At 72.9% G+C, this 56,621-nt stretch carries 55 protein-coding genes and 3 tRNA genes (2 of these 58 running past the window's edge); 25 read left to right on the top strand and 33 right to left on the bottom strand.

Translation table 11 applies throughout. The features are described 5' to 3' along the window. The 11 genes from lysS to tilS all read right to left on the bottom strand — a co-directional run. Positions 1-262, bottom strand: partial view of a lysine--tRNA ligase gene (lysS, locus tag EDF21_RS09470; RefSeq protein WP_056044078.1) — the beginning only. Its footprint begins 1,259 nt before the window's first position; 262 of the gene's 1,521 nt are visible here — the first part of the coding sequence; the start codon lies at positions 260-262; its stop codon lies beyond the left edge, outside the window. Positions 263-311: 49 nt separating this feature from the next. Then, complete coding sequence (locus EDF21_RS09465) at positions 312-1,151, bottom strand: Rossmann-like and DUF2520 domain-containing protein (protein ID WP_123571156.1); 840 nt, start codon at positions 1,149-1,151, stop codon at positions 312-314. After that, a complete protein-coding gene (locus EDF21_RS09460; RefSeq protein ID WP_123571155.1) occupies positions 1,148-3,043 on the bottom strand; it encodes a PH domain-containing protein in 1,896 nt (631 codons plus the stop codon). Before EDF21_RS09460 ends, EDF21_RS09465 begins: the two co-directional genes overlap by 4 nt. Then, positions 3,040-3,519 carry a PH domain-containing protein gene (locus tag EDF21_RS09455; protein WP_056044081.1) on the bottom strand — a complete coding sequence of 160 codons (480 nt, stop codon included), beginning with the start codon at positions 3,517-3,519 and terminating at the stop codon, positions 3,040-3,042. Before EDF21_RS09455 ends, EDF21_RS09460 begins: the two co-directional genes overlap by 4 nt. A gap of 59 nt (positions 3,520-3,578) precedes the next feature. Next, positions 3,579-4,055, bottom strand: coding sequence for a DUF3180 domain-containing protein (locus tag EDF21_RS09450; RefSeq protein WP_158612899.1), 477 nt, complete (start codon positions 4,053-4,055; stop codon positions 3,579-3,581). Beyond that, complete coding sequence (gene folK, locus EDF21_RS09445) at positions 4,052-4,765, bottom strand: 2-amino-4-hydroxy-6-hydroxymethyldihydropteridine diphosphokinase (protein ID WP_199736310.1); 714 nt, start codon at positions 4,763-4,765, stop codon at positions 4,052-4,054. Before folK ends, EDF21_RS09450 begins: the two co-directional genes overlap by 4 nt. Further along, a complete protein-coding gene (gene folB, locus EDF21_RS09440) occupies positions 4,762-5,277 on the bottom strand; it encodes a dihydroneopterin aldolase (RefSeq protein WP_233568438.1) in 516 nt (171 codons plus the stop codon). Before folB ends, folK begins: the two co-directional genes overlap by 4 nt. Continuing rightward, entirely contained in the window at positions 5,274-6,107 is an 834-nt protein-coding gene (folP, locus tag EDF21_RS09435) for a dihydropteroate synthase (protein WP_123571200.1), read from the bottom strand. Before folP ends, folB begins: the two co-directional genes overlap by 4 nt. A gap of 661 nt (positions 6,108-6,768) precedes the next feature. Continuing rightward, positions 6,769-8,760: an ATP-dependent zinc metalloprotease FtsH gene (gene ftsH / locus EDF21_RS09430; RefSeq protein WP_056044084.1), complete on the bottom strand. Its 1,992-nt coding sequence runs from the start codon at positions 8,758-8,760 to the stop codon at positions 6,769-6,771. A 125-nt stretch (positions 8,761-8,885) separates the two neighbouring features. After that, the gene (gene hpt, locus EDF21_RS09425) at positions 8,886-9,437 is read right to left on the bottom strand and encodes a hypoxanthine phosphoribosyltransferase (protein ID WP_056044086.1); all 552 of its coding nucleotides are present in this window, start codon (positions 9,435-9,437) and stop codon (positions 8,886-8,888) included. A 43-nt stretch (positions 9,438-9,480) separates the two neighbouring features. Then, complete coding sequence (gene tilS / locus EDF21_RS09420) at positions 9,481-10,473, bottom strand: tRNA lysidine(34) synthetase TilS (RefSeq protein WP_123571153.1); 993 nt, start codon at positions 10,471-10,473, stop codon at positions 9,481-9,483. Between the two features lie 71 nt (positions 10,474-10,544). On the opposite strand from tilS, the gene ppa reads away from it, so the two are divergent. After that, positions 10,545-11,036, top strand: a complete 492-nt coding sequence (gene ppa, locus EDF21_RS09415) for an inorganic diphosphatase (RefSeq protein WP_043593233.1) — start codon at positions 10,545-10,547, stop codon at positions 11,034-11,036. An 82-nt stretch (positions 11,037-11,118) separates the two neighbouring features. Here ppa and EDF21_RS09410 read toward each other — a convergent pair whose 3' ends face one another. Further along, positions 11,119-12,405: a M23 family metallopeptidase gene (locus EDF21_RS09410; RefSeq protein WP_123571152.1), complete on the bottom strand. Its 1,287-nt coding sequence runs from the start codon at positions 12,403-12,405 to the stop codon at positions 11,119-11,121. Between the two features lie 337 nt (positions 12,406-12,742). Here EDF21_RS09410 and EDF21_RS09405 point away from each other — a divergent pair. The 4 genes from EDF21_RS09405 (at position 12,743) to EDF21_RS09390 (ending at position 14,717) form a co-directional block, all read left to right on the top strand. Then, positions 12,743-12,818, top strand: a tRNA-Glu gene (locus EDF21_RS09405). 83 nt (positions 12,819-12,901) lie between these two features. After that, positions 12,902-12,978, top strand: a tRNA-Asp gene (locus EDF21_RS09400). Between the two features lie 36 nt (positions 12,979-13,014). Beyond that, positions 13,015-13,087 (top strand) — tRNA-Phe (locus EDF21_RS09395). 112 nt (positions 13,088-13,199) lie between these two features. Continuing rightward, positions 13,200-14,717 (top strand): glycosyltransferase family 39 protein, encoded by a 1,518-nt coding sequence (locus EDF21_RS09390; RefSeq protein WP_123571151.1) that lies wholly within the window; start codon positions 13,200-13,202, stop codon positions 14,715-14,717. Positions 14,718-14,772: 55 nt separating this feature from the next. Here the strand turns inward: EDF21_RS09390 and ddaH are convergent, their stop codons facing one another. After that, a complete protein-coding gene (gene ddaH / locus EDF21_RS09385) occupies positions 14,773-15,651 on the bottom strand; it encodes a dimethylargininase (protein ID WP_347342526.1) in 879 nt (292 codons plus the stop codon). A gap of 102 nt (positions 15,652-15,753) precedes the next feature. Here ddaH and EDF21_RS09380 point away from each other — a divergent pair, with 102 nt between their 5' ends. Continuing rightward, positions 15,754-16,191 (top strand): Lrp/AsnC family transcriptional regulator, encoded by a 438-nt coding sequence (locus EDF21_RS09380; RefSeq protein ID WP_043593232.1) that lies wholly within the window; start codon positions 15,754-15,756, stop codon positions 16,189-16,191. A gap of 129 nt (positions 16,192-16,320) precedes the next feature. Here the strand turns inward: EDF21_RS09380 and EDF21_RS09375 are convergent, their stop codons facing one another. Then, complete coding sequence (locus EDF21_RS09375; protein WP_123571150.1) at positions 16,321-19,941, bottom strand: proline dehydrogenase family protein; 3,621 nt, start codon at positions 19,939-19,941, stop codon at positions 16,321-16,323. A 41-nt stretch (positions 19,942-19,982) separates the two neighbouring features. On the opposite strand from EDF21_RS09375, the gene EDF21_RS09370 reads away from it, so the two are divergent. Continuing rightward, positions 19,983-20,453, top strand: coding sequence for a MarR family winged helix-turn-helix transcriptional regulator (locus EDF21_RS09370; protein WP_158612898.1), 471 nt, complete (start codon positions 19,983-19,985; stop codon positions 20,451-20,453). An 84-nt stretch (positions 20,454-20,537) separates the two neighbouring features. On the opposite strand, the gene EDF21_RS09365 is transcribed toward EDF21_RS09370, so the two are convergent. After that, a complete protein-coding gene (locus tag EDF21_RS09365; RefSeq protein ID WP_233568437.1) occupies positions 20,538-21,500 on the bottom strand; it encodes a DNA-3-methyladenine glycosylase in 963 nt (320 codons plus the stop codon). A 121-nt stretch (positions 21,501-21,621) separates the two neighbouring features. On the opposite strand from EDF21_RS09365, the gene EDF21_RS09360 reads away from it, so the two are divergent. Both EDF21_RS09360 and EDF21_RS09355 read left to right on the top strand, forming a co-directional pair. Next, on the top strand, positions 21,622-22,359 hold the full coding sequence (locus EDF21_RS09360; protein ID WP_233568436.1) for a sugar transferase: 738 nt from the start codon (positions 21,622-21,624) through the stop codon (positions 22,357-22,359). A 62-nt stretch (positions 22,360-22,421) separates the two neighbouring features. After that, on the top strand, positions 22,422-23,432 hold the full coding sequence (locus tag EDF21_RS09355; protein ID WP_123571147.1) for an LCP family protein: 1,011 nt from the start codon (positions 22,422-22,424) through the stop codon (positions 23,430-23,432). Here EDF21_RS09355 and EDF21_RS17230 read toward each other — a convergent pair. After that, entirely contained in the window at positions 23,413-24,810 is a 1,398-nt protein-coding gene (locus EDF21_RS17230; protein WP_199736308.1) for a GntR family transcriptional regulator, read from the bottom strand. The two genes, EDF21_RS09355 and EDF21_RS17230, sit on opposite strands and share 20 nt — an antisense overlap. A gap of 101 nt (positions 24,811-24,911) precedes the next feature. On the opposite strand from EDF21_RS17230, the gene EDF21_RS09340 reads away from it, so the two are divergent. Together EDF21_RS09340 and EDF21_RS09335 are read left to right on the top strand one after the other, a co-directional pair. Then, the gene (locus EDF21_RS09340; RefSeq protein ID WP_056044108.1) at positions 24,912-25,820 is read left to right on the top strand and encodes a rhodanese-related sulfurtransferase; all 909 of its coding nucleotides are present in this window, start codon (positions 24,912-24,914) and stop codon (positions 25,818-25,820) included. 33 nt (positions 25,821-25,853) lie between these two features. Then, positions 25,854-26,339, top strand: a complete 486-nt coding sequence (locus tag EDF21_RS09335) for a pyridoxamine 5'-phosphate oxidase family protein (RefSeq protein ID WP_056044110.1) — start codon at positions 25,854-25,856, stop codon at positions 26,337-26,339. A gap of 82 nt (positions 26,340-26,421) precedes the next feature. Here EDF21_RS09335 and EDF21_RS09330 read toward each other — a convergent pair whose 3' ends face one another. Beyond that, positions 26,422-27,156, bottom strand: coding sequence for a DUF4190 domain-containing protein (locus tag EDF21_RS09330; protein WP_123571146.1), 735 nt, complete (start codon positions 27,154-27,156; stop codon positions 26,422-26,424). A 142-nt stretch (positions 27,157-27,298) separates the two neighbouring features. Between EDF21_RS09330 and EDF21_RS09325 the strand changes: the two genes are divergently transcribed. From EDF21_RS09325 to EDF21_RS09300, 6 genes are all read left to right on the top strand, one after another. Then, a complete protein-coding gene (locus EDF21_RS09325; protein WP_056044114.1) occupies positions 27,299-28,324 on the top strand; it encodes a 6-phosphofructokinase in 1,026 nt (341 codons plus the stop codon). Positions 28,325-28,405: 81 nt separating this feature from the next. Continuing rightward, entirely contained in the window at positions 28,406-28,915 is a 510-nt protein-coding gene (locus EDF21_RS09320) for an NfeD family protein (protein WP_123571145.1), read from the top strand. Between the two features lie 11 nt (positions 28,916-28,926). After that, entirely contained in the window at positions 28,927-30,324 is a 1,398-nt protein-coding gene (locus EDF21_RS09315; RefSeq protein ID WP_056044120.1) for an SPFH domain-containing protein, read from the top strand. Positions 30,325-30,348: 24 nt separating this feature from the next. After that, positions 30,349-31,329 carry an MDR family oxidoreductase gene (locus EDF21_RS09310; protein WP_123571144.1) on the top strand — a complete coding sequence of 327 codons (981 nt, stop codon included), beginning with the start codon at positions 30,349-30,351 and terminating at the stop codon, positions 31,327-31,329. A 149-nt stretch (positions 31,330-31,478) separates the two neighbouring features. Beyond that, positions 31,479-32,168: a GntR family transcriptional regulator gene (locus EDF21_RS17070; RefSeq protein ID WP_123571143.1), complete on the top strand. Its 690-nt coding sequence runs from the start codon at positions 31,479-31,481 to the stop codon at positions 32,166-32,168. Next, complete coding sequence (locus tag EDF21_RS09300; protein ID WP_233568435.1) at positions 32,165-32,980, top strand: ABC transporter ATP-binding protein; 816 nt, start codon at positions 32,165-32,167, stop codon at positions 32,978-32,980. Before EDF21_RS17070 ends, EDF21_RS09300 begins: the two co-directional genes overlap by 4 nt. Positions 32,981-33,214: 234 nt before the next feature. On the opposite strand, the gene hemL is transcribed toward EDF21_RS09300, so the two are convergent. The 12 genes from hemL to EDF21_RS09240 all read right to left on the bottom strand — a co-directional run bounded on the left by hemL (position 33,215) and on the right by EDF21_RS09240 (position 44,082). Then, positions 33,215-34,558 carry a glutamate-1-semialdehyde 2,1-aminomutase gene (gene hemL, locus EDF21_RS09295; RefSeq protein WP_123571142.1) on the bottom strand — a complete coding sequence of 448 codons (1,344 nt, stop codon included), beginning with the start codon at positions 34,556-34,558 and terminating at the stop codon, positions 33,215-33,217. After that, positions 34,558-35,547, bottom strand: coding sequence for a porphobilinogen synthase (gene hemB, locus EDF21_RS09290; protein ID WP_123571141.1), 990 nt, complete (start codon positions 35,545-35,547; stop codon positions 34,558-34,560). The genes hemL and hemB overlap by 1 nt, the downstream gene beginning before the upstream one ends. Further along, positions 35,547-36,338, bottom strand: coding sequence for a uroporphyrinogen-III synthase (locus tag EDF21_RS09285; RefSeq protein WP_043595220.1), 792 nt, complete (start codon positions 36,336-36,338; stop codon positions 35,547-35,549). Before EDF21_RS09285 ends, hemB begins: the two co-directional genes overlap by 1 nt. Then, positions 36,335-37,321, bottom strand: coding sequence for a hydroxymethylbilane synthase (gene hemC / locus EDF21_RS09280; RefSeq protein WP_123571140.1), 987 nt, complete (start codon positions 37,319-37,321; stop codon positions 36,335-36,337). Before hemC ends, EDF21_RS09285 begins: the two co-directional genes overlap by 4 nt. Before the next feature lie 4 nt (positions 37,322-37,325). Beyond that, positions 37,326-38,549 (bottom strand): ferrochelatase, encoded by a 1,224-nt coding sequence (locus EDF21_RS09275; RefSeq protein WP_123571139.1) that lies wholly within the window; start codon positions 38,547-38,549, stop codon positions 37,326-37,328. After that, positions 38,546-39,319 (bottom strand): hydrogen peroxide-dependent heme synthase, encoded by a 774-nt coding sequence (gene hemQ, locus EDF21_RS09270; RefSeq protein ID WP_082460100.1) that lies wholly within the window; start codon positions 39,317-39,319, stop codon positions 38,546-38,548. The genes EDF21_RS09275 and hemQ overlap by 4 nt, the downstream gene beginning before the upstream one ends. Before the next feature lie 112 nt (positions 39,320-39,431). Beyond that, positions 39,432-39,659 (bottom strand): DUF3618 domain-containing protein, encoded by a 228-nt coding sequence (locus EDF21_RS09265; RefSeq protein WP_158612897.1) that lies wholly within the window; start codon positions 39,657-39,659, stop codon positions 39,432-39,434. Between the two features lie 47 nt (positions 39,660-39,706). After that, entirely contained in the window at positions 39,707-40,156 is a 450-nt protein-coding gene (locus EDF21_RS09260; protein ID WP_054147459.1) for a phage holin family protein, read from the bottom strand. Then, complete coding sequence (locus EDF21_RS09255; protein ID WP_043595360.1) at positions 40,153-40,401, bottom strand: hypothetical protein; 249 nt, start codon at positions 40,399-40,401, stop codon at positions 40,153-40,155. Before EDF21_RS09255 ends, EDF21_RS09260 begins: the two co-directional genes overlap by 4 nt. 117 nt (positions 40,402-40,518) lie before the next feature. Further along, the gene (locus EDF21_RS09250; protein ID WP_233568434.1) at positions 40,519-41,883 is read right to left on the bottom strand and encodes an NAD(P)/FAD-dependent oxidoreductase; all 1,365 of its coding nucleotides are present in this window, start codon (positions 41,881-41,883) and stop codon (positions 40,519-40,521) included. After that, entirely contained in the window at positions 41,880-42,947 is a 1,068-nt protein-coding gene (gene hemE / locus EDF21_RS09245; protein WP_199736306.1) for a uroporphyrinogen decarboxylase, read from the bottom strand. The genes EDF21_RS09250 and hemE overlap by 4 nt, the downstream gene beginning before the upstream one ends. Positions 42,948-43,068: 121 nt before the next feature. Next, positions 43,069-44,082 carry an NADP-dependent oxidoreductase gene (locus EDF21_RS09240; protein ID WP_123571138.1) on the bottom strand — a complete coding sequence of 338 codons (1,014 nt, stop codon included), beginning with the start codon at positions 44,080-44,082 and terminating at the stop codon, positions 43,069-43,071. 153 nt (positions 44,083-44,235) lie between these two features. Between EDF21_RS09240 and EDF21_RS09235 the strand changes: the two genes are divergently transcribed. Together EDF21_RS09235 and EDF21_RS09230 are read left to right on the top strand one after the other, a co-directional pair. Further along, positions 44,236-45,522 carry a glutamyl-tRNA reductase gene (locus EDF21_RS09235; RefSeq protein WP_056044137.1) on the top strand — a complete coding sequence of 429 codons (1,287 nt, stop codon included), beginning with the start codon at positions 44,236-44,238 and terminating at the stop codon, positions 45,520-45,522. 55 nt (positions 45,523-45,577) lie between these two features. Then, a complete protein-coding gene (locus tag EDF21_RS09230) occupies positions 45,578-45,985 on the top strand; it encodes an NUDIX domain-containing protein (RefSeq protein ID WP_123571193.1) in 408 nt (135 codons plus the stop codon). 82 nt (positions 45,986-46,067) lie between these two features. Here EDF21_RS09230 and EDF21_RS09225 read toward each other — a convergent pair whose 3' ends face one another. Together EDF21_RS09225 and EDF21_RS09220 are read right to left on the bottom strand one after the other, a co-directional pair. Beyond that, complete coding sequence (locus EDF21_RS09225; RefSeq protein ID WP_123571137.1) at positions 46,068-46,973, bottom strand: serine hydrolase; 906 nt, start codon at positions 46,971-46,973, stop codon at positions 46,068-46,070. 5 nt (positions 46,974-46,978) lie between these two features. Beyond that, positions 46,979-48,943, bottom strand: coding sequence for a M13 family metallopeptidase (locus EDF21_RS09220; protein ID WP_123571136.1), 1,965 nt, complete (start codon positions 48,941-48,943; stop codon positions 46,979-46,981). A gap of 118 nt (positions 48,944-49,061) precedes the next feature. On the opposite strand from EDF21_RS09220, the gene EDF21_RS09215 reads away from it, so the two are divergent. After that, a complete protein-coding gene (locus EDF21_RS09215) occupies positions 49,062-50,327 on the top strand; it encodes a uracil-xanthine permease family protein (RefSeq protein ID WP_123571135.1) in 1,266 nt (421 codons plus the stop codon). Positions 50,328-50,359: 32 nt separating this feature from the next. Next, positions 50,360-51,694: an MATE family efflux transporter gene (locus EDF21_RS09210; RefSeq protein ID WP_123571192.1), complete on the top strand. Its 1,335-nt coding sequence runs from the start codon at positions 50,360-50,362 to the stop codon at positions 51,692-51,694. Between the two features lie 48 nt (positions 51,695-51,742). Here EDF21_RS09210 and EDF21_RS09205 read toward each other — a convergent pair whose 3' ends face one another. After that, on the bottom strand, positions 51,743-52,822 hold the full coding sequence (locus EDF21_RS09205) for a LacI family DNA-binding transcriptional regulator (protein WP_123571134.1): 1,080 nt from the start codon (positions 52,820-52,822) through the stop codon (positions 51,743-51,745). A 64-nt stretch (positions 52,823-52,886) separates the two neighbouring features. Further along, positions 52,887-53,549: a hypothetical protein gene (locus EDF21_RS09200; protein WP_123571133.1), complete on the bottom strand. Its 663-nt coding sequence runs from the start codon at positions 53,547-53,549 to the stop codon at positions 52,887-52,889. 135 nt (positions 53,550-53,684) lie between these two features. Between EDF21_RS09200 and nucS the strand changes: the two genes are divergently transcribed. From nucS to EDF21_RS09180, 4 genes are all read left to right on the top strand, one after another. Further along, positions 53,685-54,380 (top strand): endonuclease NucS, encoded by a 696-nt coding sequence (gene nucS, locus EDF21_RS09195; RefSeq protein ID WP_056044151.1) that lies wholly within the window; start codon positions 53,685-53,687, stop codon positions 54,378-54,380. A 113-nt stretch (positions 54,381-54,493) separates the two neighbouring features. Continuing rightward, positions 54,494-54,739 (top strand): hypothetical protein, encoded by a 246-nt coding sequence (locus tag EDF21_RS09190; RefSeq protein ID WP_123571132.1) that lies wholly within the window; start codon positions 54,494-54,496, stop codon positions 54,737-54,739. A gap of 24 nt (positions 54,740-54,763) precedes the next feature. Next, positions 54,764-55,441 carry an HAD hydrolase-like protein gene (locus EDF21_RS09185; RefSeq protein WP_056044155.1) on the top strand — a complete coding sequence of 226 codons (678 nt, stop codon included), beginning with the start codon at positions 54,764-54,766 and terminating at the stop codon, positions 55,439-55,441. Then, on the top strand, positions 55,438-56,621 hold the 5' portion of the coding sequence (locus EDF21_RS09180) for a CynX/NimT family MFS transporter (RefSeq protein ID WP_233568433.1). 118 nt of this gene lie beyond the right edge of the window; only the first 1,184 of its 1,302 coding nucleotides appear in the window; it begins with the start codon at positions 55,438-55,440; its stop codon lies off the right edge, out of view. The genes EDF21_RS09185 and EDF21_RS09180 overlap by 4 nt, the downstream gene beginning before the upstream one ends.

Genomic DNA, 56,621 nt, shown 5'->3' with positions numbered 1-56,621 from the left:
TGCCCGTGTTGCGGGCGTGCACGACGCGACCGGCCAGCCCGACGACGTCACCCGAGCGGCTGTCGGTCTCGAGCTCGGCGTACCGGGCGCGGACCGCACCGATCGTGTCGGTGATCGGCACGCCGACCGGGTACGCCTCGACGCCGGCCTCGAGCAGGCGGGCGCGCTTGTCGAGCCGCACCTGCTTCTGCTCCGACGCCTCGCGCGCGGCGGTGGCCGCCTCGTCGTCGGGAGTGGTGGTCGGGTCGGGCGCGGCGGTCATGTGTCAGGTGCTCCTGGGGTGGTGGAGGGGGCGGGAGGCGCGGGCCTGGTCAGGCGCGCGGGTCACCGAACGCGGTGGGGCCGTCGTCGAACGAGGCCATGTCGATGGTACCGGGGCCGGCCGCGCCCCCGGCCTCGCCGAGGGCGGCGTCCATGGCCGACCGCATCAGCGGCGCGAGCAGCCGTCCCGGCTCGGGCAGGCCCAGCTCGGTCAGCAGTCCGACCGACTGCGCGACGATCGCGGCCGAGAACTCCGTGGCCGTCGCGATGGCCTCGGCGTAACGCGGCCGGTCGGCCTCGGCCACGATGACGGGCTCGGCCCCCATCTCGACGACGAGCGCCTGGCCGATCGGCTGGACGGGGGTAGGCGCGGTGACGGCGCACCAGGCGTCGCGCAGTCGGACGAGGTCGATGGTCGTGCCCGTGAAGGCGAGGGCCGGGTGGATCGCCAGCGGGATCGCCCCCGACGAGAGGGCGGGCCGGAGCACCTCGAGCCCGTGCCGGGGCGAGGTGTGCACGACGAGCTGGCCGGGCTGCCAGGTGCCCGTCGCGGCCAGGCCTTGGACGAGGTCGGCCAGCTGGTCGTCGGGGACGGCGAGCAGGACGAGTTCGCTGCGCTCGACGATCTCGGGCACGGTCAACAGGGGCACGCCCGGCAGGATCGCCTCGGCCCGGTCGCGGCTGCGCTCGGACACGGCCGAGATGCCGACGATCGCGTGACCGGCGGCGGCGAGCGCGGCACCGAGCACGGGTCCGACCCGGCCGGCGCCGACGATGCCGACGCCGAGACGGCCGCTGCGCCGGTCGGAGCCGCGCGCGGTCGGCCGGGGGTCGCGCGGTGCGTCGCGTGGGCCACCGAGGGAGGGGCCGCCGGTCGACGGGTCGGTCACGGGGTCTCCTCGCTCCAGCGGTGGGTGCGGTCGGCGTGGGCGGCGGCGACGGCCTCGCGACCGGCGGTCGTGAAGAAGCCGAGGGCGTCGTCCTGGTCGAGTGCGCCGATCTCGGCGACGATCGGCCCCTGGACGGTGTGCAGGTGCACGGTCGCGAGCCGCAGCCGGCGGCGCAACGGACCCTGCACCAGGCCGACGCTCTGCACCCGGGGCAGCGGCACGATGACGAGCTGGCGCCAGATCGCGCCCTTGCGCAGCAACAGCGCACCCGGCGCCGAGCGGAACCCGTTGCGCCGCCACGAGAACCAGCGCAGCACGGCGGCCCGGCGCGGAGACACGGTGAAACCGCCGTCCGTGCCGCTCGACCTCAGCCCGCCCTCGACGAGCGTCAGGGTGTGCTCGGTCGTCGCCTCGACGGCGTCGCGGACGGCAGGAGGCGCGGCCACGCCGGTCGCGGACGTCTCGTCGTCGATCGCCTCACCCCCGAGGGCAGGAGGCGCGGCCTCGCCGGTCGAGGAGCCGTCGGCCACCGGGACCGCCGCGGAGGCGACCGCCTCGGGGGCGTCGGCCGGTGCGGGCGACCCGGCCCGCGCCTCCTCGGCGGCGACGCCGACCGCGGCCACGCCGACCAGCTCGGGCAGGACGAGTTCGAGGACGCGGCGGACGTCGTCCTCGTCGCCGACCGGCAGGATCGTCGTGTTCTCCTGCCCGGCGGCACCCTTCGTGCTCGAACGCGAGGCGCGGTTGATCTTGACGTCCCACCAGCCGAACGGGCGCCAGAGCAGCGGTTGACTGACCTTGATCGAGTGGATGCGGCCGGGCGGCAGCGTCTCGTTCGAGGTCGAGAAGAGGCCGTAGCCGATGCGGACCCCGTCGCGCGTGCCGGCGATCGTGTAGCGCAGCGACTTCGTGATGCGGTTGACGTAGAACCCGCCCGAGCCGAGCACGGCCGGCAGCAGCACGAAGAGCAGGAACCACTCGCCCGTCGTGACCACGCTGATCACGATCGCCACGACGGCCGCCAAGAGGAACAGCGTGTAACCGCTCAGGACGGTCGAACCGATGAGGCGACCGGGCGAGAGGGCCACGACCGACCGGGGCGGTGCCTCGTCGGGGTCGAGCTCGGGTGCGAGGAACTCGTGGGCGCGCTGCTCGACCAGACCGCCGAAGCCCTGCCGGTGCGGGGCGGGGGCGCCGGTCCGACCGGGGGTCGAGGTCCCGGCGACGGCGGCCGGGTCGGTCGCATCGCCCGTGCCCGCGCCTCGCGCATCGACCGGTGCACCGGGCGCGCTCGGGGCCGGGGCGTGCGTCTGCTGCGCCCCGCCCGCGCGCCGCAGGATCTCGCGGCGCAGGTCGTCCGCGGACGCCGACCGCAGGTAGGCGAGGGTGACGTTGGCGTCCTGCCCGGCCTGGGTGACCTCGAGCTTGGCGGCGCCGAAGACGCGGGCCAGCAGGGGACGCTGGATGTTGATGCCCTGGATGCGGTCGAGCCGCGCCCGCCGGTTCGTGCGGAACACGATGCCGCTGCGGACCTCGACGACGTCCTCGCCCACCCGGAAGGTGTGCATGCGCCACGACAACCAGAACCCGCCCACGAACAGGGCGATCACGACGACCACGGCGAGCAGCAACAGGCCCAGCCAGCCCTTGTCGACGACGTACCCGAACGGATCGCCCTCGTCACCTCGCCGGCCGCCGGGCACGAACAGTTCGACCACGTACTCGCGCGCGTTGTTGAACAGGATGACGAGCACCGCGGCCAGGGCGATGCCGCCCTTGAGCAGCGGGGTGGCCGGGTGCAGGCGGTGCCACTTGCCGTCGGTGAGCGCGGCGACGTCCGGAGGCGCGGGTCGGCCCCCGCCGCCGTCCGCCCCGGTGCGGGGGTCGCTCACAGGCCGGCCCGACGCGATTCGGCCAGCTCGACGAGGCGGTCGCGCAACCGCTCGGCCTCGTCGGCGGGGACGCCCGGGATCGTCACGGCCGACGCCGCGGCCGCGGTGACGAACTTCAGGTCGCTGAGGCCGAGTGCCCGGACGACCGGGCCCCGGTTGATGTCGATGAGCTGCATGCGCCCGTAGGGCACGGCCACGACGCGCAGGTACAGGATGCCCTTGCGCAGCAGCAGGTCGTCCTCGCGAAGCTGGTAGCCGATCGCCCGGACGCGACGGGGGGTCAGGGCGGCGACCACGACGGTGACGACCACCACGACGGCGGTGATCGCGTAGGTCCACCACTGGCCGATCAGCCAGAGCGGGACGGTGGCCCCGGCCACGATCAGGCCGGTGACGAGGTAGCCGATCAGCTCGGGCCAGACGTACTTGGGCGAGACGCGGTTCCACTCGGCGTCGGGGATGTCGAGTCGGTCCATGTCGGCGTCTCTTCCGGTCGGCAGCGGTCGGTCGGCGGTGGTGGTGGGACCGCAGGCGGTCAGACCGCCTGTGTGCCCGAGCCCTGGCTGTGCTCGTCGTCGGCGGGCGGGACGGTGCACATGCGCTCGGCGACGATGCCGGCCACCAGCAGCCCCGCACCGCCGACGACGGCGACGATCGCGGGCACGAGCGAGCCTACAGCGACCCCCACGCCACGGGACAGGACGAACAGCAGGACTCCCCCGGCGAAGCCGCCGAACAGGGCACCGGCCAGGCTGCTCGCCTTGGCCAGCAGCAGCACGCGGGTCGCGTAGTAGGGGTCGACGCGTTCCTTGCTCGACCCGGTCGCGACCCGGTGCACGGGCACGGCCATCGAGACGACGACGCCGCCGATGCCGAGCAGCACGAGGCCGAGCGCGAAGGGCAGCACGATCGAGGGCTGACGCATGGCGACCAACACCGAGTCGAGGACGAAGCCGGCGGCCACGGCCACGATGATCAGGCCGACCAGGGTGGAGGGGCGGGTGTGCTTCACGGGGCTCCTGGGCTGGGGTCGGTGGTCGGGTCGTGCGCGGACCCGTGGTCGGACGCGGGGTCGAGCAGCGGAGGCTCGGACGCGGGGTCGAGCAGCGGGGGCTCGGACGCGGGGTCGAACAGCGAGGTCGCTCCCGGCACGGGACGGGTGCGCTCGGTGAGCCGGGACGCCAGGTCGGCGACCCGCCCGGCTCCGGCGAGCCGCGCCTCCGGGTCCAGCTCGAGCCAGGGCTCGAGCACGAACGCGCGCTCGGCGGCGCGGGGGTGCGGCACCTGCATGCGCTCGGTGTCGATGCGCTCGTCGTCGAGGGCGACGACGTCGAGGTCGAGGGTCCGGTCGCCCCAGCGCACCTCGCGGGTGCGCCCGTGCGTGGCCTCGATCGCCTGCAGCGCGTCGAGCAGGGCGTCGTCGTCGAGCGTGACGTCGGCGAGCAGCACGGCGTTGAGGTAGGTCGGCTTGCCCGGATCGAGGCCGCCGAGCGTGACGGCGGTCGACGACACGGGCGCGGAGGCCGCGACGACCGTGATGCCGGGGGTCGCGTCGACGGCCCGGACGGCCTCGCGCAGCAGGGTGTCACGGTCGCCGAGGTTCGAGCCGAGGGCGATCACCGCACGCCGGACGCGCGGCGCGGCCGTGCTCGGCGCGCCCGTGCCCGGCGCACCCGCGCTCGAGCCACCCGTCCTCGGGCCGAACGTGCTCGGGCCGCTCACGCGCGCTCCCGGCTGATGGTGATCGACACGTCGCCAAAGGGCACGGTGATCGGGGCGCCCGGCTTGTGCACGGTCACCTCGGTGGATACCGCCGCACGGTGCGCGAGCACGACGCCGGCGAGGCGCTCGGCGAGGGTCTCGATCAGGTCGACCGGGTCGCGCTCGACGGCGGCCACGAGTTCTTCGGCCAGGACGCCGTAGTGCACGGTCTCGCCGAGGTCGTCCCCGGACGCCGCCGGGGAGGTGTCGAGGTGCACGACGACGTCGACGACGAACTCCTGCCCGTCGCGGCGCTCGTGGTCGAAGACGCCGTGGTGGCCGGTCGCCCGGACCCCGCTGAGGCGCAGCACGTCGAGGCCGGTCGCGCGGAGAACGGGCACGGGCCCGCCGACCGTCTCGTGCTCGGGGACCGACTCGGTCTCGTGCTTGGTGACCGACTCGGTCTCGTGCTCGGGGACCGGCTCGGGCTCGCGGGCGGGCAGGCCGCCGGGCCCGCTCTCGACGCCGGTCACGCGTGCCTCGCCGGTCGGCGGGGAGCCACCGCGGCCTCGGTCCAGGCCTGCAGCACGTCGAGGGCGACGCGGGTTCCGGCGACGTCGTGGACGCGCACGCCCCAGACGTCGGCCTGGGCCGCCAGCACGCTGATCACGGCGGTCGCGGGGTCGCGGTCGGTGGGCGGCGCCCCCGCGGGCAGGAGGTCGGCCAGGAACCGCTTGCGCGACGCGGCGACGAGCACGGGCAGGCCGAGCCGGCCGACCACGTCGAGGTGGGCGAGCAGCTGCCAGTTCTGGGTGGCGTCCTTGGAGAACCCCAGCCCGGGGTCGAGCACGATCGCGGACGGGTCGACGCCGCGGGCCACGAGGTCGTCGACCCGCGCGGCGAGCTCGTCGGCGACGGTGCCGACGACGTCACCGTCGTAGTCGCGTGACGCGGCGGCGGGTGCCTGGCCCGAGCCGTCGAGTCGACCTCGCCAGTGCATGACCACGAAGGTGCGGCCGCTCTCGGCGGCGACCCGGGCCATGTCGACGTCGGCGAGGCCCCCCGACACGTCGTTGACGATCTCGGCACCGGCCTCGAGCGCGGCGGCGGCGGTCGACGCGTTCATCGTGTCGATGCTGACGCGCACCCCCTCGGCCGCGAGTTCTCGCACGACCGGCAGCACCCGGCGCAGCTCGTCCGCGGGCTCGACCCGAGAGGCACCGGGCCGGGTCGATTCGCCGCCCACGTCGACGATGTCGGCCCCCTGCGCGACGAGGGCGCGGGCATGGGCCAGGGCGGCGTCCAGGTCGAGGTGACGACCGCCGTCGCTGAACGAGTCGGGCGTCACGTTGAGCACGCCCATCACCTGCGGGCCGGGCCGGCGAGCACCGGATCGGTCGCGCGACCGGCGGAGAACCGGTGCAGGAGGCGCGGGGTGCGACCCCGGGCCGGTCGCGACCCGGTCACGCACCGCGGGTGCCGCGTGCGAGCCGGCGCGCTGCCGATCGGGTCGTGGCCGGGCCTCGAGCACGGCGTCGGCGTCGTCGAACGACCGCTCGTGCAGCGGCCCCTCGAACCGACCGCCGGCCACCAGCCGACGTCCGGAGCGGACCGCGGGGACCGGCGCCTCGGCGGGGAGGCTCGTCGCGGACGTGGTCGCCGGCGTGTGCGTGACGGGCGGCAGCTGGGCCGGGGGACGGACGGCCGCGGTCTCGTTCTGCGCCAGGACGAGACGTCCTTGCGTGATCGGGCCCACGGCGAGCTCGTCGGCGGCTGCCCGGGCGGAGGCCGGGGGCGCGTCCACGACGACGTCGGCCGGGTAGCGCTCCCGACCGCGAGGTCGCTTCGACGGCACGGCGCCGCCCTCGTGAGCCGCAGCGGGCGGACGTCCGTCGTCACCGGACGTGGCGGGGGTGCCGCGGGACGGGTCGGTCACGAAGCGGTACCTCCGTTCGGTGCTCGGGACGAGCCCTCAGGCTATCGACCGGCTGCGCCTGGGCGCAGCCGGTCGGGCCGATCGTGCGTCAGGCCGTGGCGATGCCGGGCGTCGTGCGGGGTGGGCGCGTGCGGGCCGGCTTGGTCGTCGGCTCGGAGTCGACGCCCCCGTCGACGGCTTCGGCGTCGACGGGCGACTTCGTCGGCATCGGGATCGCCGGGCGGTCGGACACCGGACGCTTGTCGCTCGAGAGCCACTGCGGGCGCTCGGGCAGCTTGCGGACGTCCTTGAAGATCTCCGCGAGCTCGTCGTGGTCGAGGGTCTCTTTCTCGAGCAACTCGCGGGCGAGGAAGTCGAGCACGTCGCGGTTGTCGTTGATGACCTCCCACGCCTCGTCGTGCGCCTGCTCGAGCAGCACGCGGACCTCGGCGTCGACCGTCTCGGCGATGTTCTCCGAGTAGTCGCGCGAGCTTCCGTCGCGGCCCATCATCATCTCGCCGGAGGCCTGGCCGAGCTTGACCGAGCCCACCTTGTTGCTCATGCCGTACTCGGTGACCATCTTGCGGGCGGTCGCCGTGGCCTTCTCGATGTCGTTCGAGGCGCCGGTGGTCGGGTCGTGGAAGACGAGCTCTTCGGCGACACGGCCGCCCATGGCGTACGTGAGCTGGTCGAGCAGCTCGTTGCGGGTGACCGAGTACTTGTCCTCGAGGGGCAGGACCATCGTGTAGCCCAGGGCCCGACCGCGGGGCAGGATCGTGATCTTGGTCACGGGGTCGGTGTGGCGCATGGCCGCGGCGGCCAGGGCGTGGCCACCCTCGTGGTACGCGGTGATGAGCTTCTCGTGGTCGTTCATGATGCGGCTGCGGCGCTGCGGGCCGGCCATGACGCGGTCGACCGCCTCGTCGAGGGCACGGTTGTCGATCAGCTGCGCGTTGGAACGGGCGGTGAGCAGGGCGGCCTCGTTGAGGACGTTGGCCAGGTCGGCACCCGTGAACCCGGGGGTCTTACGGGCCAGCACCTCGAGGTTGACCGAGGCGGCGAGGGGCTTGCCCTTGCCGTGGACCTCGAGGATCTGCCGGCGGCCGTCGAGACCCGGAGCGTCGACGCCGATCTGGCGGTCGAAGCGGCCGGGGCGCAGCAGGGCCGGGTCGAGCACGTCGGGGCGGTTGGTCGCCGCGATCAGGATGACGTTGGTCTTGACGTCGAAGCCGTCCATCTCGACCAGCAGCTGGTTGAGGGTCTGCTCGCGCTCGTCGTTGCCGCCGCCGATGCCGGCTCCGCGGTGACGACCGACGGCGTCGATCTCGTCGACGAAGATGATCGCCGGGCTGTTCTGCTTGGCCTGCTCGAAGAGGTCGCGGACGCGGCTGGCGCCGACGCCGACGAACATCTCGACGAAGTCAGACCCCGAGATCGAGAAGAAGGGGACGCCGGCCTCGCCGGCGACGGCGCGGGCGAGCAGGGTCTTGCCGGTGCCGGGAGGGCCGTAGAGCAGCACGCCCTTCGGGATGCGGGCGCCGACGGCCTGGAACTTGGCGGGCTCTTTCAAGAACTCTTTGATCTCTTCGAGCTCTTCGATGGCCTCGTCGGCTCCGGCGACGTCGGTGAACATGACCTGCGGGGTCTCTTTCGAGGCGAGCTTGGCCTTGGACTTGCCGAACTGCATGACCTTGCTGCCGCCGCCCTGCATGGACGAGAGCAAGAACCAGAAGATGACGCCGATGATCAGGAACGGCAGCAGGATGCTGAGCAGCGACATGAACCAGCTGGTCTGCGTGACGGTGTCGTCGAAGTTCTCGAGGTTCGCGTCGGTGACGGCGTCGACGACCTCGGAACCGCGCGGCGTCGCGTAGTAGAACTGCTCGGCCTTGTCGCCGTCCTTCAGGACGAGGTCGACGCGCTGCTCGTTGCTGAAGATCGTCGCCGACTTGACCTTGTCGGCCTGGATCGCCTCGAGGCCCTTCTGGGTCGAGATCTGCGTCGTGCCCGCCCCGCTGATGAGGCTCCACCCGATGCCGATGCCGATGACCGCGATCACGATGTAGATGATCGGACCGCGGAAGAGTTTCTTGAAGTCCATGTCAGTACGGGCGACGCCCGACACCTTTCTGCAGGAAGAACGTGAGCAAAAGGGTACATCGGGGCTGCTATGCCCTGGATGGGTGTTCGCCGAGGGCTTGATCGGCCCCGCCCGGGAGCGGACCGCTAGCTGTAGACGTGCGGGGCGAGCACCCCGACACCGCGGAGGTTGCGGTACTTCTCGTCGTAGTCGAGGCCGTAGCCGATGACGAAGTCGTTCGGGATCTCGAAGCCGACGTACTTGACGTCGACGGCGACCTTGGCGGCGGCCGGCTTGCGGAAGAGCGCGAAGATCTCGACCGACGCCGCGCCGCGCTTCTGCAGGTTCTCGAGCAGCCACGACAGCGTGAGGCCCGAGTCGATGATGTCCTCGACGATGATGACGTCGCGGCCGTGCAGGTCGCTGTCGAGGTCCTTGAGGATGCGCACGACGCCCGACGACTTGGTGCCGGAGCCGTACGACGAGACGGCCATCCAGTCCATCGCCGAGGCCAGCTTGAGCTCGCGCGAGAAGTCGGCCATGACCATGACCGCGCCCTTGAGGACGCCCACCAGAAGCGGCTCGCGACCGGCGTAGTCGGCCTCGACCTGCCGGGCGACCTCGGCGATCTTGGCGTGGATCTGCTCTTCGGTGTAGAGCACGCTGGTCAGGTCGGCCTCGATGTCGCTGAGTTCCATGGTGGTGTCGTGCTCCTGGGGTCGTGGGGTGCCGAGGGGGATCTCAGGAGGCGCCGGTCGCCGAGAAGTGCAGCGCGCCTCCGGTGCGTTCCACTGTAATGCCCGGCAGCGACACCGCCCCCTGCCCGTGCCAGTCGGTCACCAGCCGGGCGACCTCGAGGGTCTGGACGCGGCTCAGCGAGACGCCGAACTCGCTCTGCACCGCGAGCCGGATCAGTCGCTGACGCAGGGCCGCCGGGTTCGCGGCGAGCCCCCGGACGTCGAGCGAGATGCCCGCCTCGGCGTGGTCGGCCAGCTCCTCGGCCAGTTCGTCGGCGAAGTGGTCGAGGGCGGACGAGTCCTCGCGCAGCGCGTCCGCCGTCCGCGCGAGCGCCTCGGTGATGCCCGGGCCCAGCTCGCGCTCGAGCATCGGCAGGACGGTCCGCCGCAGTCGCACCCGCGTGAAGGTCGGGTCGTCGTTGTGCGGATCGGCCCAGGCCTCGAGGCCGGCGTCGGTGCAGGCCGCCGCCGTGGTCGAGCGACCGACGACCAACAGGGGGCGGGCGTACAGGCCCGAGCGCGCCTCCATGCCGCTCAGGCTCGTCGCACCGCTGCCCCGGGTGAGGCCGAGCAGCACCGTCTCGGCCTGGTCGTCGCGGGTGTGGCCGAGCAGCACGGTGCGGGCACCCTGCTCGGAGGCGACGGACGACAGCGCGTCGTAGCGGGCCGTGCGGGCCGCCGCCTCGGGACCGCCCTCGGTGCCCACCGAGATCCGGACGACGACGACGGGGTCGAGCCCGAGGCCGCGAGCCTGCTCGGCCGCGCGGGCCGCGACGGTGCGAGAGTCGCCCTGCAGGTCGTGGTCGACGACGACCGCCCCGGCGCGCAGCCCCGCACGCGGCGCCTCGAAGGCGAGCCCCGCGGCGAGCGCGAGGGAGTCCGGCCCGCCGCTGAGGGCCACGAGCACGAGGTCGCCCTCGTCGTGACCGGACAAGGAGGCGCGCACGGCTCGTCGGACGTCGGCCGTCGCGGGGGTCAGGCGGGGTCTGTCGGGCATCTTGTAACGTTAGCGACACCGCCGACCCGTCGGGTCGGACCCCCCAACGACGCATCGCAAGGAGCACACCCATGGCCGCGTACGACGCCGTGATCGAGATCCCCAAAGGCAGCCGCAACAAGTACGAGGTCGACCACGAGACCGGTCGCGTCTACCTCGACCGCGTCCTGTTCACCGGGTTCGTCTACCCGACCGACTACGGCTTCTTCGAGAACACGCTCGGCCTCGACGGCGACCCCGTCGACGTGCTCGTGCTGCTCGACTACCCGCTCTTCCCGGGCGTCGGGGTCAAGGTGCGCCCGGTCGGCGTCTTCAACATGACCGACGACGGCGGCAGCGACGCCAAGGTCATCGCCGTCCCCGCGAAGGACCCGCGCTGGGAGCACATCCAGGACGTCACCGACGTGCCCGAGTACCTCCGCAAGGAGATCGAGCACTTCTTCGAGCACTACAAAGACCTCGAGCCCGGCAAGTGGGTCAAGACCGAGGGCTGGGGCGACGCCGCCGAGGCCGAGGCCATCGTCGAGGCCGGCATCACGAAGCTGGCCGACGAGGGGCACTGACCTCTCCGCACCCCGGTACGACGAAGGGCCCGACACCACGTGGTGTCGGGCCCTTCGTCGTACCGGGGTGCGGGGACGGCGCCTAGAGGCGGATGCCGCGGTCCGCCATGAACGGCTGGGGGTTCTGCGCGACGCCGCCGACGCGGGTCTCGAAGTGCAGGTGGCAGCCGGTCGAGTTGCCGGTCGAGCCGACGTGCCCGATCTGCTGGCCGGTGCCGACCGCCTGCCCGACGCTGACCATGATGCCGCCGTTCGGCTGGTGGCCGTACCCGGTCGTGACGCCGTTGCCGTGGTCGATCAGCACGAAGTTGCCGTAGCCGCCGTACCAGCCGGCGTAGCTGACGACGCCCGCGGTGGCGGCGTAGATGGGCGTGTTGCAGCCTGCGGCGAGGTCGGTGCCGGCGTGCAAGATGTACGCGTGCGTCACGGGGTTGACGCGCATGCCGAAGCCGCTCGAGATGTTGCCGCCGGCGGGGCGCGTCCAGCCCTGGGGCGAGACGATCCCGAGGGCCGTGCCGTTGGTCGCCGCCGCCGCGGCGGCAGCGGCGGCCCGTGACTCCTCGACGCCTTTCTGGTACTCGGCCTCGGTGTGGTCGACGTTGGTCTTCAGGGTCTCGAGCTGGGCCTGGAGCCGCGCCTGGTTCTCCTGCTGTGCGGCGAGGGCGTCGCTCGCGGCCTGGGCGGCGTCGTTCGCGTCGGCGAGGGCCTGCTGTGCCTCGTCGGCCAGCACGGCGAGGGCGGCCTCGGCGACGGCGGCCTGGTCGCTGAGCCCCTGTGCGGTGTTGCGGTCCTGCGTGGCCTGCGCGTAGATGCCGTCGGCCTGCTCGGTGAGCTTGCTCATCGCACCGAGCTTGTAGAGCAGCTGCCCGGCCTCACCCGGGTCGGCGATCAGGGTGCCGCTGACGCCGTTCGTGCCACCGGAGCGACCGAGCTGCGCGGCGAGTTGACCCGCCCGCTCTTCGCTGGCCGCGGCCACCTGGTCGGCGGAGTCGGCCTGCGACTGCAGCTGGGCGGTCTTGTACTGGGCGTCGTCGTAGGCGGACTGGGCCTTCTGCAGCTCGTCACCGCGCTTCTCGGCCTCGGTGTTCGCGGCGTCGAGATCGGCCTGCATCTGGGTGAGGATGCCCTCGAGGTTGGTGATCTCGGCCTGCTTCGCGGTCTCGTCGCCGCGGGCCTTCTGGACGTCCTCCCACGACGGGTAGGACGCGGCCGTGGCCGACGACGCGGGCAGTCCGACGACGCCGGCGGTGAGCAGCAGGGACGCGGCCGCCACGGTCACGACGATGCGGGCCAGGCGCGACGACGGAGCGAGCGGGCCCGAGGTGAGGCTCACGAGGCGCGGGCGCCCGGTGCGGCGGGTGGAGGTCATCGAGTGGTTCCGATTCGTCGTGACGGCATCGAGCCCGGCCGGTCGCGCCGGGGTCGCCGTGCAGGACACGGTATCGCCGACGCCCGGTCCCGTACAGCGCCGCGGACGCGACGCCGCCGGGCGGTCGACCGACGGTCGACCCCGAACTCTCAAGAACGACTTGAAACTAGCCGTCGAGTCGGTGAACGCGGGGCAGCCGAGGCGGAGTGGCGAGCGTGTCGCCCGACCACGACAGGGGACGAGGAGGCGCGCGCATCACCCGCCGTCGCCCTCGTTTTGCTTTTCCCCGCGATCATCCGTATGCTCTGTGATCGGTTGCTATGACGTCCTCGGACACGGCCCCATCGTTTAGTGGCCTAGGACACCGCCCTTTCACGGCGGCAGCACGGGTTCGAATCCCGTTGGGGTCACCAGCACCACTGCAAGACAGCACCGAGGCATCACCTGCACCAATCACAACAGAACATCGAGTACGCTGTGTCACAGCAGCAAGTTTGGCCCTGTAGCGCAGTTGGTTAGCGCGCCGCCCTGTCACGGCGGAGGTCGCCGGTTCAAGTCCGGTCAGGGTCGCCAAGGCGAGTTCATCGCCTGGGGGCTTCGGGCCCTCACGGCTGGGTAGCTCAGTTGGTAGAGCGTTCGACTGAAAATCGAAAGGTCCACGGATCGATGCCGTGTCCAGCCACAGAAGGCCCCGCTCAGGCGGGGCCTGACTCGTTTAACGGCATGGCCGGTGGTGGGCACCGCGGCATGGCCGGTGATGGGCACCGCGGCATCGCCACTGGTGGGATCGTCTCGTGAGCATCGGCCACGACCCCGCGGTCGTCTCCCTCCGCAGCCGGTGGCTCGACCCGCTCGTCGCCGGACTCGCGGCCCTGCTGCTCGGGGCCGCGTTCAGCTGGGTGCCCTCGTACTGGAGCGACGAGGCGACGACGCTGCAGGTGGCGCGCCTCCCCCTCGGCGAGTTGCTGGCCTTCGTGCACCAGCGCGACGCGGTGCACACGGTCTACTACCTCTTCATGCACTTCTGGGTCGGCGCCTTCGGCGAGGCCGAGGTGGCCACGAGGTTCCCGTCGGCCGTCTTCGTCGGGGCCGGGGCGGCCGGGGTGCTCGTCCTGACGCGGATGCTGACGACCCGTCGCACCGCGCTGCTGGCTGCCGCGGTCTTCGCGGTGCTGCCCCGCTTCACGCTCGAGGCCGCCGAGGCCCGGCCCTACGCCCTGTCGGTCGCCCTGGCCGTCTGGGTGACCGTGCTGCTGCTCGTGGCCTCCCGGCGTCACCGCCGACGCTGGTGGATCGGGTACGGCGCGGTCCTCGCCGGGTCGATCGCGACCTTCGTCCCCCTCGGCCTGATCATCGTGGTGCACGGCGTGTTCCTGCTGCTGGCGCCGGCACAGCGCCGGCGTCGCGGAGCCCGCCACCGCCTCCTCGGCTGGTCCGTCTCGACCGGGGCGGCGTTGTTCGTGACCTCGCCGGTCATCGGGACGGTCCTCGCCGAGCGCTCGCGCCTCCTGGGGGTGGCCGATCCGTCGACGGGAGCCGACGTCACCTGGTGGACGGTCCTGGTCGAACCATGGTTCGTCACGGGCCTGGCCTTCGCCGTGGTCTCGGCGGTCCTGCTCATCCTGCTCGGCACCCGTCTCCGCGACCGCTCGCGGACGCCCGGCAGCGTGGTCTTGCTCGGCGCGCTCTGGGTCGCGCTGCCCGCCGGACTGCTGCTCGCACTGGGACTAGTGCTGTCGCCCGTGTACACGTCGAGGCTGGTGACCTTCTCGGCACCCGGCATGTGCCTGCTGCTGGCCGTGGCCGTCACCGGCTTCCGACGGCGCTGGATCAGCATCGCCCTCGTCGCCCTGCTGGTGGCGGCCTCGGTGCCGACGTACGTGCTGCAGCGACTGCCCACCGGCAAGGGCGGCGGCAGCGACCTCTCGCAGCTCTCGAGCTACATCGAGAGCCAGGCGCGCCCGGGCGACGCGTTCCTGCTCGACGCGACCGGCACCGTGTCGACGCGACCCCGCCAGGCGATGTACGCCTACCCGGATCGGTTCGCCGAGCTCGACGACGTGGCCTACGTCCGCTCGGGCCTGCCGTCGGGCTCGTACTCGGACGTCACCCTGCGTCTCGACGACGAGGACGACGCCGTCGAACTGGCCGAACGGCTGTCGTCGGTCGACCGCCTCTGGATCGCACGGCTCTCCGTCGACGTCCTCAGCGAGGCCGACCTGCGGCAGCTCCGCGACCAGGGGTACGAGATCCGACAGGAGCACCGCACCGGTCGGAGCGTCGTCTACCTCTTCGCGCGACCGCCGGCCTGACGGCCAGGCCTGGTGGTCAGGCTCGACGGTCAGGCCTGGTGGTCAGGCTCGACCCTCAGCGACGCAGCTCGAGGGTGCAGCATTTGACGCCGCCGCCGCCGAGCAGCAGCTCGGAGAGGTCGACGCCGATCGGGTTGTAGCCGCGCTCGCGCAGCTGACGTTCGAAGCCGGTCGCCCGGGCGGCGATCACGACGTTGTGGCCGTCGGAGTACGAGTTCAGGCCGAGGATGGCGGCGTCCTCCTCGCTGACGAGGATCGCGTCAGGGAAGCGCTGCCGCAGGATCGCGAGCGACGCGTCGTCGAACGCGCTCTCGAGGTACGCGATGGTGTGGCGGCCGTCCACCGGCTCGGGGTCGAGCACGGCGATGGCGGTGTCGAGGTGGTAGAAGCTCGGGTTCACCAGGGTGAGGCTGACGACCTCGCGCCCGAAGACGCGACCGATCTCGTCGTGCGAGCTCGAGTCGCTGCGGAAGCCCGTGCCGGCCAGGATGACGTCGCCGACCAGCAGGAAGTCCCCTTCGCCCTCGTTGGTCTCGGAGGGCTCGGCGACCTCGAAGCCCGCCGAGGCGAACCACCGCATGTAGGCCGGGCCCTCGGCCTGGCGCTCGGGGTAGGTGAAGCGCGCGCCGTAGGCGACGCCGTCGAGGACGAAGCCGCCGTTGGCCGCGTAGACCATGTCCGGCAGACCCGGTTCGGGGTCGATAAGCTCGACGTCGAACCCCAGGCCGACGTAGGTGTCGTAGAGGGTCTGCCACTGGGCCAGCGCCAGCGAGGTGTCGGTCGGCGTGGTGGGGTCCATCCACGGGTTGATCTTGTAGCTGACGGTGAAGTGCTCGGGCCGACACATCAAGATGGTGCGGTGGCTGGCCACGCGGGTCGAGTCCCCCACGGCGGTCGCATCGGGCAGGTCGGTGGGTTCGATCGTCAGGCTCACCGGATCAGTGTCACATCGTGGGCGCGCACGAGGCCGAGCTCTCACGCACTTTTCTTGCGTATTTGTCAGCTCTGGTGCAGCATTCGCGCGTAAGATGCCGTGGTGGACAATCTCGACTACGGCATCATCGACCTCCTGCGCCAGAACGCCCGCGCAGGGTACGGCGACATCGGCGCCTCGGTCGGCCTCAGCGCCTCGGCGGTGAAACGCCGCGTCGACCGCCTCGTCGCCGACGGGGTCATCAAGGGGTTCACCGTCCAGGTCGACCCCGCCGTCGACGGGCTCGGCACCGAGGCCTACGTCGAGCTGTTCTGCCGTGGCACCGTCTCGCCCCAAGAACTGCAGCGCATCCTCGGAACGGTGCCCGAGGTCGTCGACGCCGGCACGGTGACCGGCAGCGCCGACGCCATCGTCCACATGCGCAGCCGCGACATCCCGTCGCTCGAGGAGGCCCTCGAACGCGTACGCAACGCCCCGAACGTCGACCACACCCGCAGCGCGATCGTGCTCTCGAAGCTCATCAGCCGCCGCTCGGCCTGAGGCACGGCCCTGCGGTCGGAGGCTCAGGTCGGTCCGTCGGCTCGCAGGTCGGTCGGTGCCGCGGGCCGGTGTCGCAGGCCGGCCGGACCCGCAGCTCGGTGTCGCAGGCCGGCCCGACCCGCAGGCCGGTCAGAGTCGCAGGTCGGCCAGCGTGGGGTCGAGGCGTCCGTACCGGTGCGCCGTCAGCGAGACCGACTGCTCTCGCAGGAACGTCAGGAGTTCGATCCGCCCCTCCTCGGTCACCTCGCCAGACGAGATCGTGACGTCGGGGCTGCCCCGCAGGGCCCGGGCCAGCGCGGCGGGGTCTCCGCCGATCGTCCGGATGCGCAGGCCGCGGTAGGCCGCGACCGCCTCGGGTGACGGAGCCGGTCTCGAGTCGTCGACCCGCGCCTCCTCGGTGGAGGCCCGCTCGCCCCCGGCGGCCTCGGCCAGCAGGTCGAGCACGTCCGGGCCGGCCACCTCGGCCGTGGGGCCCTGCAGCGCCCCCGCGGCCGCCCGCGCGACGAACGCCTCGTCGCTCTCGACGACGACGTCTCGCACCCGCACCGGCGACGAGGAGGCGCGCCACAGGTGCACGAGACCCGCCGGCAGCGGCACGGCCGAACTGATGGTCAGGGTCGACCCCGCCCGTGCCCCGGCGGCGACGAGCCGGACGAGAGCCGTCGGATCGGCCCCCGCGGAGAGTCGCAGCGTGACGAGGTGCGGACGGTAGCGGAGCACGTTGCGCTGGACGACGAGGCCGGTGACGTCACGGGCCAGGCCGAACTCGGACTGCCAGGCGCGCTGGTCGCTCTCGACGGCCGTCCGCAGCGAGTCGAACTGCTCGAACGACAGGGTGGGTCGGGCCGCGTCGACGAGACGGGTGACCCCCTCGGAGACGTCGTGCAGGCGCAGGGAGGGGCGCGGCTCGTGGGGACGGTGGCGCCAGGCCCCCTGGCCGATCAGGGCGTTCGGGCCGCCGGGCTTGAGACCCCGACCGATGGCCCGTCGACCCCACCCGCCGGGGGGTCTGCGCCGGACCCGAGCGCCCGTCGTCGGACCGCCGACGACGAGGTCTCCGGCGCGCACGGTGTGCAGCCACTCGTCGATCTCGTCGACGTCGAGGGAGTGCAGACCCGCCACGTCACCGCCGTTCTCGGCGTTCTGCACCGCAATCGCCTCGGCCAGGGTCTCGACCGGGACGAGGCCGACGACGGGGACCTCGTGCGAGCGGGAGGCGAAGGCGCCGCGGGCGTCCACGCCGTCGCGCACGCCCGGCGAGCAGAGGGCCCCGGTCTCGTCGAGGGGACGCGGCTCGAGCAGCCACGACTCGCCGGGGCCGAGCACGGTCAGGACGTCGAGCTCGGACCCGGTCGGGTTGGAGGCGAGCGGGCCCATCACGGTGGCGACGTCGTCGGCCGGACCCACGACGACCGCCTCGAAGGCCTCGCGCAGCAGGCGACGGAACGTCTCACCGTGACCGACGGACCCGACGGCCAGCACCAGGTCGAGTGCTCCGTGACCACGGCCGGCGTGGTCGACGACGCTGGCGACGACGTCGGCGGCGGCGAGCTCGAGGTCGGCCGACGGGGTGACGACGAGCGAGGTCACCCCCCGGGTCCGCATGGCGAGGTCGAGGTCGGGGCGCACGTCGCGGAGGCCGACGGCCGTCTCGACCGCCCCGTGCGCGACCACCCGGTCGACCAGCGGGTGCGTCAGCAGGGCGCGTTCGTGGTCGGGGTCGTCCGCGACGACGAGGGCCAGGAGCGAGTCCGGGACGCCGACCGCCCAGAGCGCCTCCGCGACGACGGCGACCGCCCGACGCCGGCTCCGGGGCAACAAGACGACGACCGCGCTGCCGGCGCCGAACGCCGCGAGCACCCCTTCGACCGTTCCGGCGACGGGCGTGACGAGGTCGGGCACGACGACCGTCAGCCGCGGGGGCCGGTGCTCGGCCGTGTCGACCGCCGCGAGCCCTCGGGTCAGGACGGCCAGACGGTGGGCCGAGTCGACGGCCGCACCGACCTCGTGGTCGGCCTCGGACAGGGTCGAACCGGACTCGCTGACGGACACCTCGACCAGGCGCGAACGCCGCAGGGCGAGCTCGCGGCCCGCCAGGTCGAGCAGCTCGGCGCGGGTCTCGGGGTCTTGGCCGCCCCAGGCCTCGCCGGCCGAGGAGGCGCGGGTCACCATCGCCACGAGGGAGTCGTCGTCGAGGGCGCCGCCTTCCGAAGAGGTGGGCCCGAGGGAGGGGGCCGCGTCGGCGGTCTCGCTGCCGGCGACCGACCGACGGGCGCGCCCGAGCACGCCTCGGGCCCACCTCCGGTTGCCGTCGAGCGAGGGATCCGTGTCGGCCTCGGCCACGAAGTCGACGACGTGGTCGGGGCCCTCGTCGAGCGGGCCCGACCGGTCTCGACGGCGCCGGGGCACGGAGGGCAGATCGCCGACGGCCGCCACGGCGCGGTCGTGCCGACGAGCCTCTCGCGCGAACGCCGCCTCGTGGTCGACGTCGAGGGCACTCGAGAGGAATCCCTCGGGGTCGGCGAGCGCGTCGAGTCGGCCCACCAGGTGTCGCACGGCGGAGTCGAACTCGCCGGAGACGGTCACCGGCACCAGGAGGACGAGCGACCCGAGCTCGGAGCGGACGACCTCGGCGAGCCCGGGTGCGGCCCCCAGCCACATCTCGACGTCGAGCAGGTGGTCGGTGCCGTGGCGACGGGCGACCGTGACGGCATGGGCCAGGTCGAAGACGTCGTGCCCGGCGAGGCCGACCCGGGCGACCGCGGCGTTCTCGGGCCTCAGCGCGAACTCGACCAGCCGGAGGTGGCTCGCGTCGGTCTCGTGCTTGGCCTCGAAGGTGACGACGGGCCAGTCGTGCAGGCGTGCGTCGACGATCTCGTCGAGTCGCGACCCGCCCTTCACCAGCCGGACCGAGATCGGCGCGCCGCCCCGGTCGACGCGGTCACGGGCCCAGTCGGTGAGCAACCTCAGCGAGTCGAGCGCCTCGGGGACGTACGACTGGACGACGATGCCCGCCGTCACCGCCTCGAGCCCGGGTCGGTCGAGCAGTCGCGTGAAGACGTCGATCGTGAGGTCGACGTCGGCGTGCCGGTCGACGCCGAGGGTGAGGAGCGTGCCCGTCGACGCCGCCAGCTCGACCAGGGGCCGGAGCCTCGACTCGGCGAGGTCGCTCGTCTCGTCGAAGGCCCAGGGCGAGGTCGGGCCGACGAGCTCGCGGACGGTCGTCGTGACGCGCTCGACGTCGGGCCGCTCGATCAGGGCCCGGACCGCGGCGACCCGGCGCTCGGCCTGGGTCGGCCCCGACACCGTGGGCCCCCAGGCGGTGACGTCGAGCCGGACGCCGTCGCCGCGCAGACCCGTGAGGGCCTGCGCGAGCTTCTCGGGTGGCGCGTCGACGAGCAGGTGCCCGACCATGTGGCGCAGCGTCCGCCGCGCGACCGGCATGATCGGCTTGGGTGCGATCGGACCGAAGCCCCCACCGAACGAGATCGCCGCCCGGAGGTGCCAGGGCAGCAGGGCCGGCGTGCGTCGGCTGAGCGACTCGAGCGCCGATGCGCCCGCCCGGTCGTCCCCGGGGCGGACGACGCGGTCGGCGAAGTCGCGGGCGAAGTCGAGGCCGCGGGGGTCGCGCAGCACGTCGGTCAGACGGGCGGCCGGACCCTGCACGGGGACGGCACGCGCGGCGTCCCACCAGCGGCGGGCTGTCTCGACGGTCTGCTGCGTGACTTCGTCGGCGTGCACATCGGACATGGGTCGAGGATATGCCGCGCCACCGTCCCTACACTGGGCGAATGGCCGACGAACTCACCGACGAGGAGTGGGTCGTCTGGGACTCCTTCTACGCCATGAGACGGCGCCTCGACCGGGCCCTCGAGCTCCGTCTGCAGAGCGATTCGGGCGTGTCCGCCCCCGAGTACGAGATCCTCGTCGGCCTCGGCCGGAGCAGCGACCGACGCTCGCGCGTGCGGGACATCGCCGAGCAGATCGGCTGGGAGAAGAGCCGGGTCAGCCACCAGGTCACCCGCATGGAGCGCCGGGGGCTGGTGCGCCGCACCGAGTGCGCGTCCGACGCGCGGGGCACCTGGGTCGAGCTGACGCCCGACGGCCGCCGGGCCATGCTCGCGGCGACCCGGGGGCACACGGCCGCCATCAAGAGGTACTTCGCGGACGTGCTCGAGACGGACGCCGAGGTCGTCCGGGCGTTCTCGGGTCGCGTGCTCGAGGCGATCGGCACGGACGCGTCGCCCGACGCCGAGGCCTGACCCGCGCCTCCTCTGCGTCCCGACGCGGACGCGCGGTCGTCGCGGCCACCTCGGCGGTCTCGGCCCTCTCGGCCGTCTGCCGCGTCAGTGGAAGCGGTGGTCCTGGATGGTCATGCGCGGGCCGAACCTCGGCTTCGAGAAGCCGCTGCCCGTGATCAACCGCATGACGCGTTCACGGTGGCCGCGCCACGGCTCGAGCAGCTCGAGCATGCCGTCGTCGTCCACGGGACGGCCGATGAGCGCCCATCCGACCACGGCGGGTAGGTGGTAGTCGCCCACGCTGGGGCTGTCGGGATCGCCGTGCGCACGCTGCGTCGTCTCGGCGGCGGTCCAGACGCCCACGCCGGGGATCGACCGGAGGCGCGTCGCGACCTCGTCGCCACCCCGACCGACGGCGAGCGTGCGCTCGAGTGCGGGCGCCACCGCACAGACCCTCATGACGGTCGCCGACCGCTGCGGCCCGACGCCGGCCCGGTGCCACTCCCAGCTGGGGATGCGGCGCCAGCCCTGGGCGTCCGGCGGCACGACGAGCCCCTCGGGTGCCGGACCCGGCGCCGGCGTGCCGTGTCGACGCACGAGCTGTCGCCACGCACGCCAGGCCTCGACGCTCGTGACCTTCTGCTCGAGGATCGCCGGGACGACGGCCTGCAGCACGAGGTTGGTGCGGGTCAGCCGGAGCCCCGGTTGCCGCCGACGCGCGTCGGCCAGGAACGCGTTCGTCGTGACGTCGAGCCCCGACCAGTCGTCGCCGCGGCCCAGCAGCTCGGGCACGTGCTCGATCGCCCAGGCGGCTCCCGGCCCCCACGCGTCGGCGCGGATGGACGAGGAGGCGCGGCTCGCCGACACGCAGAGCGTCGCCTCGCCAGCCGGGGTGCGCAGGGCGAGCCACGTCCGGTCGCCGTCGACCCGGAATGAGGGATCGCCCGAGCCGCGACCCAGGGGCCGCAGGGTGGCCCGGACGTCCACCGGGCGTGCCGACCAGTAGACCGTCCCGAGCCGTCGGTCGTCCGCGGCGGGAGCGGCCCCCGTGCGCTCGAGCTGATCCATGTCGCGATGGTAGACGCTCCCGCCGACAACCCCTCTTGCGTCATGGCTCATGTCTGTGTGATATTTTATGCGTCGGCCATCCGCCGCCCGTGCACGAGACGAGAGACACCGAGCAGACCCGATGACGATCACCACGAGACCCCTGTCCGCACCCGCAGGTGCCCGCGTCACCTCCTCCGCGCCCGGCCGACCGAACCGCCACCACCAGGGCGATGCCCATGGTCCCGACGTCGCCCCGGCCGCTCCCCCGGTCCGGCGGGCCACCGCCCGTCGGGCCAAGCGGGCGATCGACGTCGTCGGGGCCGTCGCCGCTCTGACCACCCTCGCTCCTGCGCTCGCCCTCGTCGCCCTGGCGGTGCGACTCGACAGCCGCGGCCCGGTCCTCTACCGCCAAGAACGCTGTGGGCTCGACGGCCGGACCTTCGAGATGCTGAAGTTCCGATCGATGGCCGACTCCGATCGGGCCGTCGCGATCATGCCCGAGGCGAACGACGCCGACGGGCCGCTCTTCAAGCTCCGCGTCGATCCGCGTGTGACCCGGGTCGGCCGCGTGCTCCGCAGGCACTCGCTCGACGAGCTGCCGCAGCTGGTGAACGTGCTTCGGGGCGAGATGAGCCTGGTCGGGCCGCGCCCGGCCCTGCCGCGAGAGGTCGCCCAGTACTGCAGCCGCGCCCGCCAGCGCCTTTCGGTGCTGCCGGGGCTGACCGGCCCGTGGCAGGTGGGGGGCCGCTCCGACCTCGACTGGGACGCCGGGCTCGACCTCGACCTCGGCTACGTCCACGGCTGGACGCCGACGACCGATGCGCGGCTGCTCGTGCAGACGATCGGCGCCGTCGTCCGGCCCTCCGGCGCGTACTGAGCGAGACGCGGCACGCGTTCCCCGGACCCGACCGCCGACCAGACCCCCGAAGCGGAGCCACCATGACCGACCACCGTGCCCGCAGACGACGCCGCTCGTTCTTCCGACGCCACCGTCTCGCCATGACGAGCCTGCTCGTGCTGGTCGGCGTCGTGATCACGGGGGTCGGGGCACTGGCGATCTTCGGTCTCACCACGATCCGGTCGGCCGAGGACGCCCTCGACGACGTCGGCACCCTGACCGACTACGCGGGCCGTCCCGCCCCCGCCACCGACGGCTCCGTCAACCTGCTGCTCCTCGGGTCGGACAGCCGCGAGCCCGTCGACGACCGCGACCTCGCGGGCTCCGGGCCTCGACGGGCGGACACGATCATGGTCGCCCACATCGCCGCGGACCGTCACTCCGTCGAGCTCGTGTCGATCCCCCGCGACACCTGGGTCGAGGTGCCGGGCCACGGCCAGGCCAAGGTCAACGCCGCCCTGGCCTGGGGCGGCGTCCCACTCCAGACCCGGACGATCGAGGCGTTGACGGGCGCACGCATCGACCACGCCGCCGTCGTCGACTTCGGCGGCGTCGAATCGATCGTCGCGACGTTGGGTGCCGTGACCGTGCAGAACGACGTCGAGTTCCGTCGAGGAGATCGCGTCTTCGCCGAGGGAGCCGTCACCCTCGACGGTCCGAGCGCTCTCGAGTACGTGCGCGAGCGCTACGCCTTCGCCGACGGCGACTTCCAGCGCATGCGCAATCAACGAGCCCTGGTGGCCGGCATCACCGACCGCCTGGTCAGCACGCGCACCCTGACCGATCCGGCGCGCGTCTCGGCGTTCGTCGAGACCACTGCCGGTCACGTCGGGGTGGACAGCTCGTGGACCACGAGCGACATGATCGGCCTCGGCCTCTCGTTGAGACAGCTCCGACCGTCCGACGTGACGTCCTTCACGATGCCCGTCTCGGGCACCGGCACGTCACCCGACGGGCAATCGATCGTCGTCGTCGACGACTCGATGCTCGACGACCTCCGTCGGGCGTTCGCCGACGACGACCTCGAGGCGCTCAGCCCCCCTGCGGGCTGAGCGAACGGATCAGAGCGGCCGCTGCCGGGCCCCAGCCGCCACCCGTCGCACCGGGCGACACCCGCACGGCATCCGAGAACGTCCGCCACGAGCTCGGTGGCAGTCCGAATCCACACGAGATCAACCCATGGGCCAGACGGGGCTCGAGGATGTCGAGTTCGCGGGTAAGGGCAGGTGATCGTTCGACCGAGGCGAGTCGCCTGATCGTGGCACCCAGGCAGGTCAGGGTCGACAGGGGCGCCGGGGCCCCTTCGGACCTCGTCGCGAGGGGGAGCAGTCGGCTCGTCACCGCCGCGATCTCGGCCGGGTCGGCACTGCCGCCCGTCGAGTGTCGACCGGCCGACCACGACACGAGCCGGGCGTACAGGTCGCGGGCGGCGACGACGTCGGCGAGCTCGGGGCGAGCGACCCGCGTGTAGCGGTTCGGAGCCATGTCGACGAGGCCCCTCTCGTCGAGCCGCTCGAGAGCGGAACGGACGGGAGTCCGCGAGACGCCCAGCCAGGTGGTGAGTTCGTCGTCGGCGAGCCTCTCGCCGGGCGTCAGGGTGCCGTCCAGGATCGCGACGAGGATCATCCGGTAGACGTCGTCGCTGAGGCGTGGGCGGACGAGGGTCGCGCGGGCGCCGGCCCTCGCGACGTCGTCACCCCGGGGGAGGACGCGACGGCCCTCGACGACGGCGGACGCCCCGCGCGGATCGGACGCCCCGTCCCGGGCGACGTCGGGAAGGTCGAGCCTCGAGGTGACCCGTTCGCACGCCTCGGCCGCGGCGTCGACCAGCCCGCCGCCGAGTGACCGACGAACCTCGACGAACACGTCGGCGACGACGTCGAGATCGTCGGCGGACAGCTCTCGGAGGTGATGGCGCAGGGGCAGCGTCAGACGACGCGCGTGTCGGACGGCGAGGCGGCCGAACACGTTGTCGTCGACGGCCGACCACACCGCCGCCCAGGAGTCGCCGACCGCGTCGACCTCCTCGACGGAACCGTCCGCCGAGGAGGAACGGGCGCGGCAGTCGTCGACGAGGCCCGACAGGCGTCGATCGAGCCCGGTTCGTTCGTCGTGACCCGCCGACGCCACGACGGCCGCGAGCAGGGCGCACCCGACCGCCAGGAGGTCGACGGCGACCTCGCGGCGAGGGACCACGACGCTCGTCGCCCTCCGGGCCGAGATCTCGGCCAGTCGCACCTGCTCGAGCTTCGCGATGGCGACCCGGATCGGCGTCCGCGAGACACCGAGCCACGTCTCGCAGTCGGCGTCTCGCAGACGCTCGCCCGGTCGCAGCGTGCCGTCGAGGATCGCCGCGACCAGGTACTCGAAGACGGCGTCCTTCTGCAGGCGCCGAGGGATGACCGGACGGGCGGGGGTCGGGACGGGCATCGTCGCCTTTCGTCGGTGTCTGGAATTCCGGGTACCAGCATAAGGCATGCATGCCTCAGGCGTACGACGCTCCCCGACCGGCCTGCCCCTAGGATCTCCTGGTGGCGACCCCGAAGATCGTGTTGTTCTATGCCTTCACACCGCTCGGCGATCCCGAGGCGATGCGTCTGTGGCAGCGCGACCTCGCCGAGTCCCTGCACCTGCGCGGGCGCGTCCTCGTGTCCCACCAGGGCCTCAACGGCACGCTCGGAGGCGACCTGCCCGACGTCAAGCGCTGGCTCAAGAAGACCCGGCAGCACCCGGCCCTGGCCGGGCTCGACGTCAAGTGGAGCGAGGGCACCGGCGACGACTTCCCCCGCCTGTCGGTCAAGGTGCGCGACGAGATCGTGACGTTCGGCGCGCCCGACGAACTGCAGGTCGACGGGTCCGGCGTGGTGGGCACCGGTGAGCGGCTGTCCCCCGACGAACTCCACGAACTCGTCGACCGTGAGCAGGTCACCTTCTTCGACGGGCGCAACGAGTACGAGTCACGCATCGGTCGGTTCCGAGGCGCCGTGGTGCCCGACGTGGCCACGACCCGCGACTTCGTGGCCGAACTCGACAGCGGGCGCTACGACCACCTCAAGGACGAGCCCGTCGTCACCTACTGCACGGGCGGCGTGCGCTGCGAGGTGCTGTCGTCCCTCATGACGTCGCGGGGGTTCTCGCGGGTCTACCAACTCGACGGGGGTGTCGTGCGCTACGGCGAGCGCTTCGGCGACGACGGCCTGTGGGACGGTTCGCTCTACGTCTTCGACGGTCGCGGCTCGGTCGAGTTCAGCGACCACGCGGCCGTGATCGGTCGCTGCGAGGTCTGCGGCACCGCGACCAGCCGCATGCAGAACTGCGTCGAGGTGCAGTGCCGACGGCAACTGGTCGCCTGCGACGGGTGCGGTGCACGAGGCGACGTGACCTGCGACCGGCACCGCGCCTCCTCGTCCGTGACCGGCGGCGGACCTCCGGTGCTGTGACCTCGGTCGAGGCTCCGGCGTAGGGTCCCCGGCATGACTGAGACCAACGACATCAAGAAGATCGGCGAGGTCCTCGACGCGGGCCGCATCGGCATCCTCACCACGCAGAGCAGCCACGGCCACCTCGTGAGCCGACCCCTCGCGATCGTCGATCGCGACTTCGACGGCAAGGTGTACTTCTTCACGCGCGACCCCTCCCCCAAGGTCGACGACGTCAAGGCGCACCCGCAGGTGAACGTCGCCGTCGAGACCGGCAAGGGCTACCTGTCGCTCGCGGGCAAGGCCTCGATCGTCAAGGACTCCGGACTGATCGACGAACTGTGGACGACCGGGGCCGAGGCCTGGTTCGACAAGGGCCGCGAGGACCCGACCGTCGCCCTGCTCGAGGTCGACGTCGACACGGCCGAGTACTGGGTCAGCAACGAGCCCAAGGCCGTCACCCTGTTCAAGTACGCCAAGGCCGCCGTGACCGGCGGACACCCGAAGAACGTCGCCGACACCGGCACCGTCTCGCTCTAGCCGAGGAGGCGCGGCGCGGGTCGTCCTCGACGGCCCGCGCCCCCGGCGGCTCGCGTCCTGTGATGGTCCGTGCCCGCCCCGGTCACCCGCAGGTGACGGTCCGACCGTCGCCGTTCACGTAGTCGCCGGGCCCGAGCTGGGCACAGGTCGTCGCGAGTTGCGAGTAGTAGTCGAGTGCCGCGATGGCGTACACGAGGCTCAGGACGATGACGATCGAGGCGACGACCATGCCGGTCAACGCGAGGGTGGCCGGGCGGCCGGCGGCTCGGGCGCGTCGCGCCGCCACGATGCCGAACACCAGGCCGAGGGGCGCGAAGAAGACGCCGAAGACGATCGACGCGATCGCGAGACCGCGGCCCTCGTCGTCGGTGCGGGGCGGCGCGGACGACCAGTCGTCGTCGGCGGGGAAGAAGTACGACCCGAGGCCTGCGTTCTCGGGTCGGGCGTCGGGCGCGGAGCCGGTCTCGGGCACGGGACCGGGCGGCGGCGCCCAGACCTGACGACCGTCGGAGTCCCACGTCGGCGCGGCGGCCTGCTGGGCGACGGGCTGCTGGCCGGCGGCCTGCTGGCCGACGGGCTGCGACGAGGGGGGCTGCGACGCCGCGGGCTGGGGGAAGAACGGCTGCTGCTGTCGCGTGGCGGGCATCGACGGTGCGCCGGAGGGGTCGAGCGGCCAACCGCGATCGGCCACGCCCGCCTCGGGGTGCACCGGGCGAGGCGGACCGAACGGGAACTCGCCCCGGTCGGGCTCGGTCGGCGCGGGCCGGGCGAACCGGGCCCACGGCGACGGCGGACGCCCCGGCTGCTCGTTGCTCATGCAGGCGAGGGTAGTACGGCCGCCTGCGCGACCGGCAGGGCGGTGACCGGGCCCGTGGACAGGTGCCGCGCCTCCTCGTGGTCCATGATGGGTCTCGACCTCGGCCCGTCGATCGGGCCCTTCGATGCGATGGAGCCCCTCGATGCGAATCGGAATCCTCACCAGCGGTGGCGACTGCCCCGGTCTCAACGCGGTCATCCGCGGTGCCGTGCTCAAGGGCACGCAGATCCACGGACAAGAGTTCGTCGGCTTCCGCGACGGCTGGCGAGGCGTCGTCGACGGCGACGTGATGCCCCTCACCCGCAAAGAGATCCAGGGCATCGCGAAACAAGGCGGCACGATCCTCGGGACGAGCCGCACGAACCCGTTCGAGGGCGACGGCGGCGTCGACCGCATCGCCGAGAACATGGAGCGCTTCGGCATCGACGCCATGATCGCCATCGGCGGCGAGGGCACCCTGGCCGCGGCCAAGCGCCTGACGGACGCGGGGCTCAAGATCGTCGGCGTGCCCAAGACCGTCGACAACGACCTCGGGGCGACCGACTACACCTTCGGCTTCGACACCGCGGTCCAGATCGCCACCGACGCCATGGACCGCCTGCGCACCACCGGCGACTCGCACAGCCGCTGCATGGTCGCCGAGGTCATGGGCCGGCACGTGGGCTGGATCGCCCTGCACTCGGGCATGGCCGCCGGTGCCCACGCGATCCTCATCCCCGAGCAGGCGACCAGCATGGACCAGATCGTCGAATGGGTGCAGTCGGCCTACGACCGGGGTCGCGCACCGCTGGTGGTCGTCGCCGAGGGCTTCGTGCCCGACCACGAGAGCGACGTGCACTCCGAGCGCGGCCTGGACGCCTTCGGCCGTCCGCGCCTCGGCGGGATCGGCGAGCGACTCGCCCCCGTCATCGAGGAGCGCACGGGCATCGAGACCCGCGCCACGACGTTGGGGCACATCCAACGCGGCGGTACGCCCACGTCCTACGACCGCGTGCTCGCCACGCGACTCGGCATGGCGGCGAGCGACGCGGTGGTCGAGGGTCGCTGGGGGCGCATGGTCGCCCTGCGGGGCACCGAGATCGTCCACGTCTCGTTCGAGGAGGCCCTCGACAGCCTCAAGGTCGTCCCGCAGCACCGCTACGACGAGGCCGCGATCCTCTTCGGCTGAGGCGCGGCCGCCGGTGGGCGGTGGCGCGGGGTCCGTCGCACAGGCGATGTGCGCCCGGCCGGAGTCTGACAGTCTCGACGCATGATCACGTTCATCGTGGTGGGGGCGATCGGACTCCTGCTCCTGCTCGTCAGCATCGTCGTGGGCGACCTGCTCGACGTCTTCGACGTCGGCGACGGGCTCGTCTCGGGCGTCGCCCTGGGCGCGGCCCTGGCCATCTTCGGGCTCGCCGGGGTCGTCACGTCGCAGACCGACCTCGCCGCGGGGTGGACCTACGCCGTCGCCGTGGGCATGGCCCTCGTCGCCCTCGTGCTGATCCAGCTCGTCGTCCGCCGCGTGACGCGCCGCGAGAGCGGGGGTCACTGGTCGCCCGTCGGGTTCGTCGGCGTCACGACCGAGGCCACCGGCCCGGCCGGCGGCGAGGTCCGGCTCGACGACGTCCGCGAGCTCGAGCGGCGGCTCGCGACCAGCGACGCGCGCATCGAGCGCGGCGTCCGCGTCCGCGTCGTGGCCGAGAACGGCCCACGCGTGCAGGTCGAGGCGCTCGACGCCGGCGAGACCTCCGCGTCACGTGATCCCCAGACCAACTGAAAGGAAGCCCCGTGGACTTCATCTCCTCCAACGTCAGCGTCGTCGCCATCGTCGTCGCCGTCGTCATCGTGCTCGCCCTGCTGTCGTTCGTCGCCAGCCGCGTCCGTCGCGTCCCGCCGAACGAGGCCCTGATCGTGGTCGGCCGTGGCGCCGAACGGTCCGAGGGCGGGGGCATCTCCAGCCCGCAGAAGGTCATCATCGGTGGCCGCACCTTCGTCTGGCCGATCTTCCAAGAGGGCTTCAAGCTGTCGCTCGAGCAGTACCAGACCCCGGTCGAGGTGCAGGCGATCGACGCCAACTACATCCGCACCGCCGTGAAGGCCACGGTCAACTTCAAGGTGACCGGCACCGAAGACGGGGTGCGCCGCGCCGCCCAGCGCTACCTGCTGCAGCAGCAGCAGCTCCCGGTCATCGTGCAGCAGTCGCTCGAGGGATCGATCCGCGGTCTCATCGGCGGCCAGCCGGTCGACGACCTGGTCAAGAACTTCTCGCGCCTCGCGGCCGACGCCGTGAACGAGACCAAGGGCGAGCTCGCCGAGCTCGGCCTCCAGATCGAGACCATGAACATCCGCGAGATCGAGACGCCGGGCAGCACCTACCTCGCCGACCGTGGTCGCGCCGAGGCGGCCGTCGCCAAGCAGAACGCCGACGTGGCCGAGGCCGAGGCCGAGCGCATCGCCGCCCTGGCCCGCATCGGCAACACGCAGCAGACGGCCGAGCGTCAGCTGCAGCTCGACGTCCGCCAGGCCCAGATCAAGGCCGAGACCGACCGGGCCCAGGCCGAGGCCGCCGCCGCCGGTGAGCTCGCCCGGGCCATGCAAGACAAGCTGGTCGCCGAACAAGAGAGCATCGCCGTGGCCGAGCAGGCCAAGGTCAACCAGGAGCGACTCAACATCGAGGTGCGCCAGCCCGCCGAGGCCGCGGCCTACGCGTCCGTGCAGAACGCCGAGGCCGAGCGCGACGCCGCCAACGCCGCCGTCGAGGCCGAGGCGTTCCGCCGCACCCAGCTCGCCGACGCCGCCCGCAACGCGGCCGAGAACGAGGCCGCGGCCGTCGAGGCCGCCGGTCGCGCCGAGGCCGCGGCGATCAAGGCCAAGGGTCTCGCCGAGGCCGAGGCCGTGGACGCGCTGGCCGAGGCGCAGGGCAAGTTCGGCCAGGCGGCACTCGCCTCGCAGGTCATCTCGCGCCTGCCCGAGATCGCCCGCGAGATGGCGGCGCCGATGGGCAACATCGACGCCCTGACGGTGGTGTCGACCGACGGTGCCAACGAGCTGACCAAGTCGGTCGCCAACAACATGACGCAGCTGCAGGACGTCGTGAAGGCCACGACGGGGCTCGACCTCGTCAGTGCGCTGGGCGGGTTCCTCGGGGGCAAGGCGGGGGCGTCCGGCCCCGTCGATCGCGTCTGACCGCACCCGCGTAACCTCGGTCGCATGCGTGCGATCGTGGTCGAGAAGGACAGGGCCGCCGAGCTCCGAGAGCTTGACGAGCCGGTCGCCGGGCCGGGTGACGTCGTCGTCGACGTCACCTGGTCCGGCATCAACTACAAGGACGGTCTCGCCCTGCGCGGTGACCCCGGGGTCGCCCGGGTCGATCCTCTCGTGCCCGGCATCGACCTGGTCGGCGTCGTGGCGTCCTCGGGGTCGTCACGTTTCGTACCGGGCGACGAGGTGCTGGTCAACGGTGCGGGCCACGGCGAGACGAAGGCGGGCGGCTTCGCCGAACGCGTCGTGGTCGACCCGGGCAGCACCGTCCTGCTCCCCCCGGGCATCGACGGGCGGCGCGCCGCCGCCATCGGCACGGCGGGTTTCACGGCGATGCTGAGCGTCCTCCGACTCGAACGCGACGTCGGCCCCGACGACGGCGACGTCGTGGTGACCGGTGCGGCCGGAGGCGTCGGGTCGGTGGCGATCGCGGTGTTGAGCCGCCTCGGGTACTCGGTCAGCGCCTCCTCGGGTCGCCTCGCCGAGCAGGGCGACTACCTCCGCTCGCTCGGGGCCTCGGCCCTGGTCGACCGCGACGAACTGTCCGGTGCGGGGAAGCCGATGCAGCGGGCCCGCTGGGCCGGCGGCGTCGACTCGGTCGGGAGCCACACCCTCGCCACCGTCCTGGCCCAGACCCGCTGGGGCGGCACCGTCACGGCCTGCGGGCTCGCCCAGGGCGCCGACCTGCCGACGACGGTGCTGCCGTTCATCCTGCGGGGCGTGACCCTGGCCGGCGTGAACTCGGTGGAGGCACCGCTCGACCTGCGCCAGCGCGCCTGGGACCGACTGGCACGAGACCTCGACCTCGACCTCCTCGACTCGATGACCGGCGAGGTCGCCCTGGCCGACGTGGTGGGCGCCGGCGAGGCGATCCTGGCGGGCCGGGCCCGGGGCCGGACGGTCGTGCGCGTCGGCGAATCGCACATCTAGAACTCCGGATCACCCATACGTACTCAGCCCTCGGGTTTATGCTCGACATGTCGGCGACCGGTTCAGGGCCGGGTCGACGAACCGACCGACCGCGGTGCCGAGCGCCGCCGACCGTCGGCACCTGACCGCAGACACGACGGAGGCCCCCGATGCCGATCCCCCAGAACGACGACCAGACGCCCGCCCCGCGCCGCCTGTTGCGCGACGTCGTCTACGACAAGATGTTCGCCGCGATCATCGACGGCACCCTCGAGTTCGGTGAGCGCCTGAACGACGACCAGCTCGTGGCCTGGCTGGGCGTCTCCCGCACGCCCGTCCGCGAGGCGATCGCCAAGCTCGCCGACCAGGCCCTGGTCGACATCGAGGCCAACCGCTACACGCGCATCGTCGACCCGTCCTACGGCGAGTTCGTCGACACCGTCGACGTCGGTTACGCCGTCTGGTCCCTCTTCGTCGAGCGGGCCGTGCCCAAGCTCGACAAGGCTCAGCGTGCCGAGGTCGTCGGCCTCCTCGACACCCGGGCCAAGGCCTTCAAGGCGAAGAAGGAAGAAGACATCGCGGGCCTCGTGCGGGCCAACGAGATCCTTCTGGCCGCGGCCGACAGCGAGTCCCTGACGCGACTGTGGTCGAACACCGGCCCGCGCCTCCTGCTGCTCCTGCGTCGTCCGTCGGCCAACGGCATCTTCGACTTCCCGCAGGCGCACGCCTTCACCGTGGCGTTCCGCGACGCCGTGAAGGCGGACGACGCCGCGGCGGCCGCCGCCGTCGTGCGCGAGCAGCCCGCACGCCTGCAGGGCCTGTTCGACCAGGTGCGCGAGGCGGGCATCTACCGCGCGTGACCGTCGCCCCCTCCGTGGCCGCCCCGGTGCCGCCCGTGCTCGACGTCGTCGCTGCACGGGTGACCCGGGGCGGTCGTGATCTGCTGCACGACGTGTCGTTGCGCGTCGACTCCGGCCAGCACTGGGCGCTGATCGGCCCCAACGGAGCCGGCAAGACGACGCTGCTCACGTTGTGCGGTGCGCTCGGCCACCCGACCGCGGGCACGGTCGACGTCCTCGGCCGGCGCCTCGGGCGGGTCGAGCTGAGCGAGCTGCGTCGCCACATCGGCCACGTCGATCCCCGCCACCGCATGGTCGGCGACAACACCGTCCGTGAGGTCGCGCTGACCGGCTTCACGGGCAGCAGCGACCCGGTGCCCCGCTGGGTGCCCACCGACGAGCAAGAGGCGCGGGTCGTCGACCTCGTCGCGAGCGTCGGTCTCTCGTCCCGCCTCTCGGCACGGTGGAGCGTGCTGTCCCAGGGCGAACGCGGTCGGGCGCTGATCCCCCGCGCCCTGGCGTCGCAGCCGGCCCTGCTGCTGCTCGACGAACCGGCGACGGGACTCGACGTCGCGGCGCGGGAACACCTGCTCGACACCGTCGACGAGCTGCGCACGACCCACCGCGCGATGTCCTCCGTGACGGTGACCCATCACCTCGAGGACCTGCCGAGCAGCACGTCGCACGCCCTGCTCCTGCGCGACGGTCGGGTCTTCGCCACCGGACGGGCCGACGACGTGCTGACGTCCGAGCTCGTGTCGGGCGCGTTCGACCACCCGCTCGTCGTCGATCGGGCCGACGGCCGCTGGTCGGCCCGCGCCCGCCGCCGCTGACCTCCGGCCGGTGCATCACGGCGCCACGCGCAGCCGCTGCCGGAGTGCCCGCCACCCCGCCACCCCGCCACGATGTAAACAACCCGCCAAGAGATGATGTGGCGGGTTGTTTACCTCGTGGCGGGATGCGGCGGAGCAGGCATGGCCCCGAGTGACGGGCAGGCGAGCCCGGCGCGCAGAGTCGGCCGAGCCCCCGGCGAGCCGGAACGGAGGCGCGGCGCGCGCTCGAGCGGACTAGTGCGGCGCCTGCGCGGCCGCGGCGGCCTTGGCCGCGGCGGGCACGGCGTCGAGGATGCGCGACACCACGTCGTCGTCGTGGGCCGCCGTGACGAACCACGCCTCGAACACCGACGGGGGCAGGTTGACCCCGGCGTCGAGCATGGCGTGGAAGAACGGCGGGTAGCGCCAGGACTGCTGGGCGCGGACGTCGTCGTAGTCGTTCGGTGCCGTCGGCGTGAAGGCGAACGAGAAGAGCGACCCGGCGCGCTGGACGCTGTGCTCGACGCCCTCGGCGGACAGGGCGGCCGAGACGCCGGCCGACAACTGGTCGGCGACGGTGTCGAGCCGGGCGTAGACCTCGGGCGTGGCGAGCCTGAGCGTCGCGATGCCGGCGGCGACGGCCACCGGGTTGCCGCTGAGCGTGCCCGCCTGGTAGACCGGCCCCAGTGGGGCGAGGAAGTCCATCACCTCGGCGCGACCGCCCAGGGCGGCGAGCGGCATGCCCCCGCCGATGACCTTGCCGAACGTGATGAGGTCGGGCTCCCAGCCAGCGCCGTCCGGGACGACCCGAGCGGCCTCGAGACCCCACCAGCCCGCGCGTCCCACGCGGAAGCCGGTGAGCACCTCGTCGACGATCAGCAGCGAGCCGTGGCGTCGCGTGATCTCGGACAGGCTGCGGTTGAAGCCCCGCTGCGGCGCGAGCACGCCCATGTTGGCGGCGGCGGCCTCGACGATGACGGCGGCGATGCGCGGGCCGTGCTCGTCGAAGGCCGCACGCACGGCGTCGAGGTCGTTGTAGGGAAGGACGAGCGTCTGGGCGGCGGTCTCGGCCGTGATGCCGGCCGAGCCGGGCATCGACAGGGTCGCGACGCCCGAGCCGGCCTCGGCCAGCAGCGAGTCGGAGTGCCCGTGGTAGTGCCCGGCGAACTTCACGAGCAGGTCGCGACCGGTGTAGCCGCGGGCGAGGCGGATGGCCGTCATGGTCGCCTCGGTGCCGGTGGACACCATGCGCAGCTTGCCGATCGGTCGCTGGTCGCCGACGGCGACGCGCTCGCGGACCAGCTCGGCGAGTTCGGTCTCGGCGGGCGTCGACGCCCCGAACGACAGACCGCGCGCGGCCGCCTGCTGGACGGCCTCGAGCACCTCGGGGTGGGTGTGCCCGAGGATCGCCGGACCCCACGAGGCGACGAGGTCGACGTAGTCGCGTCCCTCGGCGTCGGTGACGTAGGCGCCCTTGGCACCCACGAGGAACCGTGGCGTCCCGCCGACGGAGCCGTACGCACGGACGGGCGAGTTGACGCCGCCCGGGATGGACCGCTTGGCCCGGGTGAAGTAGGTGTCGTTGCTCTGCTCGGCCATCAGAACCGCTCCTTCTGGAGGCGCGTGGCCAGTTCGGTGGCCCAGTACGTCAGGATCGCGTCCGCACCCGCCCGCTTGATCGACAGGACGCTCTCGTACGAGGCCGCGTCGAGGTCGATCCAGCCGTTCGCGGCGGCCGCGTGGATCATCGCGTACTCACCGCTGATCTGGTACGCCCACACCGGGACGGTGCTCGTCGCGGCCGTCTCGGCGAGGACGTCGAGGTAACTCATCGCCGGCTTGACCATGACGACGTCGGCACCCTCGGCGATGTCGAGGTCGACCTCGCGCAGGCCCTCGCGCCCGTTGGCGGCGTCCATCTGGTACGTGCGGCGGTCTCCGACCAGCGTCGACTGAACGGCCTCGCGGAAGGGGCCGTAGAAGGCCGACGCGTACTTGGCGGCGTAGGCGAGCAGTGCCGTGCCGCCGAAGCCGGCCGCGTCGAGGGCGTCGCGGGCCGAGCCGATCTGACCGTCCATCATGCCGCTCATGCCGATCAGCTGGGACCCGGCCTCGGCCTGGACGACCGCCATCTCGTCGTAGCGGACCAGGGTGGCGTCGTTGTCGACCGAGCCGTCGGCGGCGAGGACGCCGCAGTGGCCGTGGTCGGTGAACTCGTCGAGGCAGAGGTCGGTCTGCACGACCAGCGCGCCCTGGGCGGCGTCGACGGCCACGCGGGTGGCCACGTTGAGGATGCCCTCGGGGTCGGTCGCGCCCGACCCGACGGCGTCCTTCTCGAGGGGCACCCCGAAGAGCATGACGCCGCCCACGCCGGCCTCGGCGGCCTGCTCGACGGCCCGGGGCAGGCTCGACAGGCTGTGGTGGACGACGCCCGGCATGGACGAGATCGGGGTGGGCTCGTCGATGCCCTCGCGGACGAACATCGGCAGGACGAGGTCGGCGGGGTGCAGGCGCGTCTCGGCGGTCAGACGACGCAGGGCGGGGGTGGCGCGGAGGCGGCGGGGCCGCACTCGGGGGAAATCGGACATCAGTCCTTCTCGGTGGGGGGCGTTCCGGCGGACGGGCCGTCGAGGGCGTGGTCCACCACGGCCTCGACGAGGGCGGCCGCCGATCGGGTCTCGGCGATCAGGTGCACGGGCAGCCCCGCGGCACGGGCGTCGAAGGCGGTGCGCGGGCCGATGCACGCGACGAGGGTCTGCGGGGGCAGGGGCGCCAGCTGGGCGGCGATCTGGCGGGCGACGCTGCCCGAGGTCACGAGGAGGACGCCGATCGAGCCGTCGGCGACGCCGTCGCGCACCTCGGCCGAGACGGGAACGCCCACCGTGCGGTACGCCGAGACGAACTCGGCGTCGAAACCGCGGGCCGACAGCCCGGCGACGAGGGTCGGCTCGGCGAGGTCGGACTGCGGGACGAGCACGCGACCGGTGACCTCGTCGGCCGGCCACTCCTTCACGAGTCCGCGGGCCGAGTTGTCGCCCTCGGGGACGAAGTCGACGCGGATGCCCGCCAGGCTCAGGGCGGCGGCGGTGGTCTCGCCGACCGCGGCGACCCGGGTCGAGGCAGGGGGCCGGATGCCGTTGCCGACCAGGACGTCGACCGTGGTGGCACTCGTGACGACGAGCCACTCGTAGACGCCGGACTCGAGGCGGGCCAGGGCCGCGGCGAGCAGCTCGGGCGTCTCGGCCGGGGCGAAGTTGATGAGGGGGGCGATCACCGGGGCGGCACCGCGCGACCGGAGCGAGGCCGCGACCCCGTCGCCCCACTTGCCACCGCGCGGCACCAGGACGCGCACGCCCTTGAGCGGCTTGTCGGCGGTCACGTGGCGCTGCCCAGGGGGTCACCGCCGGCCGGTCCGCCGCCCAACGGGGCGAACTCGGCCGCACCGGAGTCGAGCAGCTCGTCGACGACACGGCCGGCGACCTCGTGGACGTCGGCGAGGCGCGCGACGAGCGGACCGTCGTCGAGGGAGACGGCGTGCGACGAGCTGAGGCGTCGGCTGCCGTCGGGGCTGTAGACGGTCGCGCTGAGCAGCAGCAACCCGGCGTCGACGACGGCACTGGCACCGACGGGTGCCGCGCAACCGGCCTCGAGCCCGGCCAGCACGGCTCGCTCGGCCGTCACCACGAGGCGCGTCTCTTCGTCCTCGATGGCGGCCAGACCGCGGGCGAGCGCCTCGTCGGGGTCGCCTTCGCGGACCTCGACGGCGAGCGAGCCCTGGCCGGGCGCACTGGGCCAGAAGCCGAGCCCCAGCAGTTCGGTCGCCGCGTCGAGGCGTCCTAGACGGCCGAGACCCGCCGCGCTGAGCAGGACGGCGTCGAGGTCGACGCCGACGCGACCGAGCCGCGTGTCGACGTTGCCGCGGATGTCGACGACCTCGAGGTCGGGACGTCGCGAGAGCAGCTGGGCGGCACGACGCGGCGATCCCGTGCCGACGCGGGCACCCTGGGGCAGTCCTTCGAGGGTCAGCCCGTCGCGGGCGCAGAGGGCGTCGCGGGCATCCGCCCGACCGGGCGTCGCCCCGATGACGAGACCGGGGTGCGTGGCGGTGGGCAGGTCTTTGAGCGAGTGCACGAGCGCGTCGCACTCGTCCGCGAGGAGCGCCTCGCGCAGGGCGCTGGCGAACACGCCGGTGCCCCCGAGCGACGCCAGCGACTCGCCGGTGCCCTGCGAGCGGTCCCCCTCGGTCTTGATGCGGACGAGTTCGACGTCGTGGCCGGTCGTGGCCGCGATGCGGTCGGCGACGGTGGTCGACTGGGCGACGGCCAGCGCGCTGCCCCGAGTTCCGATGCGGATGGTCGCCACGGGGTCAGGGGACCAGGCCGGACAGGGCGGGCTTGAAGCCCAGTCGCACGTTCTCGCAGCAGCCGGGACGGCAGACGTCGTACCAGGGCCCGAGGTCGGTCACGTGGGGGCGGTCCTCGGCGGGGACGCCGTCACGACGCTCGAGCACGAGGTCGACGAGCCCGGTGACGTAGTTCGGGTCGATGCCCGGCGTCGGGGTGCGCGTCGCCCAGAAACCGTTCTTCTCACTGGTCTCCATCGCCTCGTTGTCGAGGTCCCACATGACCTCCATGTGGTCGCTGACGAACCCGAGCGGCACGATGACGACGGCGCGGGTCGGACCGCCGGCCAGGTCGTCGATGGCGTCGTTGATGTCGGGCTCGAGCCACGGCATCGAGGGCGGGCCGCTGCGCGACTGGTAGACGAGCTGCCAGGGGACGGTGGTGCCGCCCCCTTCGGGCAGGTCGAGGTCGAGGGCGGCCTCGGCCGCGGCCATGACGACCTCGGCGACGGCCTTGTGCTGGGCGGCGTAGGCGCCGTCGGCATCGAAGCCGCGCGCCTGGGGGCCGCTCTTGGCCGCGTCGGTCGACGGGATCGAGTGCGTCGCGAAGAGCACCTGGACCTCGGTCGAGAGGTCGAGCCCCTCGTTCTCGGCGCGAGCCGCGACGAGCGCGTCGCGCACGCCGTCGATGAACGGCTGGACGAAACCGGGGTGGTCGAAGAACTGGCGGACCTTGTCGATCTGCATGGTGCCCTCGAGGCCGGTGGCGTCGAGCGCCATGGCGAAGTCCTCGCGGTACTGGCGGCACGAGCTGTAGGACGAGTAGGCGCTGGTCGCGACCGCGATGAGCTTGCGGAACCCGCGCTCGTCGGCCTCGCGCACGGCGTCGGCCATGTAGGGCTGCCAGTTGCGGTTGCCCCAGATGACCGGCAGGTCGATGCCGCGACGCTCGAGCTCGGCCTCGAGGGCGGCCTTGAGCTCGCGGTTGTGCTCGTTGATCGGGCTGACGCCGCCGAAGTGGCGGTAGTGCGTCGCGACCTCTTCGAGCCGCTCTTCGGGGATGCCCCGACCGCGCGTGACGTTGCGCAGGAACGGGATGACGTCGTCCTGCCCCTCGGGCCCGCCGAAGCCGGCCAGCAGGATGGCGTCGTAGTCGGTCGGCTCGGAGACGTGCTCGGGGCCGGAGGCCGCGGCGGGGGTGGCGTTGCGGACGAGCTGCCCGTTGGTGATGTTGCTGGTGTCGGTCACGACAAGACCTCGATGATGTCGGTGGTGGGGATGCGTCGGCCCGTGAAGAACGGGATCTCTTCGCGGACGTGGCGGCGGGCCTCGGTGTAGCGCAGGTCGCGCATGAGGTCGACCAGTTGCACGAGCTCGGGAGCCTCGAGGGCGAGGATCCACTCGTAGTCGCCGAGCGAGAAGCTGGCGACGGTGTTCGTCAGCACCGCGCGGTGCTCGGAGCCCTGCTTGCCGTGCTCGGCGAGCATCTGACGGCGCTCGGCCTCGGGCAGCAGGTACCACTCGTAGCTGCGCACGAACGGGTACACCGTCAACCAGGTCTCGGGTGCCTTGCCCCGCATGAAGGCCGGGCTGTGGTTGCGCGAGAACTCGGCCTCGCGGTGCATGCCCATGGCGTTCCAGGTGGGCAGCAGACCGCCCAGCACGTCGGTGCGCAGCAGCTGCCGGTAGGCCGACTGGACGGCCTCGGGCACCTCGCCATGCAGCCAGATCATGATGTCGGCGTCGGCCCGCAGGGCGCTGACGTCGTAGAAGCCACGGACGGTCACGCCGAGACCCGCCAGGGCGTCGACGACCGCGTCGAGCTGCGGGACGTCGTCGAGCTCGGGGGCGTAGGGGTTCTGCGGGTCGCGTCGCAGCACGGCCCAGAGCGTGTAGCCGAGGCGTTCGACGGGTGGCGGTGTGCTCGCCGCGGCGTCGTCGGACTCGGTCTGGACGGGTGCTGCGGATGAATCGGACGTCGGCAGTACGGGCGCTGCCGCGTCGGCGCTGGAACTCATGCAGCCATTCTCCCTCTCGGCACGCTGGGAGCCCAACCAGGTTGCTCCCGGTCGAGCGAACGGCACCCGATGCCCGCCGGCGGTCGAGCCGACCGGCGAGCCGGGCGAGCGGTCAGCGGCGCTTGACGACCGCGACGACGACGCCCGCGAGGGCCAACGCACCCGCCCCGGCGGCGGCGAGCCACGGGGTCTTGTCGCGGTCGAACGAGGCCTTGGCGCGGTGCCCGGCGATGCCCAACTGCTTGGGCACGTTCAGCTTGTCCTCGAGTTCGTTGAGGGTCGCGGCGAGCTCGGCGCGCGTGCGGTCGATGTGGGCCTGGATGTCGCTGCTGTCGCTCACGGTGCTCCTGTCGGGAACGGGAAGGGTGGGGGTGTCGAGGAGGCGCGTCAGCGCTCGTCGAGGCGGGCGCCGGGGATCGACCCCACGCCCTTGACGGCCTTGAGGTCGGCCTTGAGGCTCGCGATGGTCTTCTCGGGGACCGCCGGGAGCCCCTTCTTGATCGCCTTGTACCCGAGGAACGCGAGCAGGGCGGCGACGAGCAACAGCACGCCGGCGACGATGAGGGCCGACGCCCAGCCGGGAAGCCAGATGGCGAGCAGCAGGACGATGCCGGTCAGGAGGACGCCGAGCATCGCGAAGACGAAGACCAGGGCCCCGACCAGGAAGCCGGCACCGATGCCGAAGGCCTTGAGCGTGCCGATGACCTCGTACTTGAGCAGGGCCAGCTCGCCCTTGACCAGGTCGGTGACCAGCGTCGGGACGTCCTGCACCAGGGCGAAGAGCGACCGCGGCCTGGTCTTGTGCCGCACCTTGTCGCTGCGCGTCGAGTCGGTCATTTCTTGCGGCCGCCGCCGAAGGCCTTGGAGATGCCGCGAGTGATGCCGGTGACGACGGCGTCCACGCCGTCGGCCGTCTTGGCACCGGCGAAGTCCTGGCCCTTGGCGACCTGGCGCTGCACGGCCCGGCTGTTCCAGACCTTGGACGCCCTCTCGGTGATCTGCTCGTACCGGTCGTGGCCGGCGCGGGCGCCCAGCACGAATCCGACAGCGGCTCCGGCGACGAAGATCAGTTTGCCTCGCACGGGGGACTCCATTCGTGGTCGTACGCGCGACGGCATGTGCCGCACACGTCCCTCCAATGTAGCCCGAGGCGGGTGCCGGACGCCCGCGCCGGACCGAAGCGGTCCGACCCCGGGGCCTCAGTCGCGGGACGGGGGCGCCGACAGCGCCGCCACGAGGGTGGCGGCCTGACGACGCGAGTGGGCGATGATCGCGGCGAGCCCCCGTCCCGCCACCGCGCCTCCGGCCTGGACGACCTCGACCACGGGCTCGGTGACGACCGCCGCCTCGGCCCGGCGCGGGGCGTCCCAGGTGGCCCGGCCGAAGCCGACCAGGTGGCGCGCGGCGAGGTCGACGCCGAGCAGGGTCGAGGCGTCGGCGAGCGCCGCGTCGCGCACCTCGACGTCGGGTGTGTCGCGGTCGACGACGGGCGAGTCGAAGCTGAGCCGGAGCACGTGGCGTCCCCCGGCGAGCTCGGCCAGCCAGCTCCACTTGACGGTCGCGTGGGTGAGGGCCTTGGCCCGGAGTCCGGTCGAGCCGGGTGCGACGAGGACGCCCGTGCCCCGGGGCGCCGCGTCGAGCTCCGGCCGGTCGACGACGAGGGTCGCGAGGGTGATCGCTCCGGGCGGCACCGAGGAGGCGCGGGTCGTCAGGGCCACCGCGTCGTGGTCCCCGACGGCCAGCACGACCTGTCTCGCCCGGACGTGCTCACCGCCCGTGGTCTCGACGCCGGTCTCGTCGATCGAACGCACGCGGGTGCCGAGGCGGACGTCGACGCCGTGCCGCTCGAGGTCGGCGACGATCGGGTCGACCAGCCGGGCGAGGCCGCCGCGGATTCCCGCCACCGCCGAGCCGGCCGGGGCCAGGGCGCGCAGTCCGAGCACGGCGGCGGCGAGGCTGCCTTCGCGCTGGAGGGCCGAGCGCAGCCCGGGGGCCACGCGGTCGACGGCGAGCAGGTCGGGGTGGAGCGAGTGGACGCCCGAGACGATGGGACTGACGAGCCGGTCGACGACCTCGTCACCCATGCGCGCCCGGACGAGACCCCCCAGGGTGGTTTCTTCGGCCCCGATCTCGGCGGGCAGGTCGGCGTCCGCGAGCGCGCGGGTCACGCCGGCCTCGCCGACGACGGCTCGCACGTCGGCGGCGGACGGGTCGCCGGGGATGCCGAGCAGCCCCGTTCGCGGGATGGGGAAGGACTCGCCGTCGGCTTCGTGCAGCCAGGCCCCGCGGGGATCGGGCAGGACGATGTCGTCGCCGAGGCCGAGTTCGGTGGCGAAACCGGCGACCGTGCCGCCCCGGGTCGCGAAGCTCTCGGCCCCGGCGTCGAGTGCGATGCCGGCGACCACGTGTCGCGAGACCTCGCCGCCCAGTCGGTCGGATGCCTCGAACAGCACGACGCCCATCCCGGCGGCGGCCAGGTCACGGGCGAGCACGATGCCGCCCATGCCGCCGCCCACCACGGCGACGTCGACGACGCCGCTCGGGGTGACGACGGGCGGGGTCACAGCGTGTGCGCGAGCTCGACGATGCGGGTGAGCACGTCGGGGTCGGTGTCGGGGCTGACGCCGTGGCCGAGGTTGAGCACGTGCGCCGGGGCCGCCCGACCACGCTCGACCACGTCGCGGACGTGCGCCTCGAGCACGGCCCACGGCGCCTGGAGCATGGCGGGGTCGATGTTGCCCTGCACCGGGGTGGAGCCACCGAGGCGACGCGAGGCCTCGTCGAGCGGGATGCGCCAGTCGACCCCGACGGCGTCGGTGCCGACGTCGCGCATGGCGGCCAGCACCTCGCCGCTGCCCACTCCGAAGTGGATGCGGGGCACGTCGAGGTCGGCGACGTGCGAGAGGGCACGGGCCGAATGGCGGGCGACGTGCGCGGTGTAGTCGGCCAGCGAGAGCGACCCGACCCACGAGTCGAACAACTGGGCGGCGCTCGCCCCGGCGAGCACCTGCGCCCGCAGGAAGGCGCCGGTCACGTCCGCGGCCCAGGTGAGCAGGGCGTCCCAGGTCTCGGGATCGCCGTGCATGAGGGCACGGGCGCGGATGTGGTCCTTCGACGGCCCGCCCTCGACGAGGTAGGCGGCGAGGGTGAAGGGGGCGCCGGCGAACCCGATCAGTGGCGTGCTGCCCAGCTGCGCGACGGTCTGGGCGACGCCCGCGGCGATCGGGGCCAGCGCCTCCGGGTCGATCGGCCGCAGGGCCGCGACGTCGGCCGCCGTGCGGATCGGCGTCTCGAGCACCGGCCCACGACCCGGGACGATGTCGACCGAGACGCCGGCCAGCTTGATCGGCACGACGATGTCGCTGAAGAAGATGCCCGCGTCGACGCCGTGACGGCGGACCGGCTGCAGCGTGATCTCGCTCGCCAGGTCGGGCGTGAGGCAGGCGTCGAGCATGGCGGTGCCGACGCGCAGCTCGCGGTACTCGGGAAGCGATCGCCCCGCCTGGCGCATGAACCACACCGGCAGCGCCTCGGGCCGGTCGCCGCGCAGGGCACGGACCAGCGGTGAACGGGTCGTGAGGCCGGCGGCCAGCGGGTGCTGCTCGGGCAGGGCGGAGGTCTGGGTCACGTGGTCGATTGTCCCATCGCCCGCTGGACGTCGCGTCGAGGCGACCCGCGGCCGGCCCCGCCACGGCGGGACCGTCCCGGTCGGATCGCCTCGAACGCGCGAGCGGACGAGGAGGCGCGGGTCAGGAGACCGCGACGACCATCTTCCCGACGTTGTCGCCGCGCATCAGCCCGGTGAAGGCGTCGAACGCGTTGTCGATGCCCTCGACGACGGTCTCGTCGTACACGACGTCGCCGGCGGAGAGCCAGGGGCCCATCTCGGCCTGGAACGCGGGTGCGAGGTGGCGGTAGTCGCCCAACGTGAAGCCCTTCATCGTCAGACCGCGGGTGACCATGTTGGTCATGCCCGTGATGCCGACCGGGGCGCCGGTGGAGTTGTAGTTCGCGATCGAGCCGCAGAGTGCGGCACGACCGCCGGTGCGGAACGAGGCGAGGGCGGCCGACAGGTGGTCGCCGCCGACGTTGTCGAAGTAGAGGTCGATGCCGTCGGGCGCGGCCTCGGCGAGCAGCTCGGAGACGTCGCCGTCCTTGTAGTTGAACGCGGCGTCGAAGCCGTACTTCGAGGTCAGCAGCTCGACCTTCTCGGCCGAACCGGCGCTGCCGATCACGCGCGAGGCTCCCTTGAGGCGCGCGATCTGGCCGACCATGGTGCCGACGGCCCCGGCGGCACCCGACACGAAGACGACGTCGCCCTCGCGGATGCCGGCGATCTCGGTGAGGCCGACGTACGCCGTCAGGCCGGTGAGGCCGAGCACGCCCAGGTACGCCGACAGGGGCACGCCGTCGACGGGCTGCACGGCACGGAACGTGGCCGCGCCTCCCTGGGCCACGTCGCGCCAGCCCTGCTCGTGCAGCACGACGGTGCCGACCGGCAGGTCGTCCGAACGCGACTCGACGACGCGGCCGACGGCCCCGCCGGTCATGGTCTCGCCGAGGGCGAAGGGCGGGACGTACGACTTCACGTCGTTCATGCGACCGCGCATGTAGGGGTCGACCGACAGGAACTCGTTCTGCACGCGGACCTCGCCGTCGCCGAGCTCGGGCAGGGTCACCTCGACGCGGGCGACGTCGTCGGGGGTGGGCTCGCCGTGCGGACGGGCGACGAGCTGCCACTGGATGCTGGTGGTCGAGGTCATGGTGTCTCCTTGGTTCGATGCGGTGCGGGCCGGCGGCCGGAATGCGGCCCCGGGCTCCGTTGTTGCAAGCTGCAACTGTCGTGTGGCATTCCCGGCCACTCGACGTCGAGTCAACGCCCAGCCGAAAACGCCGATCAGAGTTAGGATCACTCAGTGCTCATCTGCCTCACGGCGTCCCACCAGAACGCCAGCTTCGACCTCCTCGAGAGGCTGAGCATCGGCGCACCCTCGGCGGCGGGCACCCTGGTCGACGGCAGCGACTTCGTCAGCGGGGCGGTCGTGCTCGCGACCTGCAACCGGTTCGAGGCCTACCTCGACGTCGACGAGCCCCTCACCGCCGGCAGCGCCCTGGCCGTCGAGGCCACGATCGAGACCATGAGCACCGCCAGCGGCGTCGAGCCCGACGACCTGCGCGACAGCGTCCGGGTCATCACGGGTGACGAGGTCGTCGAGCACCTGTTCGCCGTCAGCTCGGGCCTCGAGTCCGTCGTCGTCGGCGAGGACGAGATCTCGGGCCAGGTGCGCCGTTCGCTCGAGCGCGCCCGCCACGACGGCACCACCTCGCGCGACCTCGAGCGCCTCTTCCAGAAGGCGTCGCAGACCTCCCGGGGCATCAAGAACCAGACCAACGTCGGAGGCGCGGGCCGGTCACTCGTGCGCCTCGCGCTCGAGCTGGCGTCCTCACGGGTGACCGACTGGTCCGAGGCGCGCGTCCTCATCGTGGGCACCGGCCAGTACGCGGCCACCACCGTCGCCGCGCTCCGCGACCGCGGCGCCGACCAGCTCGCCGTCTACTCGGGTTCGGGCCGCGCCGAGTGGTTCGGCCTCAAGCACGCCGCGACGCCGTACGACGACCTCGCCACCGCCGTCGCCTGGAGCGACGTGCTGATCACCTGCACCTCGACCACCGAGCCGGTCGTCACCCGCGACGTCGTCCTCCCCGGCGGCCGCCGCCTCGTGATCGACCTCGGGCTGCCCCGCAACGTCGACCCGCTCGTCGCCGGCGTCGAGGGCGTCGAGCTGCTCGACCTCGAGACCATCAGCCTGCACGCGCCGCTGCCCCAGCTCAGCGCGGCCGACGACGCCCGCGCCCTCGTCTCGTCCGCGGCCGCCGAGTTCCAGGCCGTCGCCGCCGAACAGTCGCTCACGCCGTCCGTCGTCGCGCTGCGCAAGCACGTCTTCGACCTGCTCGACGCCGAGATCGAGCGCGCGCGGTCGCGCGGGGACTCGTCCGACCGCACCGAATCGGCCCTGCGACACCTCGCCGGCGTGCTGCTGCACACCCCCTCCGTCCGGGCACGCGAGCTGGCCCGAGAGGGCCGGGGCGACGAGTTCCGCGACGGCCTCGAGGCGCTCTTCGGCGTGACCGACGGGCGCCGCGCCTCCTCGTCGTCGCCGTTGCGCGCGGTCGACGACGAGCGTCAGGCCTCGGCGGGCTGATCGCCCCCGGACGCCGGTGCACCGGGCCGACGTCGTCGTGCCCGAGGATGGCCTGATGGACACCATCGTCGTCAGCGCACTCGCCCTCGTCCGTGACCGTCGGATGCTGATGGTGACCGCCCGCGGCCGTGACGTGCTGTACCTGCCCGGCGGCAAGCTCGAGGCCGGCGAGACCGCGGCCGAGGCGCTGGTCCGGGAGTCGCGCGAAGAGGTCGGCGTCGAACTCGACTCGACGACCGTGGCCGAGCTCTTCACCGTCGTGACGCAGGCGCACGGCGAGCCCGAGGGTCGGCAGGTCGCCATGACGGTCTTCGCGGCCGAGCTCTCGGCGACGAGCCCCGAGCCGGCGCCCGCCGCCGAGGTCGGCGCAGTCCACTGGGTCACCTCGGCCGACGCGGGCCGGTGCCCGCCGGCCGGTGTCGCGACGCTCGAGCGCCTCCGGGGGCTCGACCTGGTCGACTGAGTCGGCGCAGGGGGCACGGCCGGGCCGCGGCTCGGCGCGGCTCTCGACTCAGTGCGGCAGCCGGCTCGGTGCGGCACCCGGCTCAGTGCACGTACTCGAGGGCGTCGATGCCCACGGCCCGCAGGGCCTCGAGCGCCCGGAGGCGGTGGGCGAGGGTCAGGTCGTCGAACGTGACGATCACGCAGTACGCGACGCTGCGGCGCGGCCCGCGGAGCACCCCGAGCTCGGAGCGCACCCCCGGGTCGCCACCGGTCGCGTGGACGATCTGCAGGTCGTGGTCGAGCCGCCGGTGCCCGAGCGGATCGAGACCGAACGGTGCCGCGACGAGCGACGTGTCGGCGCCCAACGACAGCCAGCCGAGCACCCGGTTCGACACGGCCCGGTCGACGACCTCGCCGCGGGCGAGGGACACCATGAGGCCGCCGAGTTCGTGAGCCGTGCCCACGGCCAGCGCGGGCGCGTCGTCGGGGCCACGGGACGACCGGGTGACGTCGAGGAGGGCGGTCTTCGTGAGACCGAGCGACTCGCCTCGTGCCCGCACGGCGGCCAGGCCCACCCGGCCGATGAGCGCGTCGATCGCCGCCCCGTCGCGGAAGGCCCCGACGAGCGTCGCCGCGTCGGTCACCGGGAGGCTCGTCCGGCGGAGGTAGGGCCAGAGGCCACCGGGCCCCTGGTCGCCGGGGTCGCCCGGCCGGTCGAGTTCGTCGAGGGGGCGGAGCGTGCCGTCCTCGATGCGGGCCGACACCTCGACCAGGAGCAGGACGGCACCGAGCTGCCCCACCGGCAGCGCCACGTGCTCGTCGACGCTCAGCAGGTCGGCCCCCGCGTCGAGGTCCCTGACCGAGGCCGAGACCTGCCCACCCGCGAGCGCCAGGTCGCCCAGGGCGGCGAAGGACGCCGAGAACGACTCGAGCGCGCGCCCGCCACCGTGGCGCGGCTCGTGGTCGGCGCCGTCCCCGTTCTCCCGTCGGGCCCGACGGCCAGGCACCTGACCTACCAAATGGTGACGCGCTCCTCGGCCGGCAGCCACAGGGCGTCGCTCTCGGTGACGCCGAACGTCTCGTAGAACTCGTCGATGTTGCGCACGATCTGGTTGCACCGGAACTCGTTCGGCGAGTGCGGGTCGATCGAGACGAGACGGATCGCCTCTTCGTCGCGCAGCTTGATCTGCCAGGCCTGGGCCCAGCTCAGGAAGAACCGCTCGGCGCCGGTCAGGCCGTCGATCACGGGCGGCTCGCTGCCGTCGAGCGAGATGAGGTAGGCCTTCCAGGCGATCGAGAGCCCGCCGAGGTCGCCGATGTTCTCGCCGATGGTGAGGGCGCCGTTGACGTGGTGGTCGGGCACCTGCTTCGGGGCGAGGGCGTCGTACTGCGCGATGAGCGACGAGGTCAGCTCCTCGAACGCCTCGCGGTCGGCGGGGGTCCACCAGTCGGTCAGCTTGCCGTCGCCGTCGTACTTCGAGCCCTGGTCGTCGAAGCCGTGGCCGATCTCGTGGCCGATGACGGCGCCGATGGCTCCGTAGTTGGCGGCGGCGTCGCGCGTCTCGTCGAAGAACGGGAACTGCAGGATCGCCGCGGGGAACACGATCTCGTTCATGCCCGGGTTGTAGTACGCGTTGATGGTCTGCGGCGTCATGAACCACTCGTCGCGGTCGAGCGGCTGGCCGATCTTGCCCAGCTCGCGGTCGAAGCCGAAGGCGGCGGTGGCCCGCACGTTGCCGACGAGGTCGGCGGGGTCGATCGACAAGGCCGAGTAGTCGCGCCATTTCTCGGGGAAACCGATCTTGGGCGTGAACTTCTCGAGCTTGTCGAGGGCCCGGGCTCGGGTCTCGTCGGTCATCCACTCGAGGCCCGTGATGCTCTGTCGGTAGGCCTCGACCAGGTGGCCGACGAGGACGTCCATCGCGGTCTTGGCCTCGGGCGCGAAGTGCCGCTCGACGTAGATGCGGCCGACGGCCTCGCCGAGGGCGCCCTCGACCAGCGAGACGCCGCGCTTCCAGCGGGCGCGCTGCACGGGGGTGCCGGTGAGGGTACGACCGTAGAAGCCGAAGTTCGCCTCGACGAAGGGCGTCGACAGGTAGGCGGCCATGGAGCGGACGATCTGCCAGCGCAGCCAGTCGCTCCAGGCGTCGAGGCGGTCGTCGGTCAGCAGCGAGGCCAGTCCGGTCACGAACGACGGCTCGCGCACGACGAGCTCGTCGAAGACGCCGGCCGGGCCGCCCACGGCGTCCCGCCAGGCCGTGAGGTCGACACCCTCGGCGAGCGCGTCGAACTCGGCCCAGGGCAGCAGGTTGTAGGTCTTGTCGCTGTCGCGGGTGGCGACGTTGCTCCAGTGGTGCGTGGCGAGGGCGGTCTCGAGCTCGACCACGCGGTCGGCGCGGGCCGAGGCGTCGTCGAGGCCGGCGAGCCCGAGCATCTGCTCGACGAACGCCCGGTAGGCGGTCCGCACCGACTCGAACTTCTCGTCGCGGTAGTAGGACTCGTCGGGCAGGCCGAGGCCGCCCTGCTCGACGAAGACGACGTACCGCTCGGGGTCGCCCGGGTCGTTGTCGACGAAGAGCTGGACGAAGCTCGGCATGCCCTGCTTCTCGAGCGAGCCCAGGAGGCGCGTGAACGAGGTCACGTCGGTGACCGTCTCGACCTCGGCCAGGAGCGGTTCGAGGGGTGCGGCGCCGAGCGCCTCGATGCGCTCCTCGTCGGTGAAGCTGGTGAAGAGGTCGCCGACCTTGCGGGCCTCGGTGCCGGGTTCGGCGGACTGGGACTCGACCACGATCTCGCGGACGGCCTTCTCGGCCTCCTCGGCGAGCAGGTAGAAGGAGCCGTAGCGCGCCTTGTCGTCGGGGATCTCGGTGCGGTCGATCCACGCGCCGTTGACGTGCCGGAAGAGGTCGTCCTGCGGGCGGACCGCCGGGTCGAGTTCGTCGGTCTGGATTCCGCTGCTCAGTGCGTCGCTGGTCATGCCCGTCAGCCTAGGTGAGGCCCCCGACGGCGGGCCGGGCCGGACCCGTTGCGGCCCGGGCTGACGGGGCCGTCCCAGGAAACACGGAGGAAACGGCACCCCCAGTACAGTTCTCGACATGGCACTCCCCTGGGCACTGCACGGCGACGGCAAGACGGTCGACCCGACCGAGATCGTGGCCCCGGAGGAGCGGCTCAGCTGGCCGCGCACCATCGGCCTCGGCGGCCAGCACGTCGTCGCGATGTTCGGCGCGACCTTCCTCGTGCCGATCATCACCGGGTTCCCGCCGAGTACGACGCTGTTCTTCTCCGGCATCGGCACCCTGCTCTTCCTCATCATCACGAAGAACCGCCTGCCCAGCTACCTGGGCTCGTCGTTCGCCTTCCTCGCCCCGATCGCGGCCGCCACCGACGTGGGCGGCATCCCCCTCGCGCTCAGCGGCATCATCGTCGTCGGCGCCCTGCTCGCGGTGATCGGCCTGGTCGTGAACCTCGCGGGCACCCGCTGGATCGACGCCCTGCTGCCCCCGGTGGTCAGCGGCTCGATCGTCGCCCTCATCGGCTTCAACCTGGCCCCGGCCGCCCGCGACAACTTCGCGCTCTCGCCGGGCATCGCCCTGATCACGCTCGCCGCGGTCGTGCTGAGCGCCGTGCTCTTCAAGGGCCTGCTCGGCCGCCTGTCGATCTTCGTCGGCGTCGTCGTCGGCTACGTCGCCGCCGTGATCACGGGCGCCGTCGACTACAGCGCCGTCGCGGCCGCGCCGTGGGTGGGCCTGCCGACCTTCATGGCCCCCGCCTTCGACCTCGGGCAGCTGCCGATCTACCTCGGCTTCCTGCCCGTCGTGCTCGCCCTGATCGCCGAGAACGTCGGCCACGTCAAGGGCGTCGGCCAGCTCACGAAGCGCAACCTCGACCCGCTGACCGGCCGGGCACTCTTCGCCGACGGCCTCAGCACGGTGCTCGCCGGCCTCGGCGGCGGCTCGGCGACGACCACCTACGGCGAGAACATCGGCGTGATGAGCGCCACCCGCATCTTCTCGACGGCCGCGTACTGGGTCGCCGGCGTCGTGGCGATCCTGCTCGGGCTGTCGCCCAAGATCGGCGCCGTCATCTTCACCATCCCGCCGGGGGTGCTCGGCGGCGTCACGACGGCGCTCTACGGGCTCATCGGCGTGATCGGCATCCGCATCTGGGTCGAGAACAGGGTCGACTTCAGCCGCCCGAAGAACCAGCTGACCGCCGGCGTCGCGCTCATCATGGGCATCGCCGACTTCACCCTGGCCCTCGGGGGCGCGAGCTTCGGCGGCATCATCCTCGGCACGGTCGCGGCCATCGTCGTCTACCACCTCATGTCGGCCGTGGGTCGGGCCCGGGGCACCGACTGACGGTGGGACGCCGCCGTGGCGAGCCGTCCCCGGTGACGACCTCGCGCCTCCGTTCGCCCTGGGACCGACGCATCGTCTCCCTCGCGGCGCCGGCGCTCGGCGCGCTGATCGCCGAACCGCTCTTCCTGCTGACCGACACCGCGATGGTCGGGCACCTGGGCACGGTGCCCCTCGCCGGGCTCGGCATCGCGAGCGTCGTGTTGCAGACCGCCCTCGGCCTGCTGATCTTCCTGGCCTACGCCACGACGCCGACCGTGGCCCGACGGCTCGGCGCGGGTGACCGGCCCGGAGCGATCCGCGCCGGCGTCGACGGCCTCTGGTTCGCGCTGCTGGTCGGGGTGGTGCTCGCCGGGGTCGGGGCACTCGTCGCCCGCCCCCTCGTCGGCCTGTTCGGCACAGAGCCGGCCGTCGTCGACGCGGCGGCGACCTACCTGACCGTGTCGATGCTCGGCCTGCCCGGCATGCTGCTCGTGATCGCGGCGACCGGACTGCTGCGCGGCCTGCAGGACACCAGGACGCCACTGGTCGTCGCCACGGTCGGCTTCGCGGCGAACGCGGGCCTGAACGCGCTCTTCCTCTACGGCTTCGGCTGGGGCATCGCCGGCTCGGCCGCGGGGACCGTCGTCGCGCAGTGGGGCATGGCCGCCGTGTACGTGGTGATCGCCGTCCGTGCCGCGCGGGCCGTCGGGGCTCCGCTGCGTCCGGGGCTGGCCGGCGTCGGTCGCACGGCACGCTCCGGCGCGTGGCTGCTCGTGCGCAACGCGTCCCTGCGGATCGCGATGATCGCGACCGTCTGGGCCGCCGCCTCCTCGGGGGTGACCGGGCTCGCGACGATCCAGGTCGCACTCACCCTGTTCAGCACGCTGGCGTTCGCCCTCGACGCACTGGCCATCGCCGGCCAGGCCCTCGTCGGCCACGCGCTCGGTCAGGGCGATCGCGAGGCGGTGCGCGCCGTCACCCGCCGGCTGATGCTGTTCGGGGTCGGCGGCGGTCTGCTGCTCGGCGTGCTGCTGGCCGCGGTCTCGCCGCTGCTCGCACCCGTCTTCAGCGGCGACGACGCGGTGCGCGACCTGCTGCCCCGGGTCGTGCTGGCGATGGCCGTGGGCATCCCGCTGGCCGGCTTCGTCTTCGTGCTCGACGGCGTGCTCCTCGGCGCCGGCGACGCCCGCTACCTCGCCCTCGCCGGCGTGGTCAACACGGTCGTCTACCTCGCGATCCTGATCCCGCTGGAGGCGCGGGTCGGGCCGGACGCGCGGGGCACGGTCGCCCTGTGGCTGGCCTTCGGCCTGGGCTACATCGGCATCCGCGCCGTGACGCTGGGCCTCCGGGCGCGGTCGGACCGCTGGATGGTCGTCGGCGCCGGCTGAACCCGGGGTCGTGGGTCGGCGTCGGCGAGGAGGCGTCGGGGTCGGGCGTCAGCGCGCGGGCGGACCCGTGGTCGAGCCGGGGCGGAAGACGCTCGTGAACGTCGTGCCCTCGACGGGGTCGCCGGCGAGGAGTGCGAGCACCGCACGACCGGCCGCGCGGCCCTTCTCGACGGCGGGCTGGACGACCGTCGTGAGGTCGGCGGCGCGCGGGTCGTCGAGGCGCACGCCGTCGTAGCCGACGACGCTCAGGTCGCCCGGCACCGACAGCCCCAGGTCGTCCGCCGCCGCGATGACGCCCGACGCGAGCAGGTCGCTCTGGGCGATGATCGCCGTCGGCCGCTCGGCCTCGGGCACGTCGAGCAGGCGCAGGCCGGCGCGGTGCCCCTCGCTCGTCCAGCTGCCGCGGGTGGCCAGGCCGCCCACGCCCGGGAAGACCTCGCGGGTGCCGCGCAGCCGCTCGAGGGTCGGCCAGGAGGTGCCCCGGGCCACGCGCGCGTCGGTGAGCTCGTCGTCCCCGTCGCCGCTCGACCGGCCGGGGCCGAGCTCGAGCGCGACGACGGCGACCCGTCGGTGGCCGAGGTCGTGCAGGTGCTGCGCCAACAGGCGGGACGAGCCCACGTTGTCCTCGGCGATGTCGAGCACGCCCTCGGTCGGCGGGGCCTCGATCGAGACCACCGGGATGCCGCGCCGACGCATGATCGACACGGACTGGTCGAGGCGGGTGCTGCAGCCGAACAGCACGACGGCGTCCACCGGGGCGTCCAGCAGGCGGGAGCGCTCGCCCGCGGTCTCGGTCAGCAGCAGCAGCGAGTTGTCGGCCGGCCCCGTGACGTCGGCGATGCCGTCGAGCATGGCCACGTTGATCGGGTCGCGGAAGGCCGTGCTGAGGGTGGACTCGAGGACGGCGCCGACGATGCCGGAACGCCCACGCCGCAGCGACCTCGCGCGGGGGTCGGGCCCGGCGTAGCCGAGCTCGTCGGCGGCGGCGAGTACCCGCGCGCGGGTCTCGTCCGAGACGGGGCCGGTCCCGCTGAAGGCCAAGGAGGCGGTGCTCGCGCTCACCCCGGCGACCCGCGCCACCGACGCGAGGGTCGGCCTCGCGGCGACGTCGCCCTCTGCCCGGCTCATGCTGCCGCAGCCTAGCCGACGGGGCCGGACGGCCTCCGGGTGAGCGGTGACGGTCGGTGCGGCGTCAGTCGACGGGTCGCACGGGCGGTTCGTCGACGCCCAGGGCCGTGACGTAGTCGGACGCGAGGCCGGGCAGCTGTGTCCAGTCGCCGTAGTGAGCGGCGGCCTCCATCAGGTCGACGATCGCACCGCGGACGGTCTCGCCGAGGGCGGGCCGCATGTCGTGCACCGCGACGGCCCTCGCGCTGCAGAGGATCTCGAGCGGCAGCAGCAGGTCGTCGCGCACGTGCTGACGGGCCGACGGCGAGAGCACCTGCACGATCGCCCGGACGAGGTCGAGGAAGTGGGCGACGTCCGCGGGCAGGGCCAGCCCGTGGGCCGTGCAGGCCGATCGGCGCACGGCGGGCTCGGGGACGTCCTCGAGCGACGTCGCCGTCGTCGACGCCACGGAGACCATGCGGACCAGGTCGCGCAGCAGCACCTCGTTGAACCGCCGGTGCCAGACGACGACGTGGGCACCGCTGAACGGGGCGCGCACCACGACCTTCATGCGCCTCAGCTCGAAGAGGGCGAGGTGCACCTCGCCGGGGGTGACCCGGTGCTCGCGCACGATGGTGTCGACGTCGAGGGAGTCGCCGGGCGCGTAGCGCGCCGTCGCCAGGTCGACGAGCAGCAGCTCGGCCGTGTCGTGGGTCGTCGTCCGCAGCGGCCGGGTCGTGGCGGGCATCGGGTGGGGCATCGTTCCTCCTGGAGGCGTCTCGGTGGCCGTCCTGCCGACCATCTGTCATGAATGTATTTCACATATGCATACTTGTCAACGAGGGGCCCGAGCCGCGTTCGCGTCGCCCCGTAGGATCGTCGGGTGCGCCTCGTCATTGCCCGTTGCTCGGTCGACTACGCCGGTCGACTGTCCGCCCACCTGCCCCTGGCCACGCGCCTCCTGATGGTCAAGAGCGACGGCAGCCTGCTCGTCCACTCCGACGGGGGCAGCTACAAGCCCCTGAACTGGATGAGCCCGCCCTGCACCATCCGCACGGTCGAACCCGACGACGACCAACGCGAGGCCGGCGTCGTCGAGCTGTGGAAGGTGACCCAGGCCAAGACGGCCGACCTCCTGGTGGTGTCGATCCACGAGGTGCTGCACGACTCGTCCCACGAGATGGGCGTCGACCCGGGGCTGACCAAGGACGGCGTCGAGGCCGACCTGCAGAAGTTGTTGGCCGAACAGATCGAGCTGCTCGGCGAGGGCCACACCCTCGTCCGCCGCGAGTACATGACGGCCATCGGGCCGGTCGACATCCTGGCCCGCGACGCGAAGGGCGCCGCGGTGGCCGTCGAGCTGAAGCGGCGAGGCGACATCGACGGGGTCGAGCAGCTCACGAGGTACCTCGAGCTGATGAACCGCGACCCACACCTCGCCCCCGTGACCGGGGTGTTCGCCGCGCAAGAGATCAAACCGCAGGCCCGCACGCTGGCCCACGACCGGGGCATCCGCACCCTCCTGCTCGACTACGACGCCATGCGCGGGCTGGACGACTCGCACTCCCGCCTCTTCTGACGCCGGGCGCCGTGGGGGCGGGGCCGCGCGGGTGTGGGCGCACGAACCCTTGTGATACTCACATTTCAGGGTTATATTTCTGCTACGACCCCCATCGACCGCAGGAGCAACCCGTGACCTCACCGATCTTCGACACCCTGGCCGCCGAACGCGAGGCGACCCCCGTCTTCCGGTCCCTCGCGAGCAGGCCCGACGCCCCCCACCGCCCGTTCGACGCGACGCGACGGAGCCCGACCCCGCACGCGACCGCGACCGCGACCGCGAAGACGAGCACGACGAGTGCGGGTGCGAACGCGACGGCGATCCGGGACGCCGTGTCGGCCGTCGCGACCTGGCCGCTCCGAGCGGTCCCCTGCTGACCCCCGATCCGTAAGCTGGGGGTGATGACTCTCCCCTACACGGCCGTCCTCTACGACCTCGACGGCACCATCGCCGACTCGGCGCCCGCGATCACCGCCAGCCTCGCCCACACGATCGGCGAACTCGGCCTGCCGGTGCCCTCGCCCGCCGACCTCATGGCCTGGGTCGGACCGCCCCTGCCGCAGAGCTTCGAGGTGCGCCTCGGCCTCGACGGCGAGCGCCTCGTCGACGCCATGCGGCTCTACCGCGCGCACTACCTGGCCCACGGCGCCCTCGAGGGCGAGGTGTTCCCGGGGGTGCCCGACCTCATGGCGGCCGTGCACGCGGCCGGCATCCCCACCTCGACCGCGACCTCGAAGCCCGAGACCCCGGCCACGGCCATCCTCCGGGCCCACGGCCTCGACCGCTACCTCGACGTCATCACCGGCGCGTCCGACGACGAGGTGCGCAACACCAAGGCCGACGTCGTCGAGGAGGCCCTGAAGCGCCTGCGCGCCCGCGGGGCCGACCTCTCGCGGCCCGTCCTGCTCGGCGACCGCCACCACGACGTCGAGGGTGCGGCCGTGCACGGCGTGCCCACCATCCTCGTCGGCTGGGGCTACGGCGAGCCCGAGGAGTACGTCGGCGCGGTCGCCGTGGCGGCGGACGTCGACGAGGTGGCCGACCTGTTGGGCGTCTCCCTGCTGCGCGGCGCCGCGTGACCCGGGCCGCGGCCGCGGTGCGGTCGCCCGCCGCCTGGTTGCTCACCCTCGCGATCGTGCTGATCGCCCTCAACATGCGCGGGCCGATCGTGGCCCCGGCCCCCGTGCTCGACCAGATGAGCGCCGACCTCGGCCTCACGGCGGTCGTCGCCGGGCTGCTCACCAGCATCCCCGTGCTCTGCTTCGCCGTGGCGAGCCCGTTCGCCTCGGCCCTGATCGGCCGGATCGGCGCCGAGCGCGCCGTCACACTGGGGCTCGCCGGCGTGCTCCTCGGCACGCTGCTGCGCACGGCCGGCGGCACCGTGTGGCTCTACGTGGGCACGATCGTGATCGGCGTCGCCATCACGATCGGCAACGTCGTGCTGCCCGTCGTCATCCGTCGCGACTTCAGCCCCGAGCGGGCCGGCTTCGTCACCGGCATCTACACCTCGGCCCTCAACGTCGGGTCGATGATCACCTCGCTCGCGACGGCACCGATCGCCTCGGTCGTCGGCTGGCCCCTCGCCCTCGTGACCTGGGGGCTGCTCGCCGTCCTGGCCGCCGTCGTCTGGTCGATCGCCGTCGGCCCCCGCGTCGCGGTGCGGGGCGGCAGCGTGGCCGTGGTGCCGGGGTCGCAGGCCGACGTCGACGACCGGCACCGCGCCTCCTCGGCGACCGACGTCTTCACGGGCGGCATCGACGTCGTCGAGCCCGGCGAGGCCGAGGTCGACGCGCGCGAGCGCCGACGCAGCGCGACCCCGCTGCTGCGTCGGTGGACGACCTGGGGCCTGACGCTGGCCTTCTCGGGGCAGGCGTTCGGCTACTACGGGCTCACGGCCTGGATGCCCACGCTGCTGCGCGACGAGGTCGGCCTCACCCGCGAGGCGGCCGGGGCGAGTTCGTCGGTCTTCCAGATCCTCGCGGTCGTGGGTGCGCTCGGGGTGCCGTTCCTCGCCCTGCGCGTGCGGCCGGCGGTCGTCATCGGGCTGATCGCCGTCTTCTGGTCGGCCATGCCGCTCGGCCTGCTCTTCGCTCCCGAGCACTGGCTGCTCTGGTCGATCTTCGGCGGGGCCGCGCAGGGGGGCGGCATCACGATCATCTTCATCGTCATCGTGCGCATGGCGTCGACCGACGTCGAGGCACGACGACTGTCGGCCCTGGTGCAGGGCGGCGGTTACGCGATCGCCGCGCTCGGGCCGCT

It is taken from the genome of Frigoribacterium sp. PhB118 (genome assembly GCF_003751725.1).
Classification (GTDB): domain Bacteria; phylum Actinomycetota; class Actinomycetes; order Actinomycetales; family Microbacteriaceae; genus Frigoribacterium.
Note: the sequence above shows the minus strand (reverse complement) of the source record. Positions and strands in the feature narration are given on the sequence as shown.

Coding starts and splice junctions, on each gene's coding strand:
- EDF21_RS09455 (WP_056044081.1), bottom strand. CDS start 3,519: ATGGACCGACTCGACATCCCCGACGCCGAGTGGAACCGCGTCTCGCCC.
- folP (WP_123571200.1), bottom strand. CDS start 6,107: ATGGGCGTGCTCAACGTGACGCCCGACTCGTTCAGCGACGGCGGTCGT.
- ftsH (WP_056044084.1), bottom strand. CDS start 8,760: ATGGACTTCAAGAAACTCTTCCGCGGTCCGATCATCTACATCGTGATC.
- hpt (WP_056044086.1), bottom strand. CDS start 9,437: ATGGAACTCAGCGACATCGAGGCCGACCTGACCAGCGTGCTCTACACC.
- tilS (WP_123571153.1), bottom strand. CDS start 10,473: ATGCCCGACAGACCCCGCCTGACCCCCGCGACGGCCGACGTCCGACGA.
- ppa (WP_043593233.1), top strand. CDS start 10,545: ATGGCCGCGTACGACGCCGTGATCGAGATCCCCAAAGGCAGCCGCAAC.
- EDF21_RS09410 (WP_123571152.1), bottom strand. CDS start 12,405: ATGACCTCCACCCGCCGCACCGGGCGCCCGCGCCTCGTGAGCCTCACC.
- EDF21_RS09375 (WP_123571150.1), bottom strand. CDS start 19,941: ATGTCCGATGTGCACGCCGACGAAGTCACGCAGCAGACCGTCGAGACA.
- EDF21_RS09370 (WP_158612898.1), top strand. CDS start 19,983: ATGGCCGACGAACTCACCGACGAGGAGTGGGTCGTCTGGGACTCCTTC.
- EDF21_RS09365 (WP_233568437.1), bottom strand. CDS start 21,500: ATGGATCAGCTCGAGCGCACGGGGGCCGCTCCCGCCGCGGACGACCGA.
- EDF21_RS09360 (WP_233568436.1), top strand. CDS start 21,622: ATGACGATCACCACGAGACCCCTGTCCGCACCCGCAGGTGCCCGCGTC.
- EDF21_RS09355 (WP_123571147.1), top strand. CDS start 22,422: ATGACCGACCACCGTGCCCGCAGACGACGCCGCTCGTTCTTCCGACGC.
- EDF21_RS17230 (WP_199736308.1), bottom strand. CDS start 24,810: ATGCCCGTCCCGACCCCCGCCCGTCCGGTCATCCCTCGGCGCCTGCAG.
- EDF21_RS09335 (WP_056044110.1), top strand. CDS start 25,854: ATGACTGAGACCAACGACATCAAGAAGATCGGCGAGGTCCTCGACGCG.
- EDF21_RS09330 (WP_123571146.1), bottom strand. CDS start 27,156: ATGAGCAACGAGCAGCCGGGGCGTCCGCCGTCGCCGTGGGCCCGGTTC.
- EDF21_RS09325 (WP_056044114.1), top strand. CDS start 27,299: ATGCGAATCGGAATCCTCACCAGCGGTGGCGACTGCCCCGGTCTCAAC.
- EDF21_RS09320 (WP_123571145.1), top strand. CDS start 28,406: ATGATCACGTTCATCGTGGTGGGGGCGATCGGACTCCTGCTCCTGCTC.
- EDF21_RS09310 (WP_123571144.1), top strand. CDS start 30,349: ATGCGTGCGATCGTGGTCGAGAAGGACAGGGCCGCCGAGCTCCGAGAG.
- EDF21_RS17070 (WP_123571143.1), top strand. CDS start 31,479: ATGCCGATCCCCCAGAACGACGACCAGACGCCCGCCCCGCGCCGCCTG.
- hemL (WP_123571142.1), bottom strand. CDS start 34,558: ATGGCCGAGCAGAGCAACGACACCTACTTCACCCGGGCCAAGCGGTCC.
- hemB (WP_123571141.1), bottom strand. CDS start 35,547: ATGTCCGATTTCCCCCGAGTGCGGCCCCGCCGCCTCCGCGCCACCCCC.
- hemQ (WP_082460100.1), bottom strand. CDS start 39,319: ATGAGTTCCAGCGCCGACGCGGCAGCGCCCGTACTGCCGACGTCCGAT.
- EDF21_RS09260 (WP_054147459.1), bottom strand. CDS start 40,156: ATGACCGACTCGACGCGCAGCGACAAGGTGCGGCACAAGACCAGGCCG.
- EDF21_RS09240 (WP_123571138.1), bottom strand. CDS start 44,082: ATGACCTCGACCACCAGCATCCAGTGGCAGCTCGTCGCCCGTCCGCAC.
- EDF21_RS09230 (WP_123571193.1), top strand. CDS start 45,578: ATGGACACCATCGTCGTCAGCGCACTCGCCCTCGTCCGTGACCGTCGG.
- EDF21_RS09220 (WP_123571136.1), bottom strand. CDS start 48,943: ATGACCAGCGACGCACTGAGCAGCGGAATCCAGACCGACGAACTCGAC.
- EDF21_RS09215 (WP_123571135.1), top strand. CDS start 49,062: ATGGCACTCCCCTGGGCACTGCACGGCGACGGCAAGACGGTCGACCCG.
- EDF21_RS09205 (WP_123571134.1), bottom strand. CDS start 52,822: ATGAGCCGGGCAGAGGGCGACGTCGCCGCGAGGCCGACCCTCGCGTCG.
- EDF21_RS09200 (WP_123571133.1), bottom strand. CDS start 53,549: ATGCCCGCCACGACCCGGCCGCTGCGGACGACGACCCACGACACGGCC.
- EDF21_RS09185 (WP_056044155.1), top strand. CDS start 54,764: ATGACTCTCCCCTACACGGCCGTCCTCTACGACCTCGACGGCACCATC.